Origin of the sequence: Elizabethkingia sp. YR214 (genome assembly GCF_003058195.1) — a bacterium.
Classification (GTDB): Bacteria; Bacteroidota; Bacteroidia; order Flavobacteriales; family Weeksellaceae; genus Elizabethkingia.
This window is the reverse complement of record NZ_QBUH01000013.1, coordinates 1-57,671: the sequence shown is the minus strand read 5'-3', so window position 1 is coordinate 57,671 and position 57,671 is coordinate 1. Positions and strand designations below refer to the sequence as shown.

Sequence of the window (57,671 nt, the reverse complement as noted above, 5' to 3'; positions counted from 1 at the left end):
CCATATACTGCAACTGTAAGTTCTTTTAGTTTTAGCTTTCCAATGCTGGCATCTGAGAAGGTATAAGATACTCTTGCATCTCTAAGCTTAATGAAAGAAGTATCGAATGAATTGGTTTCTACATTGGCGCGGCGGTAATAGTCTCCATAATAATTGGTTAACAGAACTTTTTTAGTGTTCGGAGAGTAGCTGCCGTTAGCATTTTGTATTACGCCTTCGCCAATAACCATACCGTCCGGGTTTTCTCTTCCCCATAAAGTATGTCCTAATTTCCCTTGCTCAGTCATTTTGTGATGAGACTGGGAATATGCCATCCCTTTGTACTGACCATCGAACGAGAAGCTTATACGGAAATTTTTAATTCTAAATTCGTTCTGAAGTCCGGCTCTCCATTCCGGGAATGCATTTCCTACATATTCAATATCCGAAGGTCTGGCAGGTAATCCGGTAGTAGGATCATAAATTACCTGTCCATCCGGAGCACGTTTTAGTTTGTAACCATACATATCACCAAGGGATCCTCCAACGCGAACCTGGTAGAATAGAACATCTCCTACAGAAGCAACTGTATATGGATTTCCTTCAAATTCAGCAGGGAGACTTAGTACCTTGTTCCTGTTAGCAGACCAGTTGGCATTAATGTTCCATGTAAAGTTTGGTTTTTTTATAGGGGTAGCATTAAGCGTAATTTCCAGACCTTTGTTTTCTACACTTCCTGAGTTGATAAAGCGTGATCTGAATCCACTTTCAGTAAGAGCTGGAATTTCAACAATCTGGTTTTTTGTAATATTTTTATAGAATGTGAAATTAATGCCTAATCTGTTTTTGAACATGGAGAAATCCATACCTCCTTCGTAGTTGGTATTTTTCTCAGGAAGAAGATTGGTATTGTTCAGTGTATTGGGTGCTATTACTGATCCTGATATTTCTCCTATACTATAATATTTGTCCAGTCTGTAAGGTTTGGTACCATTTCCAACCCCTGCTACAGACAGTCTTAATTTCCAGAAATCGAAAGTATTTTTTATACCGAATATATCAGAAAGGATAAAGCTGGTACTGGCAGAAGGGTAGAAGAAAGAGTTGTTTCCTTTTCTTAGTGTACTGGTCCAGTCATTTCTGGCAGTAAGATCCAAATAAACATATTTTCCATAGTTCAAGGAGACTAAACCATAAATACTGTTTTCCTGTCTGTCTTTAGGCGAAGGGATAGCGCTGAACAAAGAAAGTCCGTTGGAAAGGGTGTATATATTCGGTTTTCTCAATCCTGTGGCGCGTGTCATTTCATAACGGTATTCATTATACCTGATATTTCCTCCTAATGATGCACTGATGCCTATTTTACTATCTTTCTGATTGTTTTTATAGCTGAAGAGAATATCATTATTGTATTCCTGATTGGTGATATGTTCTTCTCTGTAATAACCTTGTGGATAGTTAGCGCTGCTAAAAGGTCTGCGTTGGGTACGGATATCATTTTGCCATTCAAGTCCGGAACGGAACATGACATCGAAACTACGATTGATCTTATAATTCAAAGTTATATTAGCGTTAAGCTGATTATTATTGGCACTGTTCAGCATTTCATAAGCAATCATGTAGGGATTGTCTATGTAAGAACTGAATGGATGTATCTGATCTATGCCTTCTTTCCCTGGTCTCCATATTGGGCGGTACCACGCCAGATCCACATTAGGATTCTGGAAAATCATAAAATAAGAAATAGACTGATTATTATATCCGGTTGCAGGAAGATTATCACTCATCATTTTAGAGTACATAACCTTAGTTGTAATTTTTAATTTCTCATTGAGCTGGTGGGTTAGTGATGTTGAAAAATTAAAGCGATCAAAGCCGGTATTAGGCATCATCCAGTTATTTTTTACATATCCTAATGAAGTTCTGAAACTGGTTTTGTCATTCGAATTCTCTAACGAAAGTGTATTGGAATAAGTTTCTCCGGCTTGCCAGAAGCCCTTGATATTATTTTTATAGGGTCTCCAAAGCTGTCGTTCAAGACTCTGGCCAATAACATTAGGATCGTATTGAAAATAATATTGATCATTAAATTTAGGACCGAATGCGCTACTGGTACTTCCTGTATTTACGCCATCTTCAGAAGCTCCATATGAATAATAAAATTTTCCGCTTTTATCTTTATTCAAGGTTCCCTGTCCATATTCATACTGATAGTCCGGCCACTTCAGAACCGTGTCGAAACTGGTATCGGATGAAAATGAAACTCTTAATTTTTTACTTCCTGCACCAGATTTGGTCGTAATCATAATAGCCCCGTTTGCTGCTCTGGAGCCATACAATGCAGCAGCCGATGCGCCTTTTAATATAGTAACAGAGGCAATGTCGTCGGGGTTAATGCTGTTGATGCCATTTCCATAATCAATCGGAAGATCTCCACCAGCACCGGCTCCATAAGCAGATGCACCGGTACCTGTTGTATTGTTTCCCATGGGAACTCCGTCGATAACAATAAGAGCGTTATTGCTATCCATGTCAAAAGACTTTTCACCACGTAATGTGATTCTGGCACTTCCTAGGGGGCCTGCACCTGCGGTCTGAATTTTTAGACCGGCTACTTTTCCTTCCAAAGCATTTGCCCAGTTGTTGTTTTGAGTGTCTTCAAATATTTTTGAATCTTTGTTTTCAGCAGCATATCCCAAAGATTTATTCATTCTTTTGATACCTAATGCTGTTACGACAACCTCGTCAATGACTTTGGTTTTTACTGTGTCTTTGGTCTTTTGGGAAAAAGCGGCCTGTGTAATACATCCCGTAAGAACCAGAGCCATAAGGCTTTTGACATTCTTATTCATGGTCTCTATTTTTAGCGGCAAAAGTAAGAGACCTATGTTACGAGATTTTTAAGTTAATTTTAAGTTTTAATAGTTTAAGGTTAATAATAGTTAAAACTATAAAAACTAAATATTTATAATAAAAACATTCTGTTTTAGAAAACAGAATGAATGAAATTAAGTTTATATTAATAAATAACTTTTTTTGAATTATTTATAGTTGTTCCGTATCTAAAAGTTTATTCAGGCTGATAAGTAAGTTCTATAACTCCCGATTTAAACATACGGGTGTCTAATAATTTAAATCCAATCCTGCTTTTCAAATTTTCAAATAATGGCTTCCCATTTCCCAATACAATAGGATGTAAAGATATTTTATAAAGATCAATAAACCCCAGGCTGATAAATGTTTTTATAAGATTGGCTCCTCCGTATAGCCATATATTTTTACCATTCTGCTTCTTGATTTCGTTAACCTTATTAATTATATCGGTGGTAATAAATTTTGCATTTTCATCTGACTTGTCCTGATGAGAGAAGACAAACTTTTGTTTTGAGTGAATTTCGTTCCATATGTTTTTTTCTGAAATATCAGCATCTGATTTAGGTTGATAGGTACCCCAGGCATCATAACTTACTCTGCCATAAAATATAGTGTCAATGCTTTGGAGAAAATCTTCAAAGCCCATGTCATCATCCATAATACACCAGTCAGTTTCTCCATTGGGGCCTTCAATAAAGCCATCCAGACTAACCGCTAAGTTTAAAACTATTTTTTTCATTTGAATTTTTTAAGTTTATTCTTTTATGGGATAGCTAGGTAAACCAAAGCTCGAAAACACTGCCCTGTTGTTGTTTACGGAAATTAATATAACCATTATGGGCTTCCATAATGCTTTTGGTTAGGGTAAGTCCAATACCAGAACCACTGTTTCTTGTGGTGAAGAAGGGCAGAAATATTTTATCCGATATCTGCTCACTGATACCAATACCATTGTCTTCTACCTGAATAACAGTTCTGGTATTCTGCTGGTCGGTGGATATTCTTATTTTTCCGTTATCCAAATCCTCAACGGCATGCAGGGCATTTGTAAGAAGATTGATAAGACTTCGTTCCAGCATTTTTTCATCAGCCATTATCATATAATCTTTGATACTGGTTGTAAGTGTTATGTTCTTATTCTGAAACTCGCTTTCCATTAGTCTCAGTACTTTTTCTATAACAGGTCTAATGGATATTTTCTGAAGTTTGGGCTTAGGAAGCTCTGCAACCTGTCGGTAGTTGTTTATAAAGTTGAGTAGTTGCTCGGACTTGTTATTCACAATCTTGAGACTCTCTTTTATTTCTTCCTGATCGTCTCCGGAAATTTCTTCCTGATCGGTGATGTATTCCATATTCCGTATCAGACTATTGATAGGGGTCAGGGTATTCAGTAATTCATGGGAAATAACTTTCATCAGGTTATTCCACGCCATTTTTTCTTTTCGTTCTATAATCTTCTGAACAGATTCCAGAGAAATAATGCAAAAATCTTCGCGTGGCGTTTCCAGGCGGGTTGTTCGTATAGAGTAGGTCTGAAATCCTGCCTGGTTGATGGAAACCTCCATAAAATCCTGACTTTCTCTGTAGCCAGTATCTTTTATAAGACTGAAAAACTCCGGACTCTTTTCCTCATATAAACTCCATCTGTTGTATTTCGGAACTTTCAGAATTTCAATAAACTTAGGATTAGAGTAGAATACCTCCCAATCATTAGCATTCTCTTTTAGTATCATTATACCTATGTCCAGCTGATTCAAGATGTTTTCGTACAGAACCTTGAACGACAATAAATCGGTATTTTTTTCTTTCTCCTGATAGTAAAGATTAACAGCTTTTTGCTTTAGCGGATCATGTTGTTTTTTATCTGGAAATAAAGAAAAATCTTTATGATGGATTGCCTGCAGAATTTGTTCTGTTTCTTTTCCGGATTGTTGGGCATTGCGGATATTCAAGATAATCATGAAAGCTGAAAGAAAAAGAAAAAGTAGTGCTGTAATCCATTTTTCCGACTCATAACAATCAAAAGCCAATATACCAAAAACAAGTCCTAGCAATAAAATAGCTATCTGAATAATATAAAATTTTGTTTTCATCAGATTCCGAATTTTTCCATTCTGCGATATAATGCTGCACGCGAAAGTCCCAAATCTTCTGCTGCAGAAGATATATTACCCTGATGTTTTTTCAAGGCTTTCTTGATCAGGATTTCTTCCATTTCTTCAATATTCAGTACATCTGGTAATCCTTGTGATGTATTTTCCATAGGTTTGGGTAAGGAAAGCTGTAATATTCCGTGATCGGAAAGGATAACACTTCTTTCCATAGCATGTTCCAGCTCACGGATATTACCCGGCCAGCTGTAGCTGCATAATTCTTTTATGTCTTCTTCGGAAAGAGATAAGGTTTTGTGGTATTTGTACTGGTATTTCGCAAGGAAATATTGTGCAAACAATGGCATGTCTTCCAAACGTTCCCGTAAAGGCGGAATGGTGATCTCCACAGTATTGATTCTGAAATAAAGATCCTTTCTGAACAAAAATTCGCTTACCTTCTGCTGAAGGTTTTCATTGGTTGCAAAAATAAAGCGAACATCCAGTTGCCGCTCTCTGGTTTCTCCGATACGGGATAATTTTTTATTCTGAATAAGGGTAAGCAGTTTAGCCTGGAGATGAAGCGGTAAGTTTCCGATTTCATCCAGAAAAACAGTACCACCTTGGGCATTTTCTATTTTCCCTGCAGTGTCAGCAATTGCATCTGTAAAAGCGCCTTTTTTATAGCCAAAGAGTTCTGCTTCAAAAAGACCTTCGGGCAGACTTCCCAGGTCAATATGTACAAAAGGTTCTTTGCTGCGTGGGGACTTTCTGTGGAGCTGTTCGGCCAGAACATATTTTCCGGTACCATTCTCTCCCAATAACAAAACATTGGCATCGGTAGGTGCAATTTTGTCTATAGTATGAAGAATGTGCTGTACTGCCCCCGAATTACTTTCCAGAATATAATTCTGATCTGTTTGCTGAATGCTTTCCCATTGATGCAGCTTTTTGTTCTTACGCGAAACATCTACCGCAAGATTAACCGAAGCATAGAGTTTCTCATTATTCCAGGGTTTCAGAATGAAGTCCGAAGCACCTAATTTTAATGCTTCTACTGCTAGTTCTACTTCTCCATAAGCCGTCATTAATATAATAGGAATGTCAGGAGATACTTCTTTAACCTCATTCATCCAGTATAATCCATCCTGTCCGTTTTCGAAGCCTTTCCGGAAATTCATATCCAGAAGTATAACATCGAAGACTTCTTCGGTAAGTGCAGGAAGAATTTTCTTTGGATTGTTTAGTGTTTTTACATCGGTAAAAAATTTTTTCAGCCATACTTTTGCAGAGAAAAGAATGTCTTCATCATCGTCAACAATTAATATTTTGGCTGTTTTCTTTCGCATGGGTGTTCAATTTTGTACACTTAGTGTTCGATTTCGGACACTTTTATTTTGACTTAAAATCTTTACTGTTTAATTTTCAGACTTTTACCGACGAATTCTTTTTGTGGCATATTTGTCGTGTATATTATTGAAAATCAAATAGCTGTAATGGATACGAAAATAGAGAAAAAAAGATCTAAACTCAAAATTATTCTTTTAGCACTTGCCGGAGTGGTAATTCTGGGGTTATTTCTGGGGTATTTTTTTCGTCAGAAAAAAACTTTTAATGTAAAAGCAGAAGATTTACAGGTGGATAAAGTGACTAAAGGGAAGTTTGAAGATATGATGATGATTACAGCACAGACACAGTCATTGAACTCTTCTCTGGTGAATGTAATGGAAGGTGGAGCTGTAAAAGAAATCTTTGCAGAGGATGGAAAAATGGTAACAAAAGGAGAACCTTTGGCAAGAGTGTATAATCCGAATACTGAATTCAATTTTATGAGTCAGGAAACAGGAATTATGCAACAGATCAGCCAGATGAGAAATACCCTGTTGGAGCTTAAAAATCAAGAATTTACGCAAGATAAAGAGATACTTCAGGCACAGAACGATTATAATACAGCACAGCAAAACTACAATCTGCAAAAAAGACTATACGATGCTGAAATAGGTAAGAAAACAGATTATGATATGGCACGTCAGAATCTGGCTTACCAACAAAAAAGAAAACAAATAGTAGAACAGAGTATTGTGAATGAAAAACATTCCAGGGCTTCGCAGATTGCTGCAGTTAATAACTCCATTGCACAAATGGAAAAAAGCCTGGATGTACTGAGAAATAATAAGAATAACTTCCTCATTATGTCTCCGGCTACAGGGCGCTTGTCTTCTTTTAGTATTTCATTGGGACAAAGCCTTACTACCGGACAAAGTATTGGAAAGGTAGATTTGATGGGTGGTTACAAGCTGGTTGCTAAAATCGACGAGTACTATATCAATAAACTGCATGCAGGAATTAAAGGAACCTTGGAAAGCAATGGTAAGGAATACAATGTTATTGTATCCAAAGTATTGCCGGAAGTAGTACAGGGACAGTTTTTGGCGGAACTTAATTTTGCGGATAATAACAAACCGGATGATCTGAAAATAGGAATGACCTTTGGAGTGAAGCTTAAACTTTCTGCTGATACGCAAAGTCTTATGATTCCTAAAGGAAACTTCTTTAAAGATACCAACGGAAAGTGGATCTTTGTTGCGGAGAAAGGAAAAGCAGTCCGTAAGAACATCAGTCTGGGAAGAGAAAATCCATTGTATTATGAAGTTTTATCCGGACTAAAAGAAGGAGAGCAAGTAATTGTGTCGGATTACTCCGATTACAAAAAATATGAAATACTAGATATCAAAAACTAACATGAAAACTCAAATAAACAAATATTTTTTAATTGCTGCTTTCGCCGGAACTCAGGTTTTTGGTCAACAGAGAATACAACCTTATGTAGATGAAAGAGTAGAGTTAATGAGTACTTTATTCCGACTTATAGAAGCCAGAGAATATTCTGACCGAAATAATGAATTATATGTTCAGGATATCGAAAAATATTTTGCTCCGGTGAAAAACGATCCGTTTTTGTCAACCCTAAAAAATATAAGAAACGAAAACGGTATAGGCTACGATGCAGTAATGTCTATGGCGGTACATCTGAAAATAAAAGATCAAAAGATTAATCTGGTAAAGGAAAGAAATAATACGGTTGAGAAAAGATGGAAAACGGTAGATCTTCCTGTATTCTTAAAAGGACTAAACAGTTTTTACAAAAACAGTAAGTATCATAACTTCTTCCAATCTCATCAAACCGATTATAAACAGGCTGCTAAAGCATATTCGGATTCCATTTTAACAAAGTTTCAGCAGGACTGGTACGTAAAATTTTATGGTAAAGAGCCCAACGAGGATTACAAAATAGTATTAGGTTATGGAAACGGTGGTGGAAACTATGGACCAAGAGTGTCGCCGGAAAAGGGGAAAGATATAGTATATGCTATTGTTAGTGGGGGTAAATTTAATGGAAGAAAAGTAAATTTTTCCAGTAGTTACGCACCTACTTTAATTCATGAATTTAACCATTCCTTTGTAAATTATATTTTAGAGACTAAAGATTATAAAAATCAATTACAGAATGCAGGTGAGAAAATCCATGAAGCAGTAAAGAAACCAATGGCAGATCAGGCTTACAGTTCATGGGAAACCATCATTAATGAGTCAATTGTAAGAGCGGCTGTCCTGGTTTATATGAAGGAAAATTATTTTTCACAAGTTGAAATTAATAGTGAAATGAAAGAGCAGATTTCCAGAAGTTTTATCTGGACACCAGATTTAGTAAAGCTTTTAGAGGAATATCAGGCTAGCAGAAAACAATATCCTAATCTGGAAGCTTTCTATCCGCGCATAGTTTCTTTTTTTCAGAATATAGGGCAGAATATGGATAAAGTTATGAGCGATTTTGTTGCAAAACAGCCCAAAGTAAAATCATTAGGTCCTGATATTAATGGGAAAAATGATGTAGATATCTCGATAAAAGAACTTGTTGTAGAATTTGATCAACCGCTTTCAGGTAAAGGCTTATCCATACATTGGGGAGAATTAGGACGTGATGCTGTACCCATTAGTGGGAAATCTATATACATCAATAATAATAAAGGATTAAAAATTCCGGTAGATTTAAAACCTAATAAAGAATATGAGTTTATTCTGGTGGGCGGAAATTTTGAATCTGCAGAAGGATATCCATTACAGGATTATACCATAAAATTTAAAACTAAATAAAAAATAATAATATGAAAAAGATTCTTTTACCCTTAGTGATCGCAGGCAGTATCGTAACATCCTGTGTTATTGTAAAAGCAAGTGACGATGGTTATACCGGCAGAAGCTCTTCATATATAGAACAAGCTGTTGAAAGTACCGTATCGGAAACGAAGACTTTTAATGTACAAAACTTCAGTGGAGTAAAAACTTCGATGGCTATAAAAGTAGAAGTTGTAAAATCAGATGTTGAAAAAGCAGTAGCTACAAGTAATTACATGGAATTTTTGCGAGTTGAAAACAGAGGTGGGGTTCTGAATGTGTATTACGAAATTCCAAGAGGGAATAACGGTCTTAGAAATGCCAATACAACAGTTGTTGTCTATGCAAAAAACCTTAATGATCTTAAAGCGAGCAGCGCTGGTAAAATTGTAGTAAAAGATCAGTTCAGTACTTCTACACTCAATGTGGATGTTTCCAGTGCCGGAAAAATACAATATGAAAATATTAAAGCAGATCGTCTGAACCTGAACCTTAGCAGTGCCTCTACTTTTACGGGAAGTGCAAATGCTCAGTCTGTGAATGCAGATATTTCGAGTGCTGCAACAATCAATATCAATGGTAGGGCAAATGAGGTAAGGGTTGATGCTTCAAGTTCCGCAGACTTTAACGGATCGGATCTTAGAAGTGGTAATGTAAAAGCACAGGCTTCATCCGCAGGTAAAATCAAAATAGGAGTAACCGATGAGCTTACAGCTGCTGCATCTTCCGGAGCAAAAATTTATTATAAAAGCCCATCTGGTATCAGACTGAATGTGCGCAAAAGCTCAGGGGGCAAAGTAGAAGCATTATAATCGGTATTAACCACAGATTTTAAATTAGAACTTTAGAACTAATAATTTTAAATATTAATCGTAATTATGATAACAATAGAAAAACTATCCAAAGTATACCGAACAGAAGATGTACAGACTACAGCTCTTAATCAGGTAGACCTTACCATAAAAAAAGGAGAGTTCCTTGCAATTATGGGACCTTCTGGATGTGGAAAATCTACTTTACTAAATATTTTGGGATTGCTGGATTTCTCTACATCAGGATCTTATCAGTTCAATGAACTGGAAACAACACGTTTATCCGAAAGAAAAAAATCAGACGTAAGAAAACAAAATATAGGATTCATTTTCCAGAACTTTAATCTGATTGATGAACTAACGGTTTACGAAAATATTGAATTACCATTGATCTATAATGGAGTTTCTTCTTCTGAAAGAAAAAAGAGAGTAGAAGAGATTATGGAAAAAATAAACATCAGACACCGTGCAAAACACTATCCGCAGCAACTTTCCGGAGGACAACAGCAAAGAGTAGCTGTAGCAAGAGCTCTGGTTACCAGACCCAAACTTATCCTTGCAGATGAGCCAACAGGAAATCTGGATAGTACCAACGGAAATGAGGTGATGAATCTTTTAGCTGAACTTCACCGCGAGGGATCGACTATTGTAATGGTGACTCACTCATCTTACGATGCAAGCTTCTCTTCTCGTATTGTAAATATGAAAGATGGTGAAATATTTAATGAAGAACATGCTGTAAAGAGAACAGACGTTTTTGATAAGGCCAAGCCGGAAGATTATGCCGTAACCGGAGAATAATATTGAGTTAGAAATTAGAAACTAGAATTTAGAAGTCAGAGGTTAGAAAATTCACCATTGACCATTTATCTATTCACCAAATTACCTATCAACTAATAAACCATAAAATCATGCTTCGTAACTGGCTGAAAATAGCTTTTACCAACTATAAAAAGAACTGGCTTTCCACTGTCATTAATCTTTTTGGTTTGGCCATAGGACTTAGCAGTTTTATGCTTATTCTTATGCATTGGGAGGATGAAGAATCTTTTGAAAATTGGAATCCTAAAAAGGAACAGATTTATTTTTTTCAGGGTTATTATAAAAAAGATAATATCTATGGCAATAATACTTCATATCTGGTAGCTAAGCGTGCGAAAGATGTAATTCCTGAAATTGAAGACTATGTACTGATTAATGGTTCGGGATATGCAGGAATAGCAACTTCAGATAATAAATCTGCATACATTGAAGGGGGGATGTCTGTATCACCATCTTTTTTTAAGCTATTTCCCTTTAAGATTTTATCCGGGAACGGGGGAAATGCTTTGCTGGAAACGAATTCTATAGCGATATCGAATACTGTTAGTCAGAAGCTTTTTGGAACGACAAATGCTGTTGGAAAAACTTTGACCTATGAAAATAATCCATTTGTTGTAACGGCAGTTTATGAACTCCCGAAAGATAATACGGAAATCAATCCTGATTTTCTCTTTCTTTCAAAGCAGTATGCCAATTCTGTGAAAGATCCGGGAGACGGATGGGGAAATAATAGCTACGGGTGTTTCCTTTTATTAAAAAATGATTCTTCACCTGAAACTGTACGCCAGAAGGTAGTAAAGGATATCTTTGAGTATCGGGCGAAAGTATCTCATGATAAAGGTATGAGTGCAGAGAATTATCTGGAACTCTACGGACCTAATGATGTAGAATTTACCCGATTGGATAAAATGAAATTACATGCCAAAGCTTCGTGGTTTGGTGGTGGGGATTATAAGCTTATTCTTATTCTTTTCAGCTTATCAGTTTTGTTACTGCTAATGTCTGCCATTAATTTTATTAATCTTAAAACGGCACAGGCATCACAAAGGGCTAAAGAAGTCGGAGTAAGGAAAGCCTTGGGAAGTAGCAAATTACAGTTGATTGGTCAGTTTCTGTTGGAAACCTTTATAATCACCTTTGCTGCTTATTTGCTTTCTTTGGCGCTTACAGAAGCTGTATTACCATTTTTTGGTAAGTTTATAAACAAAGAAATTTATTTCCAAAATGGCTTTTATTTATATTCGGCAATTATTGTTATTGCGATTTCTTTAATATCAGGGATTATTCCGGCTTTATACCTGTCTAACTTTAAAGCCATAGATACACTAAAAGGAAATTTTGCACGCAGTAAAAATGGTATTTGGCTCAGAAATTCAATTTTAGGATTACAGTTGGTTATTTCCTCATTCTTCATTATTGGCAGCTTTATTATCAATGATCAGGTTACCTATATAATGAACAAAGATTTGGGGTTTGATGGTTCTCAGTTATATACGATCAATTTTAATCAGGATTCTAAAAAGCCATGGATGAAATATGAGCTTCTAAAATTCGAACTGAAAAAAATTGAAGGCGTTAAAAGTGTGACTTTTGGTGAAGCAGTGCCCGGCTTTAATGGACGTAATTCTTCCAATGTAGACTGGCATAACGAGTCGATTGAGGCACAGCATTGCTCTTTGGATTTTGGATTTTTAGAAGCCATGAAAGTAAAGTTGCTTGCAGGTAGATTCTTTTCTCCGAAGCTATCATCGGATACTATTAATTCGGCAATCGTTAATGAAGCATTTGTACGGAAATTCGGATGGAAAAATAATGAAGCATTTAACAATCAGGTTTCCCCGGGCTTCGATACTATAAAGTATAATATTGTAGGAATAGTTAAAGACTTTAATGTGTTTAATCCTAGGTCTGAAATTGAGCCTATAATATTTTTTCATTATAAAGATACCGACTGGAAGCGCTATAATCTGAATAGAGTTATTTTAGAATTCGATCCGAATAATATGTTAGCTGCTCAGGAAAGAGTAAAAGCATATTGGGAAAAACATATAGAACCCGGCTACCCGTTTAATGGTGAATTCATTAATAAAAAGTTTGCGAAAACCTTTGTAAAATATCAAAAGCAACAAACACTTTTTACAATACTAAATACATTGGTTTTAATAGTAGCGCTACTGGGGCTTTTTGCTCTGTCGTCTTTAATGATTGAACAAAAACTGAAGGATGTGGCTATTAAAAAAACATTAGGCGCTTCAGGTACTGTACTCATAAAAGATCTGACTAAGAAATTTCTTTGGATAACACTGATAGCAGTTTTAGTTAGTATTCCGATTAGCTACTACTTTATGAACGAATGGCTGAAAGACTTTGCTTATCGTATAGAAATGCCATGGTGGCCATATATTCTGAGCTTGGTAATTCTGTTGTTACTAACATTCCTGGTGGTGAGTATAAAGGCATACCGTGCTACCAAAGTAGAGCTGGTAAAATACCTGAAATACGAATAATGCTAAGTACGAAATTAGAATTTAGAGGTTAGAAATTAGAGGTTAGAATTACAAAATTGACCATTCACTCATTCACCTATTGATTCATTCACTGATTGTTCCATTACCGAATTAAGAAATTATGTTAAAGAACTGGCTGAAAATAGCATTTACACAATACAAAAAGAACTGGCTTTCTACAGTAATCAACCTGTTTGGTTTAACGATTGGGCTTACTGGTTTTATGCTTATTCTGATGCACTGGCAGGATGAGAAATCCTATGAAGCCTGGAACCCTCAGAAAGAAAATGTTTATTTTCTTGAAAACGGAATGGGAAAAAATTTTGGTGTCTGGAGTTCTTCTACCCAGGGACAGATGCGCTATGGGAAAGAAAAAGTAAATGGGATTGAAGATTACCTCTTGATAAATCCTTTTCAAAATGCTGAGCGCGTTAGTTTTGGTTCTAAAATTTCCAATCCTGTAAAGTATACAACATCAGATAATTTTTTCAAGTTCTTTCCTTTTAAAAAAATAGCTGGATCCTATAAAGATATCTTCAAAAATACAAATGTAGCAGCCATCTCCACTGAAATAGCTCAACAACTTTTTGGTAATAATTATCAGGATGCAATTGGCAAAACTATAGTATCTGACCAAAATAAATATGTGGTTTCTGCGGTATATGAACTACCAAAAGAAAATTCAGTTTTTAAGCCAGGGCTACTTGTTAGAGATGGTTTTCTTAACGGAAATGAAGACAACTGGGGCGATTATAATTATGTTGGCTTTTTTATGATAAAGCCTAATGCGGACATTACGAAAGTAAATGAAGATCTTAATAAAATAGTTTGTCAGTACAAAGTTGCCAGAGATATGAAGATCATGAAGAAGACATTACAGGAGTATGAAGCTGCTATTGGTGGTAAAGCCGAACTTTTTATTACCAGACTCGATCAGATGAAGCTGGAGGCTAAAGGCGGAGGTTTTCAAAAAGTAGATAAAAAGAACATCTATACCCTGTTGGGGCTTTCTGTTGTCATTGTATTATTGTCTGCTATTAACTTTATTAATTTAAAAACTGCACAAGCTTCGCAACGGGCTAAAGAAGTAGGTGTACGCCGGGTAATGGGCGGAACAACCTGGCAGTTAACAGGTCAGTTTTTACTGGAAACATTACTCATATGTATGACTGCTTATTTGTTGGCAACGGCTCTTGCTGAAATATTATTACCAGCTTATAATAAGTTTTTGGGTAAAGAAATTACATTATCTAATGCTAATGTTTTTGTTTACTCATTCAGCATGCTTCTTATTACAACAGTAATTTCCGGACTTATTCCGGCTGTTTATCTGGCTAATTTCAAACCTATTAATACGCTTAAAGGTAATTTTTCCCGCAGTAAGCATGGTATCTGGCTGCGAAACGGAATCTTGACATTACAGCTTGTAATTTCATCCTTTTTTATTATTTCAACATTAGTTATTTATACTCAGGTTAATTATATGCTGAATAAAGATCTTGGATTTAATGGTGATCAGGTCATTAATATCGATTTTCAAAAACAAGTTGATAAACCCTATCAAAAATATGAGTTGCTCAGACAGCAGCTTCTTAAAATAAAAGGAGTAGAAGGTGTTACCTATACCAAACAACGTATGGGAATGGGAAGTGCCGGAAATTCTAATGTTAATTCCTTAGATAAAAGTATTTTGGCAAATCATGGCTCGATAGATCTTAACTTTTTCAAGTTCTTCAAAATCAAAATATTAGAAGGTCGGGATTTTGATCCAAAATTATCTTCAGACACATTAACCTCTACAATTGTGAACCAGGCTTTTATCAAAGAGATGGGCTGGACACCAAAAGAAGCTATAGGAAAAGAAGTGCGCCCGGGATTTGATAGTATAAAATATAAAATTGTAGGTGTAGCACAAGATTATAATCAGGAAAGTGTAGCCAGCAAAATAGCTCCTGTTGTTTACTTCAACTATGGACGTAACTGGAATAAAAGTAATATTAATAATATTATGGTAAAGCTTTCTGGTGATAATATGCCGGAAACTATAAGTAACATTCAGGAGTATTGGCAGAAGGAGATAGAACCGGGATATCCGTTTCAGTATCAGTTCCTGAATAAGCAATTTGCTAAAACTTATGATAGTTACAAAAAGCAAAGGTTATTGTTTACAATTCTCAACGCGATGGTACTTATTGTGGCACTATTAGGGCTGTTTGCTTTGTCTTCTTTAATGATTGATCAGAAGCTGAAAGATGTGGCCATTAAAAAAACATTGGGGGCATCAGATAGTGTACTGATAAAAGACCTGACCCAAAAGTTTCTGTGGATTACCACATTGGCCGTACTAATAAGTATCCCAGTGAGTTACTATTTTATGAACGAATGGCTAAAAGACTTTGCCTATCGTATAGAAATGCCATGGTGGCCGTATATTTTGAGCTTAGTCATTCTTGTACTACTGACCTTTCTGGTGGTGAGTATAAAAGCTTATAGAGCAACAAAAGTAGAACTGGTAAAATACCTGAAATACGAATGATGCTAAGTAAGAAGTTAGAGGTTAGAAATTAGAATTACAAAAATTGACCATTCACCTATTGATCCATTGACCAATTCACTGATTGTCCTATTACCGAATTAAGAAATTATGTTAAAGAACTGGCTGAAAATAGCATTTACGAATTATAAAAGAAACTGGATTTCTACCATGATTAATCTTTTAGGGTTAACTATTGGGTTCACTGTTTTCATTTTGATATTTCTAAACTGGCAGGACGAAAAAAGTTATGAAAAATGGGTGCCGGGTAAGGAGAATATCTATTTTGTAGAGAATCATAATGCCATTTTTGGAGATATAGCAGTCTCAAGCTATCCAGCCTTATATGTTTCCAAAGAAAAATTCAGTGAGATTGAGGATTATACTATAGCTGGTATTTGGGGTGGAAAGTATAAAATAATTTACAAAGACAAATCTGCTTATGCCACAGAAGCCAGTGCAATAGACTCTTATTTTGAATTTTTTCCTCATGAAGCAATAGCAGGGAGCTTTAAAAATGCTATTAGTGATGAAAGTAAAATTGCTCTTTCCGAAAAAACTGCAAAGATGCTTTTCGGTGCGGAATATAAGAACTGTATAGGTAAGGTAATAAAAAAAGATAATGATGATAAGTCGTATGTCGTTAGTGTAGTATATAGATACACCGATCAGAATAGCGTATTCAAATCTGATTATATAGTCAGAACAAGAGGACTTAATAACTCAACGAATTGGAGTAATTACAGCTATGTAGGTTTTTTTAAAGTAAAACCGGGAACTGATATCAAAAATCTGGAAAGAAAGCTTACAGATCAGATGTCTGTAGAAGAAAGAAAATCCTCAGAAAAAGATGGAGAAAAGTATGATGAAAAAGATAAAACAATAGTTTCTCTTATTCCTTTAACTTCTATGAAGTTGGATGCTAAGAGCGAAGGAATTGAAAAAGGAGATAAGAAGTCTATTCTGATCTTATTGGGGCTTTCAACTCTTATTCTTACATTATCCGGAATTAATCTGATTAACCTGAAAACAGCTCAGGCTTCTCAACGAGCGAAAGAAATAGGAGTAAGAAAAGCCATAGGAGACTCCAGATTTGGAGTTATTCTTCAGTTTCTGTTTGAGAATGCAATAATCTGTATTGTAGCCTATTTATTATCTTTCGTTGCAATAGAATTTTTACTTCCTTCTTACAACAAGTTTTTAGGAAAAGAAATAAGTATGGATAATACCAATGTTATTTTCTATTCAGCACTTTTATTACTTCTGTTTATATTTTTATCCGGTATTATACCAGCTCTTTATTTATCGAAATTCCAACCTATTAATACATTAAAGGGAAATTTCTCCAGAAGTAAACATGGTGTATGGTTAAGGAACTCTATCCTTACACTGCAGCTGATTATTTCTTCATTCTTTATTGTTTGCTCTTTTATTATTCATAGTCAGGTTCAATATATGTTAAATAAGGATCTGGGATTCAAGGGAGATCAGGTTGTTCAGATAGATTTTAAAAAGACCAATTACAAAGACGATTATAATTATAAAAAATACCTTAGACTTAAGACAGAAATATCCAAAATATCCGGAGTTCAGGATATTACAGGATCTGTTCTTTCATTAGGTAATGGTGTAAGAAATTCGTCATCTGTGAAAAATGTTCTGGACACTACTAAAAATATTAATAATGTAGGTAATGGCGGGGTAGATTATAATTATTTTCAGTTTTATAAAATAAAATTTGCATCCGGAAGAAATATTGATATTCGTAAAACATCAGATACGATTTCCGGAGCTGTAGCCAACGAAACATTTGTAAAAATGATGGGGTGGAACAATCAACAGGCATTAGGAAAAGAAGTATACCCGGGCTGGGATGGCAAGAAAAAATATAAAATTCTAGGTGTTGTTAAAGATTTTTATGTAACGGGTGTAGACAAGCCTATAGATCCAATATTATTTTATAATTACGACAGAACCTATATTAAAAATAGTCTGACAGGTTTGCAAATCAAGCTTGCAGGTAATGATATTAACGGGACTATAAAACGTATTGAAGAATTCTGGAATACAAAAGCAGAACCGGGATATCCATTTGAGTATACATTTATAGACAAATCTTTTGCAAGGACATTTGCTAAATATGAAAAACAAAAACTTCTGTTTTCTGTCCTGAACTCTGTGGTTTTGGTTGTAGCATTATCAGGACTCTTTGCTCTGTCCAGCCTGATGATTGATCAGAAATTAAAAGAGGTGGCTATTAAAAAAACAATGGGAGCATCGGATAGCACATTGATAAGAGATCTTACCAAGAGATACTTATGGCTTGCAGCATTAGCTGTACTAATTAGTATGCCGGTGAGTTATTATTTTATGAACGAATGGCTGAAAGACTTTGCCTACCGTATAGAAATGCCATGGTGGCCATATGCTTTGAGTTTCGTAATTCTACTGTTGTTAACCTTCTTTGTTGTAAGTATTAAAGCATACCGTGCTACCAAAGTAGAACTGGTAAAATACCTGAAATACGAATGATGCTAAGTAAGAAGTTAGAGTTTAGAAATTAGAAGTTAGAATTACGAAAATTAACTATTCACTTATTGACCAATTTACCAAATTGAAAAATTATGTTACGCAACTGGATTAAAATAGCATTCACTAATTACAAAAAGAATTGGCTTACTACACTTATCAACCTTTTGGGATTATCTGTGGGGCTAACCGTATTTCTGTTGGTATTCCTCAATTGGCAGGACGAAAAATCCTATGAAAAATGGGTGCCTGAAGGAGATAATGTATATTATGCAGAAAGAGTTTTTAATCATAAAGATTTTAATGCTGTATGTAGCTATCCGTTTCTGGAAGTATCCACAAAAATGTTCCCGGAAATTCAGAACTTTTCAGTAATCAATTACTGGAAACATGACAAAGTTCGACTTTTGGCTGATGACCGTTCCAGCTATGACAGCCCTGCTGAGGTATCTGAAGATTTCTTTAAAGTTCTTCCTTTTCCTCTCGTAGCGGGTAGTTATAATAATCTTTTTGTGGATGAAAATTCAATAGCATTATCCGAAAACGTTGCAAAACAGCTTTTCGGGGATAGTTATAGAGAAAGCATCGGAAAAACAGTAACAAAAGATGAAAATGGTAAAAAAGTTGTTGTTCAGGCCATTTATAAACTACCTGCAGAAGATGAAAATACTATTTTCAGACCTGGTTATGTAGTTAGAAGTTCTAATATAGATTCTAATAAGAATATCTGGAGTAATAACAGTTTTTTTGGGTTTTTCCGTGTGAAGCCAGGTACAAATATTTCGGAACTGGAGAATAAACTATCAGCAATACAAACGAAACAACAAAATATTGAGCTTAAACAGTCCGGCTGGCCGGAAATGAAAAAACCTATTGAAATACGTCTGGTAAACATAAAAAAAATGAGGCTGGATGCAAAAAGTGGAGGGCTCGAAGGAACAGATAAAAAAACAATTCTTATACTGTTATCCTTATCAGGGCTTATTCTGATACTTTCTGCTATTAATTTTATCAATCTCAATACAGCTCAGGCATCACAAAGAGCAAAAGAAGTAGGTCTGCGAAAATCTTTTGGAAGCTCCAAAGGACAATTGATTATACAGTTTTTGTTGGAAACCTATATCATTTATATCACAGCGTTCTTTATATCAATGATCCTGTTAGAATTTTTACTGCCACTCTATGGTAAATTTCTGAATAAAACGATAAGAATGGGAGATCTTATTATCTACCTGTATACAATACTGATTATTTTCGGATTTGCATTTATTTCAGGAATTGTACCTGCTGTATATCTTTCCGGATTTAGACCAATCCAGACACTTAAAGGGAACTTTTCCAGAAGTAAACATGGTATTTGGTTACGTAATTCTATTTTGACCCTGCAGATTATTATTTCCTCATTTTTTATTATATCCTCGTTCGTTGTCTATAAACAGGTTGACCATATGATGCAAAAAGACTTAGGCTTTCATGGTGAGCAGGTTTACCAGCTTAATTTTAATAAAATATCGTGGGGAAATAATTACAACATGCATAAATACCAGTTGTACAGTGAGAAGATAAAACATTTCCCTGGTGTTATTGATGTTACAGGGTCTTCTCAGACATTCGGAAATGGAATTAACAGTACAACAGGCGCTAAATATAAAAGAGATTCCACAAAGTCTGTAGATGCTGGTGTAGGTGCTATAGATTTGAATTTCATGAAGTTTTATAAAATAAAATTTCTTTCCGGGAGAGATTTTAATCCACAACTAACAACTGACACAGTACGGGGGATTGTGGTAAATGAAGCTTTTGTCAAAAAAATCGGATGGAATAGTGAGGAGGCCATTGGTAAAGAAATGGTGAGTGGTATACATGATAAAACAAAAAGCCTCGTCATAATAGGCGTTGTAAAGGATATGAATTTTGATGATGTACAGTATAAAATTGAACCAATTATGTTTTTTAATTATGACAGGTACTGGACCAGAAATAATTTAATCGGCTTACAAATCAAATTATCTGGTGAAAATATTAATGAAAACCTGGCCAGAATCAGAAAATATTGGGAAACAGAAGTTGAACCAGGATATCCGTTCCGTGGAGAATTTATCAATAAACAATTTGCCAGAACTTTTGAGAAATATGAGAAACAACGCTCTTTATTTTCAATTCTGAATGCAATTGTTTTGCTAGTGGCTCTTTTAGGACTATTTGCACTGTCTAGCTTAATGATAGAACAAAAGCTGAAGGATGTAGCCATTAAGAAAACATTAGGAGCATCAGACGGTATACTGATAAAAGATCTGACCAAAAAATTCCTGTGGATAACACTAATAGCAGTATTAATAAGTATACCCATAAGCTATTATTTTATGAATGAATGGCTGAAAAGTTTTGCTTACCGTATAGAAATGCCATGGTGGCCATATGTTTTAAGCCTGGCAATTCTTTTATTGCTGACAATTCTTGTGGTAAGTATCAAAGCCTACAGAGCAACAAAAGTAGAACTGATAAAGTATTTGAAATACGAATGATGCTAAGTGCCAAGTTAGAATTTAGAATTAAGAAAATTAACTATTCACAAAATTAGAAAAGCGATGTTACGCAACTGGATTAAAATAGCATTTACAAATTATAAAAAAAACTGGCTGACAACCCTTATTAATCTTATAGGGTTATCTGTCGGGCTGACAATATTTTTGTTAGTATTTCTCAACTGGCAGGATGAAAAATCTTATGAGAAATGGGTGCCGAATAGTGAAAATGTATATTTAATAGAATTGCAAAACGGAAAGGATAGCTATGTTTCCCAGGTCAACTATCCGCTTTTATATACTTCTCCTAAGGCATTTCCGGAAATAGAAACATCCACAATAGTCAATATATGGATGGACGTGAAAAATAAACTGACCACAGATGGGCATTCCGTTTATACTACTCCCATTTTTGCAACCGAAAACTTCTTTAAAGTATTACAATTTCCCAAAGTAGCGGGGAGCTATGAAAATATCCTTGTAGATAATACATCTATTGCCCTTTCCGAAGACACCGCCAGGCAGCTTTTTGGGAAGGATTACCTTCATAGTATTGGGAAAACAGTTGTGCTGGATAATGAAGGCAGCAAATATGTTGTACATGCAATTTATAAGAATCCCGAAGAATCGGAAAACACAATATTTCGGGGTGGATTTGTAATCCGTGATTCTTCTGTTAATGATAGTAAGGAGACCTGGACCAACTATAGCTATTATGGTTTCTTTAAAGTAAAACCTAATACAGATGTAGCTAAACTGGAAGAAAAGCTTTCCAAATGGGACGATGATCACGAAAGAATTGAGAATCGAAAAAATGGATGGGCAGATAGCGGAGATCATATCAAAGCTCATTTGACTAATATTAGAAATATGAAGCTCGATGCTAAAGGATGGGGACTAATGAAGGGTGATAAAAAGTCTATTATTATTCTGGTGTCATTATCAGGTCTTATTTTAGTTCTTTCCGGAATTAATTTTATTAACCTTAATACAGCACAGGCTTCACAACGAGCTAAAGAAGTAGGCGTACGGAAGGCTTTGGGAAGTTCTAAAAGAAAATTAATAGTTCAGTTTTTATTTGAAACTCTCATCATTTATGTTACAGCATTTGTGATCTCTATGGTGATACTGGAACTGCTGTTACCAACGTACGGAAAGTATTTGGGAAAAGAGATTAAAATACAGGGATGTGAAGTCTATTTATATGCAACTTTTATTGTGTTTGCTTTTGCAATTATTTCTGGTATTATCCCGGCACTTTATCTTTCCGGATTTAAACCTATTCAAACGCTGAAAGGAAACTTTGCAGGCAGCAGACATGGTATCTGGTTACGAAATCTTATTTTGTCATTACAACTTATCATTTCATCATTTTTTATTATCTCATCATTGATTATTTATAAACAGGTGAACTATATGATGGATAAAGATTTAGGTTTTAACGGAGATCAGGTATTTGAGATCAGCTTTAAAAAGACCAGTTTTAAGAATGGTAATTATAATCAGAGAAAATACGAATTATACAGAGACCGAATAAAGCATTTTCCCGGCGTATTGGATATTACCGGCTCATCACAGAGTATAGGGAATGGTATAAGAAATTTTGCAGGAGCAAAAGATAAAAGAGATTCTACAAAAACGACATCCGCCGGAATCGGAGCTATAGATTTTAATTATTTCAATTTTTACAAACTAAAATTAGTTGCGGGCAGGGATATTAATCCCAAATTGACTACAGATACAGCAAGAGGGCTGGTTGTTAATGAAGCTTTTGTGAAAAGTATGGGCTGGAAACCATCAGAAGCTATTGGTAAAGAAATGTCAAGCGGATTATCTGAAAGAAGTAATAATTTGTTGATTATAGGAGTGGTGAAGGATTTTCATTATGGCGGAGTTAAAAATGAAATTTCTCCGGTTATGTTTTTTAATTATCAAAGGTACTGGACTAAGAACCAAATGAATAATTTGCAGATCAAACTTTCCGGTGACAATATTTCTCAAAATATAGAACGCATCAAAAAATATTGGGAAACAGAAGTAGAGCCCGGCTATCCTTTTGAAGGCAATTTTGTCAATAAAAATTTTGCCAAGACTTTTGACAAATACAAAAAGCAACGCCTATTATTTTCAATTCTTAATTCAGTTGTTTTAGTTGTTGCACTTTTAGGATTATTTGCATTGTCCAGTCTGATTATCGAACAAAAATTAAAAGATGTAGCTATTAAAAAGACATTAGGAGCATCAGACGGAGTACTTATAAAAGATCTGACGAAGAAATTTCTGTGGATTGCAGCAATAGCAGTGTTAATAAGCATACCGATAAGCTATTATTTCATGAACGAATGGCTGAAAGATTTTGCCTACCGCATTGAAATGCTATGGTGGCCCTATATTCTGAGTTTAGTTATCCTTTTGCTGCTAACTTTTCTTGTAGTAAGTATTAAAGCTTACAGAGCAACAAAAGTAGAACTGGTAAAATATCTGAAATATGAATGATACTAAGTATGAAGTTAGAATTTAGAGGTTAGAATTTAGAATTACGAAAATTGACTATTCACAAAATTGGAAAAGCGATGTTACGCAACTGGATTAAAATAGCATTTACAAATTATAAAAAGAACTGGCAGTCTACTATAATCAATCTTTTTGGATTGACTATAGGGTTTACAGGCTTTATGCTTATTTTGATGCACTGGCATGATGAATCTTCTTATGAAACATGGAATCCTGAAAGAAAAAATATTTATTATTTACAAGCTTATAATAAAAACGGAGACTGGTGGAATAATAATATATCACAGCCTATTCCTTATTATGCAGAGAAGTTTATTCCTGAAGTTGAAGATTATGTATTAGTGTCCGGTGACGAGGGCGGAAGAATTGAAGCTCCGGACGGAAAATCAACATTCAGTACAAACGGAATCACGTCTACTGAACACTTTTTCAACTTTTTCCCTTTTAAGTTACACTCCGGAAGTTATAAAAATGCATTAACTGATCTGCATAAAATAGCATTATCTTCAGATTTGAGTACTAAACTCTTCGGAAAACTAAATGCTTTGGGAAAAAAGGTTGCTATCGAAGATTCAATTTATCTTGTAACGACCGTTTACGAGAATCCAAAAACAAATACAGTTGTAAAGCCTGATTATGTAATATTGTCGGAAGACGCCGTAAAAGCAAAAAAAAGATTAGAAGAAGAAAATGATGCGGAATGGGGTAATAATAACTATCAGGCACTGATAAAACTAAAAAAAGGTGCTGATCCTGTACAGGTTGGAAAACAAATTTATCAAAAGGAGATAATAGAGATTCGTTATAACTCCCAAAGTTATGGCGGGCTGACTACAAAGCAGGCTATTGAAACTTATGGACCTAATGGATTTGAGCTAACGCCTTTGGATAAAACTAAGCTGCATGCTAAAGGAAATTTCTTCTATAAAAAGAGTGACTACAAAACAATCCTGATTTTATTCTGGCTTTCAGTTTTAATCATTATCCTTTCCGTATTTAACTTTGTTAATATTACCACGGCACAAGCCACTCAAAGAGCAAAAGAGGTAGGGGTAAGAAAGGCTTTGGGGAGTAACAAAAAACAGCTGATTATTCAGTTTCTGATAGAAACTTTTCTATTATGTGGATTAGCTTATTGCCTGTCTTTGGTATTGGTAGAAATTATTTTGCCATTCTTTAATAAATTTCTTGATAAAGAAATGTCAATGAACGTATGGGATACGTATTTGTATTCCGGGCTTATGATTATTGTAATTTCTTTTGTTTCCGGAATAATACCAGCGGTTTATCTATCCGGTTTTCAACCTATTTATACTCTGAAAAGTAATTTCAGCCGGAGCAGACATGGAGTCTTGTTACGTAACGGAATTCTGGGGTTACAATTTGTTATTTCATCATTTTTTATGATCAGCGGGTTTATTATTTATAAACAAGTAGCCTATATGATGGAAAAAGAACTTGGATTCAACGGAAAGCAGGTTCTGCGAATAAGCATGAATCAGGCTTCTAAAATGCCATGGCTAAAGTATGAAAAACTTAGAGAAGAGTTGAAAAACATACAGGGAGTACTGGATATTTCCTATGGAGAAGCGCTGCCGACAACTTCAGGAACTTCTTCCAGTATAGATTATTATGAAAAAAGTATCCTGGCTCACCATGGTGCTATGGATTACAATTTTCTTTCTTTTTCTGAAGTTCCTATTATAGAGGGGCGTAATATAACACCAAAATATGCATCGGATACGATAAATACATTGGTTGTGAATGAGGCTTTTGCAAGAAGAATGAACTGGACTTCTAAAGAAGCAATTGGCAAAGAAGTCCGTCCCGGATTTGAAGATATAAACAGAACTTATAAAATTGTTGGTGTTGCCAAGGATTATAATGTGTGGGGAGTAGCAAACGAGGTTCCGCCAATCACTTTCTTTCATTATAAAGAATCCGGGTGGAAAAGATATTATATACGCAGTATTCTGGTTAAAATTTCTGAAGATAACATCCCGGAAACACTAAGTCGTCTGAGGGAATATTGGATTAGCAAGGGAGAACCCGGATATCCGTTTAACTATTATTTCGTAGATAAGCAATTTGCTGCAAGCTTTACAAAATATAAAAAGCAAAAAACTTTATTCTCCATATTAAACGGAACAGTACTGATCGTTGCACTTCTTGGATTGTTTGCATTGTCCAGTCTGATCATCGAACAAAAGCTAAAAGATGTAGCTATTAAAAAGACATTAGGGGCATCAGACGGCGTACTCATAAAAGATCTCACGAAAAGATTTATGTGGATAACACTAGTAGCGGTAGTAATAAGCTTACCAATAAGTTATTATTTTATGAACGAATGGCTGAAGGATTTTGCCTATCGTATTGAAATGCCATGGTGGCCTTATGTTCTTAGTTTAGTTATCCTCTTGCTACTAACTTTTCTTGTAGTAAGTATTAAAGCTTACAGAGCAACAAAAGTAGAACTGGTAAAATACCTGAAATACGAATGATACTAAGTATGAAGTTAGAATTTGGAGGTTAGAAATTAGAATTACGAAAATAAGCTTACTCACCAATTGACCAAATTAACTCATATTAAAAATTAACTATTAATTGAAAAGCGATGTTACACAACTGGATTAAAATAGCGTTTAGCAATTATTATAAAAATTGGCTGACAACAATTATTAACTTGTTAGGATTATCTATCGGGTTAACAATTTTTCTGCTGGTATTTCTGAATTGGCAGGATGAAAAATCCTATGAAAAATGGGTGCCGAATAAAGAAAATATTTATTTTGTAGAATTACAGACCAGTAAAAATAATTATGTCTCTAATATCAATTATCCATTATTATATACTGCTCCGAAAATGTTTCCGGAGATAGAGAATTATTCCGTAGTTGCCAATATAGGAGACGAAGATAAAACTAAACTGATAGCTGAGGGACGTTCTGTTTATACTATACCAATTGCTGCAAGTGAAGATTTTTTTAAAGTAATACAGCTTCCTAAAGTAGCAGGTAGTTACAATAATATTTTAGTAGATAGACATTCCACAGCGCTTTCCGAAGAAACAGCCAAGGCTTTATTTGGTAAAGATTACCTGAACAGTATCGGAACAGTTGTAGTGGCAGATAATGATGGAAGTAAATATGTGGTGCAAGCCATTTACAAGAACCCTGCTGATGCGGAAAATACAATATTCAGAAGTGGTTTTATAGTTAGACAATCCAATATTGATAATAACGACAATTGGACAAATTATAGTTTTCATGGATTTTTCAGGGTGAAGCCCAATACAGATATTGCTAAACTCGAAGAAAAATTATCCAAATGGGATGACGATAACGAAAGAGCAGACAGAAGTAAATATGGATGGGCAGATGATAGAGATCCTATTAAAGTTCATTTGACTAATGTTCGTGATATGAAACTTGAAGCCAAGGGCTCGGGGATTATAAAAGGTGATCAGAAATCTATTATAATTCTGATGACATTAGCAGGGCTTATTTTAGTTCTTTCCGGTATCAATTTTATCAATCTCAATACAGCACAGGCCTCACAAAGAGCTAAAGAGGTAGGCGTACGAAAAGCATTAGGAAGTTCTAAAGGAAAATTAGTAATGCAATTTTTATTGGAGGCCTTTATTGTCTATATCATAGCATTTATTATTTCTCTGGTTTTATTGGAGCTATTATTGCCTGTATATGGCAAATTTCTGAAGAAAGAAATCAGGGTTGAAGGGGTTCATGTATATCTGTATACATTATGTATTGTTGTATTTTTTGCATTTTTCTCCGGAATTATTCCGGCATTATATCTTTCTAATTTTAAGCCTATTCAAACACTTAAGGGAAATTTTGCCCGAAGCAGACATGGAATTTGGCTGCGTAATGCGATCTTATCATTGCAGCTGATTATTTCCTCGTTTTTTATTATTTCCTCATTGATTATTTATACGCAGGTAAATTATATGATGGATAAGGATTTAGGTTTCAGTGGAGATCAGGTTTTTCAGATAAATTTTAAAAAAACTAACTTTATAGATGATGATTACAATCAGAGAAAATATGAACGCTACAGAGATAAAATAAAACATTTCCCCGGAGTAATAGATATTACAGGATCATCACATACAATGGGCGGTGGTATTACAAGTTCATCGGGTGCTAAATATAAAAAAGATTCTACAAAATCAACATCTGCAGGAATCGGAGCTATTGACTTTAATTATTTTAAATTTTATAAAATAAAATTTATTGCAGGTCGCGAGATAAATCCTAAGATGGCGACAGATACTGCACGTGGACTAATAGTAAATGAGTCTTTTGTGAAGAAAATGAACTGGAGCCCTGCGGAGGCAATAGGCAAAGAAATCTCCAGCGGAATGGATGATAAAAGTAACAATATGCTTATTATAGGTGTTGTAAAGAATTTTCATTACGGAAGTGTACAATATGATGTTTTTCCGATGATGTTCTTTAACTATCAGAGATATTGGTCCAGAAATCAGATGAACAATTTACAAATCAAACTTTCTGGTGATAATATAGCAGAAAACATAGCCCATATTAAAAAATACTGGGAAACAGAAGTAGAGCCAGGTTATCCTTTTGAAGGTGATTTTGTCAATAAAAACTTTGCCAGAACTTTTGACAAATACAAAAAGCAGCGTTTATTATTTTCCATTCTCAATTCTGTAGTATTAGCTGTAGCTCTTTTAGGATTATTTGCATTATCCAGCCTGATGATTGAACAAAAACTGAAAGATGTGGCCATTAAAAAAACAATGGGCGCTTCAAACGGAATTCTGATAAAAGATCTGACTCAGAAGTTTCTATGGATAACCACAATAGCAGTGCTCATCAGTATACCGATCAGTTATTATTTTATGAATGAATGGCTGAAAGATTTTGTTTACCGTATTGAGATGCCGTGGTGGCCTTATATTATAAGTTTAATACTCCTTTTACTGCTGACTTTCCTTGTGGTAAGTATTAAGGCCTACAGAGCAACAAAAGTAGAACTGATAAAATACCTGAAATATGAATGATACTAAGTCTGAAGCTAAATAGAAGTTAGAAATTAGAAAATTCACTATTCACCCATTGACCTATTGATTATTAATAAACCAACCATCATGTTTAAAAAACTTATTTTTCTTAGTATATCAGCCTTTATGTTTTCTCAGCAGACTGAAGAATGGGATCTGCAAAAAACAGTAGATTATGCTATAAGCAAACATCCTACAGTGCAGCAAAGTATTCTGAAGGTAGACCAGCGAAAACAGGAAATCATCGCATCCAAAGGAATGTTGCTGCCTTCCGTTTCAGCTAATACCAGCCAGAACTATAGCTTTGGTTCGACTATTAATCCGGGAACCAACCAAAGAGAAGCACTGAATGTAGGAACTACACAATTCTCAGCAACAGCTAATTGGGAATTATTCAACTGGAGAAATTTTATGAATATTTCGCTGAGCAAAATGAATAAAGAAAGCTCGGATTACCGCTTGAAAGCTATACAAAATGATATTGCATTGAATGTTATCCAGTTGTTCTTCCAGTATCAGAATGACAAAGCTTGGTTTGGAGTACTGAAAACTCAGCTGGATGGAGTAGAAGAACAAATTAAAAGGACAGAAAAAGAAGTGGAAATAGGGAACAGACCTAAAAGTGATGTATATGATATAAAAGCCAATATGGGAACTTTGCAGGAGCAATGGGTATCCGCCAAAAATCAGAAAGAAATTTCCAAAAATAATCTACTCAATGCATTAGCCATTACTACGGATAATATAGATTTTGTTCAGAACACATCGGATACATCTTCTGTTCTGGCCTTTTCAGACGAAAACTTTGTAAAAGAAATGCTGGAAAAGAATCCTGCATATCTGGCTGCTGCAAAAGAAATTCAGGTTTCTGCAGAGAAAATCAGAGTTGAGAGAAGTGGCTACCTGCCAACGCTTAACGGGCAATACTCGTGGTCCACTTTTTATAATAAAGTATTAGGTGGAAATCAGACTGTTACGCCGTTTTCAGATCAATTTAATCAGAACAAAAATCAGCAGGTATATTTTAATCTAAGCATTCCGGTTTTCAACAAGCTTCAGGTAAAATCTAATGTAGAAATTGCAAAACTTAATAAAATCAATGCCGATCTGGAAAAAGAAAAAACAGTCAGTAATCTGGTTGCTGCACTAAAGTCTATTAAGATTCAGTACCAGAACTCGGAAGAGAAATACAGACTTTTGCAGCAAAATTTTGAAAACCAAAAGCTTTCTTTTGACAAATCGGAAGAAAAATACAAAGAAGGACTAATGGATGCTTATACCTTCTTTGTGGTTCGTAATAACTGGCTTCAGGCTAATTACAACCTGATTAAAAGCCGTTATGATGTAATGTTGCAGGAAGAACTATGGAAAATATATAACAGATAAAAAGTAAAATAATATCAATAAACATCAATTAAAAGCTGTCAAAATAACATATGAAAATAAAATTATTCCTCATCACAGCTTGCACACCTGTATTGCTATTTAGCCAAAAAGTATTCACATCAGATGTTACCAATTTTTGGAATGCTTATGATAAAATCGTTGCAGAAAAAGACTCACTACAAAAAATGAATCTTATCCAAACGTTATACATAGAAAAAGGAACTCCAGGTCTACACAATATCATGAAAGCCAGAAGATATACTGCTGAAGAATATGTTTATACTATTGGAAAATATCCAAAATTCTGGACATCCATAAGACCTCGTACTTTGAAAGCTAAAATTCAGGCTAAAAATGTAGAAAAAAGTATTGCTGCCCTGAAGAAAATTTATCCTGAGGCAAAACCGGCAAATGTATATTTTACAATAGGTCTGCTGAGAACAAATGGTACAACAATGGGCGGAAATGTTTTGATAGGAACTGAGAGTGCACTAGCAGATAAAGATGTAGATATTTCTGAAATGTCTACAAGTCACCCGCAGCTAAAAGCATATTTCGCAGGTAATCCGATTAATTTTTTTGCTTCTTTAACAGCACATGAATATGTACATACACAACAAAAATCGACTATCGGAAACAATTTGTTGAGTCAGGTTGTGATGGAAGGCGTTGCAGAATTTGTGTCAAATTTATCTTTGAATAAAAAATCTTCTGTTGCGGCAATGGCTTATGGATATGCACATGAGGCTGAAATTAAGAATCTTTTTGTAAAAGAAATGTTTACTCCTCTTGTTAATACGGCTTCCAACTGGATATGGAATTCATCCAATAACCGTTTTGGTATTGCAGATTTAGGTTATTTTGTTGGAAATGAGATTGCTAAAAAATACTATGAAAGCGAATCGGATAAAAAAACTGCAATCAAATATATGATTGAATTGGATTACAATAATGAAGCAATTTTACAAAATTTTGTAGATAAATCTGCATATTTCGATAAGCCAGTGGCTCAGTACATCAGTGGATATGAAGCCAACAGGCCCACAGTGATCGGGATTAAAGAATTTGAGAATGGAAGCAAAAATGTAAATCCAAATACCAAAATCATTACTCTGACATTTTCAGAGCCTATGATGTTTTTTACCAATTTCAATTTTGGACCATTAGGAGAAGAAAATGCAATGAAAATAGAGAGACTATTGGGTTATTCTGAAGATAAAAAAACATTAAGAGTACAAATTGTAAACTTAAAACCCAATCAGCGCTATCAAATGCTTATTGATGAAGGATTCCGCTCCATGAATGATCTTCCACTGAAGGCATATCTTATAGATTTTACTACAGGAAAATAATTTTAGAATATTCGCGTTAATACTCTTCGATAGTTCGTCAAGCTCACTACAAACTTTACTCAGAGTAGCATTACTAATCTTAAATGTCTTCATTTTAAAGGTGTCATGCTGAGCCTGTCGATATCTTAATATTCTTTGAAGCTTAGAGAAAATAACAGATTAAATTTTCGAAAAAAGACTTTTCCAATCCCTTCTGATTCACCTTTTTCTAAGAAAATAGCTAAAAACAAACCACGATTTAACAGATTATTTGTGCATTTTGTCATGTCTCACTACATTTGTATTCAGTAAATAGAATTGAAAATTAAGAACTATGATCATACAACCACGTGTTAGAGGGTTTATCTGCCTTACAGCACACCCTGAAGGAGCTTTACAGAATGTTAAAAGTCAGATTGATTATGTGAAATCTAAAGGTGAGATTAAAAACGGTCCTAAAAAAGTATTGGTAATTGGTGCTTCCACAGGTTTCGGTTTATCTTCCAGAATTTCTGCAGCTTTTGGTTCTGGTGCAGCTACTGTAGGTGTTTTCTTCGAAAAAGCACCATCAGAAGGTAAGCTGGCTACAGCCGGATGGTATAACTCTGCAGCTTTCGAGAAAGAAGCCGCAGCAGCAGGATTATATGCTAAAAGTATTAATGGTGATGCTTTCTCCGATGAGATAAAGCAACAGACAATTGAGCTTATTAAAAAAGATTTAGGTCAGGTTGATCTTGTAATATACAGTTTGGCATCTCCAAGACGTACGCATCCTAAAACTGGGGTAGCTTATGCTTCAGTATTAAAGCCAATCGGAGAAGCTTTTACTAACAAAACAGTAGATTTCCATACAGGTGTTGTTTCAGATATCAGCATCCAACCGGTAGATAAAGATGAAGATATTCAGAATACTATCGCTGTAATGGGTGGTGAAGACTGGAAATTCTGGATCGAAGATCTTAAGAACGCTGGTGTTCTGGCTGATGGAGTTAAGACTGTTGCATATTCTTATATTGGCCCTGAGTTAACTTTCCCTATCTACAGAAACGGAACTATCGGGCAGGCTAAAAATGATCTGGAAGGTTCTGTAACAGCAATTAACGATATGCTGAAAGACCTTAACGGTATTTCTTATGTATCTGTTAACAAAGCTTTGGTTACACAATCTAGTTCAGCAATTCCTGTGGTACCGCTTTATATTTCTTTACTTTACAAAGTAATGAAAGAAAAAGGTATTCACGAAGGTACAATAGAACAGATGCAAAGACTTTTTGCAGACAGATTATATACTGATAACGGAGAAGTTTTGTTAGACGATAAAGGCAGAATCCGTATCGACGACTGGGAAATGCGTGAAGACGTACAAAAAGAAGTTGCAGCTCTTTGGGAAACTATTTCTACAGAAAACTTAGGAGAAATTAGTGATATCGAAGGTTATCGTAAAGAATTTTTCCAGTTATTTGGATTTGATGTTCCGGGTATTGATTATGAAAAAGATACTAACGAAGTGGTAAACATCCCAAGTATAGAAGGGTAATACATTAAAATACTATAAAAAGCGGTTCCATTGGGACCGCTTTTTTTGTTGGCTGAAATTTATCATTAAATATTATTTTTATTAATTCTAAATAAAAGTGTAATATTGTAAAATCATATAAATGAACAAAGAGTTCAGTATGAAGATTAAAATTTGACAGGAACAAAATTAAATCTGTATGAAAAAAGCAATATTAATGGCATCCGTAGTGCTTGCCCTGTATTCTTGTAAGAAAGAAACCGATAAGCTTAGCAGTGGAGCAACTGAACAGACCTCGGAAAACCCGAAATCTGAAAATAAGATAGTAAGCTTAAGTGGCGGAATTACTGAGGTCGTAAGTGCACTAGGACATGAAAGTGAAATTGTAGGAGCTGATGTTACCAGTACATATCCTGAAACACTAAAAGCAACCGCTAAAGATTTGGGGCACGTAAGAAGTATGACGATTGAGCCTATCATGGCACTTAATCCAACTTTAATTCTGGCCTCAGATAAAGACTTGAATCCTGAATTATTAAGTAAAATAAAATCTTCAGGTATTAAAGCAGATATTTTTCAGCAGGAATTTTCTGTAGACGGAACCAAAAAATTAATAGAACAGGTTGCCAAAGCTGTAGGTAATACAGATTATCAGAAGCTAAATGATAAGATCGATGCAGATATGAAGCAGGTACAATCTTTAGCAAAAAAGCCTAAGGTATTATTTATCTATGCAAGAGGAAATAACCTGATGGTAGCCGGGAAAAATACTCCAATGGAAAAGCTTATCACATTGGCTGGTGGTGAAAATGCGATTAATGAATTTGACGATTTTAAACCCCTTACTCCTGAAGCTGTTGTAAAAGCCAATCCGGATATTTTATTCTTATTCAAAAGCGGATTAGCAGGAGCAGGAGGAAATGAAGCCGTATTAAAAATGCCGGGAGTTGCACAAACCAATGCCGGGAAGGACAAGAAGATTATTTCTATGGACGGCGGTTTAGCATCGAGCTTTGGCCCAAGACTAGGGGAAGCAGTAGTAGAACTAAACAAACTGCTAATTGAAAACACAAAATAAATTATATTTTTATCTTATTTCGGGTGGGCTTTTACTCGTTGCACTTGTAGTAATTGCCCTCTATGTTGGGGTATATGATTTTGGAGGACATTCTCCGTTTGCAGTATTATATAAAGTAATCACACAGGACAAAAGCCTTTCACTCAGTGATAAATATATTATTTGGGATGTAAGATTTTCCCGGATAATAATGGCAATATTAATAGGAAGTATGTTGGCAGTATCGGGAACAGCATTACAGGGACTATTCAAAAATCCCCTGGCAACAGGAGATCTGATAGGACTTACATCCGGAGCTACGCTTATGGCAGCAATAGCTATAATCCTGGGCAGTAGCTTCAGGGCTTACCTGCCGGAAGCAGTACAATTCTCACTGGTTGGTTTATCGGCATTTGTCGGTGCTTTATTTTCTATGCTTTTGGTATACAAAATATCTACAAGCGGCGGGAAAACCAATATTGTGATGATGCTTCTTACAGGTGTGGCTATTACAGCAATAGGTTTCTCTATTACCGGTTTCCTTATTTATATATCGAAGGATGACCAGCTTAGAGACCTTACTTTCTGGAATTTGGGAAGTCTGGCAGCAGCTACCTGGACCAAGAATCTTGTTTTGTTAGCTGTTTTGCTTATTTCTTATTTTATATTAATGCCAAAAGGAAAAGCACTGAATGCGATGATGTTAGGAGAAAAAGATGCACAACATTTAGGAATAAATGTAGAGAAATTAAAAAAACAGATTGTAGTAATTACAGCACTTATGGTTGGTACCTGTGTTGCTTTCTCCGGAGCTATCGGATTTGTAGGACTAATTGTTCCTTACATACTCAGATTACTTTTTAGATCCAATTACTATTTTATATTGCCTTTGTCGGCAATATTCGGAGCTGTCCTGTTATTGGTAGCGGATACTTTCAGCAGAAGTATAGTAGCACCTTCGGAACTGCCAATTGGAATATTAACCGCATTAATGGGTGGCCCCATTTTTATTGCAATTTTAATGAAACATAAAAAGTCTTTATAATGATAAAAGCACATCGTATAAATTACCTGCACAAGAAATTTCATATTCTGGACGGCGTAGATGTGTCTGTAGAGTATGGAGAGTTTTTAGCAATTGTGGGACCTAATGGAGCAGGGAAGTCGAGCTTATTGAGTGTTTTGGCAAACGAGATTAAGCAAGATAAAAAACAACAGATTTTATTTAAAAATAAGCAGATTACAGACTGGGGAATACACGAATTATCGAAGCACAAAGCCAAATTTTCACAACATAACAGCACGGACATTCCTCTGAAGGTAAAAGATGTCGTGATGATGGGGCGCTATCCATATTTTGATGGACAACCTAGAAAAGAAGACTGGGACGCTATGAGTAAGATGCTGTTGGAAACCGATATTGTTCATCTTAAAGACAGAGATTATAACACTTTATCCGGAGGTGAAAAACAAAGAGTACACCTTTCACGGGTAATGGCTCAGCTTGAAAATGATGTTGTCCATAAACTTCTGTTTCTGGATGAGCCGCTGAATAATCTGGATATAAAATACCAGTACCGCGCATTGGAGAGTATGAAGAATTTCACGCGAAAGACCAATTCGGTAATAGTAGTCTTACATGATCTGAATCTGGCAGCACAGTTTGCTGATAAAATTCTATTGATGAAAAACGGTAGAGTGGCTGCATATGGAAATCCCGATGAGGTATTTACAAAGGAAAGAATAAGCGATACTTATAACTTCCCGTGTACGATATGTAAAAATCCGGTAAACGAAACACCAATGATAATTTTTGGATAACTATGAATACAGAAGATCTGAAATTACTGGCAAAAAATCTGGCCAATCCGGAGGGCGATAAAGGAATAGAAATCGCTGAGATGATGGATACAACCAATATTTCCATGACAATGGAAAGTATTGCAGCTCTAGAGCTTGACGATTCCGACAGAATATTGGAGGTAGGACATGGCAATGCCGGACATTTGGAACAATTACTAAAATTGGCAGATGATCTTAATTATACGGGATTGGATATTTCCGAAACAATGAGAGATCAGGCACTGCGAAAAAATATAAAATTTGAAAATCAGTCACAATTCTTTGTTTACGACGGACAGAACATACCCTTTGTTGAGCAAAGTTTTGATAAAATTTTCACAGTAAATACCTTGTACTTTTGGAAAGAACCGGAAGCTTTCTTAGACGAGATTTACAGAGTACTGAGAAACAACGGAACTTTTGTTCTCACCTTTGGACAAAAAGATTTTATGGAAGGGCTTGCCTTTACACAATATGGCTTCCAGCTGTATAATAATGAAGATGCAGAAGTACTAATCCGTAAAAGTAGATTTGTACAAATTAAACTAACGCAAAAAGAAGAATGGATACCTGGTAAAACCGGGGAAGGTCCTGTTAAAAGAAACTATACAATATTAACCTTAAAAAAATAATATAATGAATACAATAGCCGGAGATTTAAAAGAAAAGTGGACTAATCTGAAAGCAGAGACTCCACATCTTAGAATCAGAAATGCAGCAGAACAATTAGGGGTTAGCGAAGCCGATTTACTGGTAACCGGTATAGGTGAAGGTGTTACGGTCTTGAATCCTGATTTCTCAGGAATTTTAACCGATACTGAACAGCTTGGAAAAGTAATGGCTTTAACCAGAAACAACGAATGTGTACATGAAAGAAAAGGAACTTATCTGAATGGTGATTTCAGTAGTCCACATGCACAATTATTTGTTGGAGAGGATATTGATCTTAGAATATTCCTGAATTCGTGGAAGCATGCTTTTGCGGTTGTAGAAGGAGATAAGAAGAGTTTACAGTTCTTTGGAAAAGACGGACTGGCACTTCACAAAATATATTTAACGAAAGACAGTAATGCAGATGCTTTCGATACCATTACAGATAAATACAAAGCTGATATTCAGACTCAGGAATTTGTATTTGAGGCATTAGCACCGAAGGCTGCCGAGAAACCAGATGCTGAGATTGATGTAGAAGCTTTTCGTAAAGAGTGGTCGGAGCTGAAAGATACTCATGACTTCTTTGCTATGACAAGAAAGTATGGTGTAACAAGAACACAGGCATTACGTCTGGCTTCGGATGAATTTGTGAAAAAAGTTGATCCTGCTAAAGTTGTAGCTTTACTTGAGACCGCATCTGAAAGAAAACTTCCGATAATGGTTTTTGTAGGAAATCGTGGAATTATCCAAATCCATACTGGAGAAGTAAACAAAGTATTGTGGTACAATAGCTGGATCAATGTAATGGATCCTGATTTCAATCTTCACTTGGATACAGAAAAAATTGCTGAAGCATGGATAGTGAAAAAGCCTACAGAAGATGGGCTGGTTCATGCTGTTGAGGTCTTCAATAAAGACGGAGAGTTCATTGTACAGTTTTTCGGAAAGAGAAAACCAGGAATTCCGGAATTACAGGAATGGAAAGACCTTGTTGCGGAACTGGAAAAATAAAATAACTAAGCTAAATTTAAATGTTGAGGCCGTTACGAATCATTGCATTTCAAAACGGCCTTTTTTATTGTAAATTGGTATTTCAATTATACTTTTATTTAAAGATGAGAAAACTACTTTTTGCCTTTGCTATAGTATGTATTAGTGGAATAAAAGCGCAACAGTTTGACGCTTATAAATTCTATAATAAGAAAGGAAAGGTTGTAAAACCCGAGAAAATTGTCAGACAACTTTCCGGTTATGATGTGGTTTTATTCGGTGAACTGCATAATAATTCTATTGTTCACTGGTTACAACTGAAGTTTACAGAAGGCCTGTATGAACAGAAAAATAAACAATTGGTTCTGGGAGCAGAGATGTTCGAAAGAGACAATCAGCAGCAACTGGACCATTACCTGGCAGGAAAGCTGGATTCTAAAAATATGAAGGATTCTGTCCGTTTATGGAATAATTATACCACAGATTACAAACCTCTTCTGGATTTCGCAAAAACTAAAAACTTAAGATTTGTAGCGGGAAATGTTCCGAGAAAATATGCATCCCAGGTAGCCAAACAAGGTCTGGAATCATTGAATACACTAAATGCTCAGGAAAAAAAATATATTGCAGATTTACCAATCAAAGTAACATTGGATACCCCGGGGTATAAGGAAATGAAGACGATGATGGGAGATCATGCAGATGATCTGAAAGTAATGAATTTTATTTCTGCTCAGGCTTTGAAAGATGCTACAATGGCAGAATCTATTTTCAAAAGTTTAGAACCGGGAAAGACATTCATTCATTACAATGGAAACTACCACAGCAAGGAGTATGGCGGTATTTACTGGTATTTGAAACAAAAAAATTCCAATCTTAAAATTGCCGTTATTTCTGTTTTTGAATCAGAGAATCCAAAATTATCTGTTCCTGAAAAAGATTATATACCAACAGATTTTAACCTTATTGTTCCTGCAGATATGACTAAGACCTATTAGAGCTGATCGCTTTTATAGTCAACTGAATAAGTAATCTAAAAACTCACAGAATCTTCAAGACCTGTGAGTTTTTTATAACCTGCTACTGAATAAGCTGAGCATCTACGCTTTTAATTGGGGCTAAGATAGCTTGAATATCATCCGCTATAATGGAGTTGATTAGAGACTCGTAATTCTCCAAATCCTCAATAGTAAGCTGATCCAAATAATTCTGAATTACTTCTTTCTCTTTCAAATAAGGATCCGTTATTTTTTCAGCCATGGAAATAAGTAAAGCTTTTTTACTATTTTCAAGTTTTCCGGAATCCAGGGGATTGTTTTTTAATTCTTCCACAATATTTAAAAACAGATTTTTCAGGAACGGAATATCCTCCTTTTCGCTCCGGAATTTTATAATAAAAGAAACCGAAGGAGTAGGATAGGTTTTGTACTCAGAACTCACAGATGGTGAGTAAACTTTTCCATACTTGTTTCTTGCAGTTTCAAAAAAACAGGACTGCAATAATTCCTTTGCAACTTGTATAGCAAATATATTTTTTGCAGAGGGAACAATGGACGACTTGGTCATCAGTGCAACGTCTTTTCTTGTCTGATTTTCAGGTGTAAAATCTTCATTCAAAACAGCAGGAGAGCTATTTGATTGCCATTGCAGTGGCTGATGAATGGGTTTATAGGCTCCGAAATATTTAATAACTAAATCCTTTGCCTGATGTATATTGAAGTTTCCGGAAATCAAAACAGCACGGTTGTTGGTATTCCGGAAGATCTGATCATAAAATAAAAATAGCTTTTTAATATCGAGTTTTTTCAGTTCCTGTTTTGTGAGCTTTTTATTTTCAGTTTTTCTGTAGTTGCCCAGAAACAATTCTTCTGCCTGCTGAAATCTGGCGTATTCATTTTCCGAAACCTGTTCTTCCGTGTCGTCTTCCAGTAGTTTTAGTTTAATATCTTCTTTAAAATCCCCGACAGGCAATATATAATTGTATACTAAATGATACAATAATTTGAATGCCAATTCTATGTTATCATCCGGAGCAGCTATCCTGATCTCATTAGCATAACTGCCAATATAGGAAGAATATGAGATGTTATTCTGAGATAAGATATTAGAAAGAATATTGTATTTATAGGGTTTAATCCCAATCTGATTTGAATAGTAATTCAGGTCCTTATACAATGGATATTCGTAATCCGAAAGCTGCGAAAAACCGCCTCTTCCGTAGTATATAATCGTGTTTTTGTCTGCTTTGCTATCTGGTGCCAGTATCACATCAATTCCGTTGGAAAGTTTTATTAGAGAGACATTCAGCTGATTTAATTGTTTTTCACTGATGACTTCGGCAAAAAGTTTTTTAGGAGATTCAATTTTATAATGGATTAGAGGAGCTTCTTTTACAATCTCTTTTTTTGCAGCTTCCTGGTGTTGTATTGTCAATCCGGACTTTATTCCTGCCTGGAAGCTATTGTTGAGTTCCTGTTCTGTGATTTCAGATTGACCTATAGTTGTCTGGATCAGATTGAAATGCGGCCCTTCAGGTAGCAAAAAAGGATATGATCTTATTTCTCCTTCTTTTAGTTCATCCATAATTTTTTGCACTAGAAATCTGCTTTCGGAAGGAAAGATATACTTATGCCTGCCGATTATATCTTCATAATAAGCAGCAATATCTTTAGTACTGGCTGGTAATGGAGAAAAAGTATCTTTAATTACTTTTTGCTTTATGGTATCGAACAACTCCTGCTGAATTTCTGTTTTTTTTACTTGCTCAGAAAGGACCCCAAGTTGTTCATAGGTTTTTAGTAAATCTGCTTTATCCTTACTCCTGATTTCAAAGCCTGAATGGAAAATGTTTCCCATATACCAGTCATCAAAGAATGTTACATTTTGTAGCCCTGCATCTTTAATACCTTGACGGATCAATTCGCTGTAGAGTTTTTGTATCAGCGTAGTTTTTAAATCTTCAGGTTTTCGTTGTACAGCAATTATCCGTTCGGCGTTAATGTTTTTTTGCTTTCCCTGTTGCAGAGAAAAAATGCTTTGTGTAGGGATCAATGAAGCGTAATCTATCTGAGAATAAGGAGTAGTCTCACTACCTGCAGAGTCTTTACCCTGAAATAATGTTGTTATCTTTTTCTCTGTTGCAGATGTATCTATATCACCTATAATTACAATATGAGCATTGGCTGTTGTATACCATTTTCTAAAATAGCTTTCCAATGACGCTTTGTTTATCTTTCGGATATCAGCTTCTGTGCCTCCCGGAAGTTTGTTTCTGAAAATGCTGTTTCCTATTTTTTCATGGTAAAAAGGACCTTCATTTCCTCTGTCCCGAAGTTCCTGAATAATTACATTTTTTTCTTTTTCAATATCGTCATTGCTGACATTGCTGAATAAATCTGCGAAAATATTTTTTCTGAAAATTTCCAGACACATTCCAATGTTTTCGGATGTATTGGGTACTGAAATTTTATAAATTGTAGATTCATAATGGGTGGAGGCGTTAAAGTCTCTTTCCAGTTTTACACCCAATTTATCCAGACTTCCAAATAAGGTCTTCTTAAAAACCAGATGCTCCAAAAAATGAGCAACACCTGCCTGATCAGGATTTTCCATAAGGCTTCCGGCATCTATAATAAGCCTGATCTCTGTTCGGGAATCGCCTTTTACAGGATGAATAATATAATGAAGACCATCTTCCCGAATCTTTCGGTCTGTAATCCCCAAATTGTCTGGAAATGTTATCTGAGCTTCTGTTGTAATAAAGCTAAGAAGTCCCATTGCTAATAAACCATACCTCATTGTGCTACATTTTTTTCTTTATAAACAACACTGGCCAGCATATAGTCATCTGAATTATCAAAGTCCATTGGAAAGGAAAAATGCAGTGTATTATCCTTTCTGTTAATTGTTGCTTTTGCAGGTCTCCAGTTACCATTACCCCAGTCATCATGAGATATAGTCGATATATTCATATATCTATAAGGATTAATTGTACCATCACCAAATTCCAAACTGATATCCTGAAGGCTAAAGTCTTGTTTAATTTTTTTATAAAGTGAATTCCAAATAGAAAAATTATAGTCAAAATTTACAACTATAAGACCTTCTTCTTTTGATTGAAATTCATTGGATCTTTCTGAAACAAAATCAATTTCATCGGAATTAAAATTTAGTGCTATGTTGTCCAGAGTGACAATAAAGTCATGTCTTTCCATATTTTCCATCATAGAATAATAAGAAATTCCATTTTCCTTGATGTCTTTTAGCATTTTGAAGTTTGGTGCACCAAGCGGGTCTAGAAAGAAAGTATTCTCAATGGTCATTTTTCGATATAATTTCAACAACAGCGTTTGTATCCCCATTGCATTTCTTTGCATTTTTAACAGAGGTTTGTCCTCAGTAGCATTGTCGCTGAGGGTAATAATGGTTTTGCCTGTAATTTTTTCCTTGAAGCCTTCTGTAAAAGGTTCAATTCTACCTCCGGCAGGAAATGTTACATTGCCCTCTACTTCTGTAACACCAATAAAAGGATAAAGATTAAGACCTTTTTTTCGATAAATCTCAAGAAGCTCTTTTTGTCGCTTGGTGAGTACAGGAATATCGGCTCCTTTTTTAAACTCGAAAGAAATATTCTCTACACTTACCTGGCTGTCGGATGTTGTTCCTGCTAACTGAATTGTCTTACTTTCGTCAAGAGGCAGCAGATTACTTGGTTTTATCTGTACTGTGGCAGTTTTTTGTCCTGCAGGTAATACTACCTTGGGATGATCCAGTTTCATGGTATTATCAGCATTCTGAAGATTGAGTTCAATAATCAGATCCTTTTTCAAAGTTTTTACCAACATGATCTTTACCACGATATAATCATTGGACTGGTCTTCAATCTGGGTTTTATTCAGTGAAAAACTTATTTTGTTTTCACCTCTGTATGTGCTTCTTTCGTCATCCGGCATACAGGAACTCATTCCTGTTATTAGTATAAAGAACAGAATGAGTCTGGTAGAAAAATTAAATCTATAATAGTGTTTCATTGTCATATCAGTTATTCCCAACCTTTGTTCTGGGAGACTTTATTATTTTTTGTTTCATTAAACGGAATAGGAAATGTCCATCGGTAGTCGGATTTAGATATTACGGAGTATTGTTTTTCATCATCCGTTTTATATCTTTTGATGTCTGTTTGCCATCTTTTCAGGTCAAAGAAATTTTCTGGCTCTCCCAGAAACTCTTTCTGTTTTTCATATCTGAATCTTTCAAAAAGCTGCTTATTGGATAGAGAAGCATCGACAGTACCTGCATTTCTGCTTTTAAGAAAATCATTGAGCAGCTTAGCCGCCTGCGGAAGCTGATTGTTTTTTAAATAAGCCTCTATTAGCAAAAAGTAAACTTCAGTAAATCTGGACTGTACTATATTTTTGTTTTTATTGTCGCGGATATCAGCCCTGTACTTTCCTATAAAAACACCAGGAATATCAGGTATAGTAATAGCCGAAACTTTGCCTCGTACATCAGCTTCCGCAAAAGTAAATTTGGAATGTAATCTTATAAAATCTCCTTTTTCATAGTTGTAGTTTAGGTTTTTATAAGGCTGTTCATTATAACTGAAATTCATCAAAACCTCGGGAGATGAAGAAGGAGAGTTCCAAATCTGCTGATAAGAGGCTTGATTGAAATCTATGAGCGATTTTCCGCTTTGTGTAATAAGTTCATTGGCCAGAGTAATGACATTCTGATAAGATCCTTCCAGTAATGCTGTTTTGGCTTTCAGTAGTTTTACGGCGTAATAACCGAAGTACTCCTTCTTGTTAGTACTGCCTTCATCTTTTGGGAGCAGAGACAATGCTGTATCGCATAATTTATTGATTTCAACCAATGTTTCTTTATAACCAGAGCGTTCTTTATCCTCATAAATTGTTTTGTCTTTCAGAACAATTCCCGGTATGGCAGAACCTGCGTAACGGTCAGAGAATAATAATAACAGCTCATAGTATATTGCAGCCTTCAATCCTAATGCTCTTCCTTTTACTTTTTTAGCCTCATCGGAGTTCCTATCAGAAATATTATGATCCAGAGCTTCCAAAGCGGTATTGATTTCGAACAAAGATTTATAATATTGCTGCCAGAGATTTTCCGCATTATTTTTAATAACCAGTCTGTCCCAGTAGTATATCTTTTCCACAGGTTCATATTTACTTTGGGAGATATACCAGGTAGGAACAAAATCCTCGGTGTAAATGCTGAGAAAAGTTTTATCTTTCGGAAATTCGGAATAGGCTGTGTTCAGAACTTCTTTGGCCCTGCTGACAGTATTTATAACATTTTCTCCCGATACAAAATCCTCGGAGGTATTATCGAGGCTACAGGCATTTAGTAAGACCAATAATGATGCTATGCAGGTAATTTTTTTCATATTGAATTAAAAAGAGACGTTTAGGCTAAGGGTAAAAACAGGTTGCTTGATGTCATTGATTGTGTTCCTGTTTTTCACGAAGTAATAAGTGTAGATATTTTCAGCCTGCAGACTAAGACTAAGTGAGCGTATTGTTTTAGAAAGCTCCTGTATTGCATTGGTATCTACAGTATATGTAAGCTGAATATTGTTGAGAGAAATAAAATCGGATCTGTATACGCTGTCTGTTGTTGCGAAAAGCTTCTCCATTTCAGCAGCTTCTGTAGGCCTGTTGGCAGAAGGATAAATCTTTCCTTCATCGCCTTCGTTAAACCACATTTGTTCCAGCTGACCTTTAAAAGCATTATAACGAATATCACTTCTGTCACGAATAAATGAAGTTGAGTATTGTTTTACGCCCTTCAGTGCATAATACAGATCAAAAGCCAAAGACAGGTTTTTGTAAGTAATAACATTGGAAAACATTCCATTGTAGGGAGGTGTGCTATAGCCCAGGCTCATGAAATCTGCACGGGTAAGACTGCTTTTATCTCTGTATGTTAGTTCTCTTCCATCATTGGCTTTATATCTGTAGGTTCCGTCCAGAGGATGTATTCCCAATGACTGTAATCCGTAGATAATTCCTAAAGGCTGTCCTACTTCATAAGAGGGGATAAGGGCTTCTCCATTCTGATAAATTTTCTCTGCTCCGTAAAGCTGTTTTACTTTATTAAAGTTGGCAGAAAAAGTGAGGGCACTGTTCCACTGAAAATTGGGACCTCTTATAATATCTCCGGAAAACATTATTTCAATTCCTTTGTTCTCCAATACACCAATGTTTTTCTTATAGCTGGTAAAGCCGTTGCTGGGTGCTATTTCTACATCCAAAAGAGCTTGTTTGTTCAGGATTTTGTAGAAATTGGTAGTTAATGTAAACCGCTTAAAAATACCAATATCCAGCCCTGCATTGTATGAATGTGACTGCTGTGGATTCAGATTTCTGTTAGGAAGCTGCTGTGAGGGTAATAATCTTCCGGAACCGTAAAAAAGGTTGTTGTACCTGTAAGTCGGAACAATATCTCCGATTGTAATACCCGCCATACTGGCGGTAATTCCCATTGAAGCTCTTAGTTTTAGATCGGAGATGAATTTTGAGTTTTTCAGAAATTCATATTCCTTAAACTGCCATCCAAATCCTGCAGACCAGGCAGTATTCCATCTTTTATCAGACGGAAGGAGAGAAGAACCATCCCTTTTGTAGCTGGCATACAAATCGTAAATGTTGCGGAAAGAATAGCCCAAAGCTGCACCAAAACCTAGCTGTATGTCTTTTGTATTGCCTCCGAAAACTGTTGTTTTTCGGTTACCTTCCAATGCCTGATTGATGACAGGGACAGATGCCATACCCGATGGTATTCCATAGCCGTTGATGCCAACAACCTTTCTTCTGTTGAGTAAATAATCGATATTGGCACCTAATGTAATATCATGATCGCCCAGTTTCTTGGTATATGTAGCTCTGATGTTAGAGGAATAGATAAACTCAGTGGCTTTTTCTTCGGTGAGACTTCCTCTCGCATCTTCACTATACTGTCGTTCGGAAACAGCTTCTGGTGGAATTATAGTTTTGTTCTCACTCGTTACATAATCTGCTCCGGTAACACCTGATATGCTAAGATCATTCAACAATTTCCAATTAAAAATAAGAGAACTGCTTACTCTGTTAGATACTTCTCTGCGCGTATACTGATTTATAAGATCACTGAATGCATAATCCGGATACGAAGTCAGGTTTATTTTTTTTCTATTCTTTTCAGATAATCGAGTCTCATAAGGGTTTAAAGCATAGGCCAGAGCAGAAGGATCTTCTTTGGTTCCGTTCTGGGTATTGGTTCTTGAAATTCCGGCAGAGGTATTCAGAGATAAACTGAATTTAGGTGTAACTACATAATCTATATTTGCTCTTGCTGTGATATTATTAATGTCGTTGCCGGGTAATTTTCCACCACGGTTACCATAGTTTAAGGAGTAATAATAAGCATTCTTGTCTGTGCCTCCTCTTACACTTAGATTATAAGAACTAAACTGATTGGGTCTGATTAGTTCCTTGAACCAGTCGGTATTGATCATTTTTAAAGAGTCCAGATTTTTTTTACCATTTAAGATCAAAGCTTCCAGATTTGGGGCATTATTATAGTTTTCTCTTATATATTCTTCAGAGTTCATATATCCCGGTGTTGATGTTACTTTCAAGCGCCTTTCCAATTCCAGTTTCTCCGCAGAATTCATCATTTCCACACCTCTGGGACCTCTGGTTGTAATTCCCTGTTTTATATTGAGGCTGATAATGGGCTTGCCTTTATATCCTTTTTTAGAAGTAATTTCTATAACACCATTGGCTGCTTTTATACCATATAGTGCTGATGCGGCAGCATCCTTTAAAACTTTGATGGTTGAGAAATCCATTGGATTGAGGGTTAGGAATGTTTCGGAAGAAATAATCATCCCATCCAACACAAATAATGGCTCATTAGCCCTTGCCTGGCCGGAGAATGATTGTGTTCCGCGGATCTCAATTTTGGGTCTGCTTCCCAATATACCATTGTATTCAATGTAAAGGCCGGGGACAGCCCCCTGTAGCATCCGCATAAGATCCATTTCCGAACGTCCTTCAAATTTTTTCATATCGATAGTGGTAATAGAGCCCGCTATTTTTCGGATATCGATGTCGTTGATATTTTTACTTTTTACCAATGTGACTTCCTGTATGTCTTTTGCCTCGCCTGATTTTCTATTAGGCTTTACAATAGTGTCCTTATATTGGCGAGGAATAGATAAAGCACGCACAGAATAAATATTTTGTAAACTGGCATTAAACAAGTGTTTTTTTAGTTTATTTTGCGCTTCCGAGATTCTTTCATCGGTTATTTTGTTAGAGGACTGTATTGTTTTCAGATCATCATAACGTGCATATACAATAGAAAAAGAGAAAAGGAAGAGTATAGGTGTATACTTTCGTATCATTTTATTTTTATTTATTCTAATTAAGAATTATACAAATTTAAAAATAATAAATGATCATAAAATATGACAGTTCTCATACCAGTCGGGGATTACCGTTATATTTCAGAGAATAAAAACGATATGCTACTGTTTGATCTTCATATAGAATAAGCTAGGAATGGGAATGAAAACAATATTAAGCCTGCGGCATTGAATGAATAAGTTGATATCCATGAACCTATGCGAGTATGGAAGAAAATTTAAAGAATTTCAATCTAATCTGAATGGTGTATAAATAAAAATCCCCTGATAATCGAAATTACAGAGGGCCTTTAAAATATATGTTTTTTACTTTTTAGAGAAGAGGAATATTTATAGTCTTGCATCTATGATATCTCTGTCCAGCTTTGCTTTTATATCGGATACAACCGATGTTTCTTTTTTTAAGCTATTTAAATTTAACATTAGAAATGTAACGGGTTCAGTTGCTTTGGAATGATGCAACGCTTATTGTAGTTAGCATAATATTATCACTATTATAATTTTTGTCTTTAATTATGGAGAGCTATATTTTCTGATTTTTCAAAAAAAATAAAGTAAAAATTTGAAAAGAAATAGAATCTTAATCCTCTGATAATCTTTAAAATAATACCTATATGTCCAATTGTTATTGGTATGTGAAATATTTTTAATATTCCGAAAATATTGATAACCAAGCTAAAATGGCACAAAGTTTTCATTAGAGCAGTAATAAAAAACGAAAAATAACGTTATCATAATGTATGGGTTCTGATCGTACTTTGGTCTCCTATATGATAATACTGATCAATTAATACATGATATAAAACTATTCTCTTCTGTTTTGTTAAAAGTTTAAACCTTATGATTCTGTTTCAGAATAGGGCTTTTCCAACAAAATAAGAGTGCGCAGGTTCTTTTTTGGAAACCTTGCTTCCAATTTCAAAAGTTGAAATAATAAATTATTGGATACTGATATTCCGGCTAATCAAAAGAATAGGAATACCAGTAAGGAATTTTTTTATAGAATGTATGAAAGAAACACAAACACTACATGTTAAGAAGAATGTTGTACCAAAATCAGCATTAATTCGCCAGAAAGAAGATTTTGTACCCATCAAAAAGGGGAGGTTCGGAACTATAGAATATGGTATCCTTGCAGTGACGTTTATATTGTTGTTCAGCTCAATATATGCTGTATATCTATTACAACCAGAGTTTGAACATCTGCACTGGCAACAAATGAACAGCTCCTTTGGTATGGTAATCATTGGAATAGGGCTATTCCTTTTGAGTGTTGCAGTATGCTTCCTTGTCTATTTACTTGTTTTATACATTCGTTATAAACCTATTGCTTCTGTATCGGACGATCAATTGCCTACGTGTACTATTATTGTTCCGGCATATAATGAAGGGAAACTGGTATACGAAACACTTCATAGTTTGGCAATTAGCGACTATCCGGAGGAAAAAGTACAGATTATAGCTATAGATGATGGCAGTAAAGACGATACCTGGGCATGGATTAAGAAGGCTAAGGAAGAATTGGGTGACAGAGTAATGGCCTATCAGCAGCCCCGAAATATGGGTAAAAGACATGCTTTACACCGTGGATTCCAGTTAGGTACGGGGGAGATATTTATTACCGTAGATAGTGATTCTATTGTGAAAAAAGATACACTCCGTAATATGACAAGCCCGTTTGTGGTAAATGAAAAATGTGGTGGAGTAGCAGGTAATGTACGTGTACTGAACAATGAGAAAGAATTGATTCCGAGAATGCTTAATGTAAACTTTGTATTCAGCTTTGAATTTGTGCGTTCTGCACAGAGTATGTTGGGATCCGTAATGTGTACTCCGGGAGCTTTGGCAGCATACCGCAGAGAACAGGTAATGAATTGTTTGGATGAATGGGTGAACCAGACATTTATGGGACGTCCGTCTGATATAGGTGAGGACAGAGCCATGACAAATATGATCCTGAAGCAAGGTTATCATATCTTATTTCAGAGAAATGCTTATGTATATACTAACATCCCTAAACGATATAAAAACCTGTATAAGATGTTTATTCGTTGGGAACGTAGTAATGTGCGTGAAAATATAATGATGAGCAAGTTTGCTTTTGGTGATTTCCGTGAAGGACCAAAAGTAGGAACCAGAGTATTATTGTGCATGCAGTGGCTAAAACTTGTAATGTCTTATCCATTAATGTTACTGATGTTATGGTTTATTATCAATCATACGATGTTATTTATTAGTTCAACATTATTGGGAATACTCATTTTCTCAAGTGTTCAGGCTTTCTTCTTTGCGAAGAGAAATAAAAATACACCCGAGGCCTTCTGGGCATATACCTATAGTATTTTCTATGCCTTTACGCTTTTCTGGATCACACCATACGCTATTGCCACAGCAAGTAAAAGTGGCTGGCTGACTCGTGAATTGGCAGTGAAAGAATCATAATCAAAGAAACATTTTAAAATATAACTCCTCTGCAGTCTAGACTATAGAGGAGTTTTTGTTCGTATTAAAAATTGATTTTTTGTTTACAGAATAAAACTATGTGTAATCAACTATTTGTTTTTATTATTTAATGAAAGGTAATTTTTTTCGCAAGATTAAGATGGTCAATTTTATAGGATTCTACACTTTTATTAAAGTATTGTGAGACCGCCAAAATAAGTGATTAAGTAAATGTATATAATTGTAAAATAACTGAATATAAATTAATTATAATTAATTTATATTCAGTGTAAATAGCATGGTTAATTGTTTTAAAATCATTTTGTTTCAAAATAATTTTTACTTTAGCAATGGGTCACAAATTATTTTTTTAATGAAAAGCTATTTTCATATATTATTTTTCTTATTAATTGGAGCTTTTTCTTATGCTCAAAGTATTTCCGGGAAAATTTTAGGAAAAGATAGTGTTGTCATTTCTTATGCTGAAATAATAGCTACTAAAGGTAATTTAAAGAGGACTGTTATTTCTGATGAAAATGGTTTTTTTAGATTAAAAATACCTGAAAAAGGGTATTATTTATTAGAAGTTTTAGAAAATGGTAGCAGTGTTTTTGTTAGTAACCTTAATATTAGCGGAGACATTATAAGAAACATTCGTATTACTGAAAATAATGAAAAAACAATTCGAGAAGTTATTATAGGCAAAAAGATTGTGCAACAAATAGGAGACAAAACCTATTTTAATGTTGAGAATAGTGTTTTGTCTAAAGGAAATAATGGGCTGGAAATATTACAAAAGAGCCCAAAATTAAGCATAAACTCGGAAGGAATTGTATTACTGAAAAATAAAAGTGTAACAATACTTATTAATGGCCAAAAAATAAACTTAAGCGGAAATGATCTCAATAATTATCTTTCTGGACTAAGTTCAGAAGATATTAAAAGAATTGAAATTCAAGATATAGGTTCCGCTGATCAAGATGCGTCTGGTACAGGAGGAGTTATAAATATTGTTTTAAAGAATAATCCTAAAGGTTTTCGTTCAATTAACAAAATGTCTTATGCTTTTCGAAAGGAAAATGCGATTCAGTATAACAGTGGGTTAAATTTGAATTATGGAAATGAGAAATGGAACTTATATTCAGATGTTTCTTATACTGAAAATCAAAATTATGGTAGGTCAACAGGAATATTCAATTATAATAATGGTCAAAAAAATATCAATAATGGAGATTCGAAATTTTCTAATAATAATTTAGGACTTCGTTTAGGTAGTATTTTTTATCCTAATGATAATAATACATTTGGTATTGAAGCTTATTATAATAAAAATAATAGAATATTTGAGGGTAATCATAATCTTGATATTTATAATGGTAATGATCAAACAATAAGTAGTAAAAATATTTCCTCCTCTAGGACGCCTTCTAATTTGTGGTATATCACAACCAACTATGTATTGAAATTAGATAATTTAGGGAGTAATTTGAAATTTATTGGAGATATTGGACGAAATAATACTGAGCCTTTTAATGATGTTTATTCTAAATATTTATTAAATTCTTCGTTGAATAGTCATTATCTCTATAATACTAATTCTGTTTCAAATTACTATACTGGACAATTAGATTGGACTCAAAAAATTAAAAAAAATTGGGAGTTGAATGCCGGAGGAAAATTTGGTAGCGTAAAAAGAGATAATTTACTCAAGGTTGATTATTTTAATAATGATCAATGGAATGAAGATTTAAATCAAAAACAAGATTTCAATAACCGTGAAAATATTCTGGCTGGTTATATTTCTATAAGCAAAATCTTCGGTAGACACTTTATAAAAACAGGTATTCGTATAGAAAATACTAATATAAAAGGTTATAATAATCTTAATAACGAAGAATTAAAACAAAACTATACTAAGCTTTTTCCAAGTCTCTATTATAAGTATGATTTAAAAAATGAAAAAAGCCTTTCTTTTAGTTATAAAAGAAGTATTACTAGACCTTCATTTAGAGATTTAAATCCCTTTGTTATTAAACAGAATGATTTTCTCTATGAAATTGGAAATCCAAATTTACAACCCTTGTATGTGGATCAATTAGAACTTGGATATAATATAAAAAAGCATTCCTTTTCGGTATATGGTAATAAAACAATTAATACAATCCAAGGTGTATATTTTACAAATAAAGATTTAATTAATTTTTTTCAACCACAAAATTTTGGAAAATATTATGAAATAGGTATAGACCATTCTTATAATGGGAATATAACAAAATGGCTTACTACTAATATTTCTAGTGGGATTTATTATAATTCATTTCATGCTAATGATGGTATTAATAATAAAGGAGCTTCATTTTATAATAATACATACCTCCAAATGAAACTTTCTAAAACATTTTTGTTTGAGCTTGCTAGTAATTATTCCCATCAATATCAATACAGGAATGTTACCGGAGCAAATAGATATAGAATGGACATATCTATAAGAAAAACTTTGATGGCTGGAAATTTATTAGTCATTTTTAAAGTAGTGGATTTATTTAATACCGAAAGAGATAAAAATATTTCCCATTACAAAGATTTTGATTTTGATTTTTATCAAAAGTGGCAAACAAGAGGTTTTCTTATATCTGTTCAATATACATTAGATAATAAGAATAAAATTAAAGCTGGTTCAGTAAAATCAGATAATGATAGTAGAGGGAGATTATAAAAAATCAGAATTATTTTTTCATTTAAGATACTAAATAGGTGCACATATTAAGTTCTAAATGTTTAAATATAGCTTTTATTAAAGCAAATGTTAATTTTTTAATTTTCTAAATCAAATTACAATGGAAACAAAAAATCAAAAATTCCAAGAGTTAGTAAAAAAAATGGAAACTCTAAAGGAAGCAGAAAAAGGACAATTAAAAGGAGGTTTCTCAAAAAGTTTTTCTTTTGGACCAACTTCTAGCAGTATTGTTGGTAATAATTGCAACTGTACTAACACAGGGGGAGCTAATTGTAGCCCTACTGAGGTAAGTTAAAATTATTATATTAATTATGGATGGCTTGTTTGATCTTTAACAAGACAGGCCATCCTTTTCATTTAACCTAAATCTTTAATTTATGAAAACTAGTGTTTACAACAATTTTATTGTTTACAATAATCAAAATGTATGCTATAATTTATTAAATGACAAGTTTGTTGTTTTGGAAAATGATTTAAAAGAATTATTATTAGCAGCAAACAGAGAAAATAATATTGATGAATTACAAGAAATACACCCAGATTTTTATGAGTTTTTAGCTGAGGAAGGATATATTGTTGATGATGAAAAGAATGAATTTCAGGAAGTAGTCTCTATTAGTAGAGAAGTAGATGATAATGAAAATCAATATCTTTTATTTATTAATCCTACAATGAATTGTAATTTTAAGTGTTGGTACTGCTATGAAACACATATAAAGGATTCTAAAATGGATAATGTGAACATAGAGAAAACTATTCAATTTATTGAGAACATTATATCTCAGAATAATAAAATAGAAGATTTTGCAATTTCATGGTTTGGAGGTGAGCCTTTATTATATTTTGATAAAGTTGTTGTTCCAATTTTAGAAGGAGCAAAAAAGATTACAGAGTTATCGGGTATTAATCTAATAACGGGATTTACAACTAATGGTTTGCTATTTGATCAAAAGAAGATTGATTTTCTAAAAAAATATACTTTACAAGAAATACAAATAACACTTGATGGTTATAAAGATAATCATGATAAAATAAGATATATTTCAGAAACTAAAGGATCCTTTGATAAAATAATTAAGAATATTATTTTATTAGCAGAGAATCAAATTAATGTAGTTGTAAGAGTTAATTGTACAGAACAAAATATTAATGATATTGATAAAATTATGTCTCTTTTTCAAAAAGAGCCACAAAATATCAAGAAATATTTGAAATTTACATTTCATAAAGTATGGCAATTAGAAAGCTCTTTAGAGTATGATGTAAGACATTATATAGATAAGTACAAAAATTCTGATTTCTATGTAGATGGAGCTGTTTTTGATTCGGTAAGAGGATCTTGTTATGCTGATAAATACAATCAAGCTTTTATAAATTATAATGGAGATGTATTTAAATGTTCTGCGAGAGATTTTGAATCAAAATCAAAGTTAGGACAGTTAGAGCAAAATGGAACAATAACATGGAATGAGAAGAAATTTATCAGACAAAATGCGAAATTTCAAAATAAGCCATGTCAAACATGTTCTATATTGCCTGTTTGTGGTGGAGGTTGTAGCCAGGTTGCATATGAAAATTTAGGTAAAGATTATTGTGTTAATGATTTTGATGAGGATAAGAAGAAAGAAATTGTTAAAAGAGTTTTTGAACAAAAAATAATTTTTAATGTTTAATTTCTATCCCCAACATGATCAAATGGATTGTGGACCGGCATGTCTTGCTATGGTTGCTTCGCACTATGGGAAGGATTTCGGGTTACAGTATTTGCGTGATAAAAGTTTTATTACCCGTGAGGGGGTGTCATTGTTGGGGATAAGTGCGGCAGCAGAAAAAATAGGCTTTAGAACTATTGCTGCTAAATTACAAACGGAAGATTTTGATAAAGAACTTCTCCCGTGTATACTTCATTGGAATCAAAATCATTTTGTTGTTCTTTATAAAATTTCCAGGAATTTTTTTACAGGTGAATTAATTTTCAAAATTGCAGACCCGGGACATGGTTTTATTTCTTTATCTGAAGAAAGGTTTACAAGATCATGGATTTCAAATGAAGATAAAGGAGTTGCACTTTTTCTGGAGCCAACGGGAATGTTTTATGAGCAAAAACCACCTAAAGAGCAAAAATTATCTGCAAAATATTTATTAGAATATCTAAAACCTTATAAAAAGCAAATGTTGAAGTTGTTCCTCCTTTTATTATTGGGAACAATTACTACTTTAATTTTTCCTATACTAACTCAAAAGCTTATTGATGATGGAGTTACTCAAAAGAATATTTCTATTATCATTTATATTTTACTAGCACAATTGGCATTCTTTTTTGGTAATATTATATTCGGAATCTTCCGAAATTGGATTATGTTGGTGGTTGGGACTAAAATTAATATCCAAATTATTTCAGATTTTTTGAAAAAACTCTTGAGATTGCCGATAAAATTTTTTGATACAAAACTAATGGGTGATTTTAATCAACGCATTCAAGATCATGAACGTATTGAAAATTTTCTTACTTCACAGAGTCTTCTTACATTATTTTCTGTGATTACATTTTCTGTTTTTTTTGGAGTATTATGGTATTATGATTTTCGCATATTGTTAACATATATTTCTTTAACGATTGTTTCAATTATATGGTCTTTGTTTTGGATGAAGAAAAGAAAAATACTAGATTATTTTCGTTTTCAGCAGCGCAGTGAAAATCAGGAATCTATTTATGAAATGATCAATGGTGTTTCGGAAATGAAACTTAATCAATTTGAAGATTTTAAACGACGAGAGTGGGAATTAATACAACAAAAATTATTTAAAATTAATATTCGCATATTAAAATTGGACCAAATCCAGCTTTCTGGTTTTGAGTTTATTAATCAGTTTAAAAATATTATTGTCACTTTTCTTGCAGCTTCTTTTGTGGTAAAGGGGCATATGACATTAGGAGCTCTACTAAGCGTTTCTTATATTATTGGACAGATGAATTCTCCGGTAAATCAGCTTATTAATTTCTTTCGTTCATTACAGGATGCTAGGCTTAGTTTAACTCGTCTTAATGAAGTGCAAAATCATTCAGAAGAAGAACAAGAACAGCATGTTTTATTATTAAGTCCAAAATACACAGAACAAAATGGTATTGAAAAAGGTATTTACTTTAAGAATGTATCTTTTCAATATGAAGGCCCACAATCTCCATTTGTCCTAAAAAATATAAATCTTTCTATTCCAGAAGGTAAAATTACAGCTATTGTTGGGGCTAGTGGAAGTGGTAAAACCACTCTCATGAAAATGCTGTTAAAATTTTATGAACCTGTTGAAGGAGACATCTATTTTAATCATCTTAATATAAAAGATATTTCTCCAAAAGATTTGCGTAAGAATTGTGGTGTAGTTATGCAGGACGGGTTTATATTTTCAGATACGATAGAAAGAAATATTGCTACTGGTGACGAAGATATTGATTATGAAAAACTTAATAAATCTTTACAAACTGCTAATATCAAAAGTTTTATAGAAGAATTACCTTTAGGGCTGAATACTAAAATAGGCGCTTCTGGTAATGGTATTTCTGGTGGGCAAAAACAACGTATTTTGATTTCCAGAGCTGTTTATAAAAATCCTCATTTTATATTATTTGATGAAGCAACATCTGCATTGGATGCTGAAAATGAGAAAATAATTCACGAAAATCTTCAGTCTTTTTTTAAAGGAAAAACGGTTATTATTGTTGCACACAGACTTTCTACTGTGAAAAATGCGGATCAGATAATCGTTCTTAGAAATGGTGAAATTGTTGAGCAAGGTAGCCATAGCCAATTAGTTGATAATAAATCTGATTATTTTAATTTGGTGAAAAATCAGTTAGAGTTAGGTTCGTAATTTGTATTTTTTTGAAATTTTATAGTGGCTATATTTTGTATCTCTTAATATTGATGTGATATTTATACAGTAAATAAACACCATATTTTCTCTTATAAAATACTCCTATTACCTGTTGTATTGTAAATAAATCATCATTTTGAGTAAAATTCTGAAAGAATTTTGTATAGAGAAGTTATGTTATATATTTGTTTTAAAATGACTAATAACCATCAGAAAACAAATATTTAATCATGAAGAATACTGTACGTTGTGCCTTAATCTTTCTTTTTACTGTCTCATTCTCCAATGCCAAAGCTCAGAAGCAGCCTAACATTATTGTTGTACTGACAGATGATATGGGGTATGCAGATATCGGGGCATACGGAAATCCTGTTATTAAAACACCCTTTTTGGATCAGATGTCAAGAAATGGATTAATGGCAACTAATTATGTTGTCAGCAGTCCTACTTGTACGCCTTCCAGAGCTTCTTTGCTTACAGGGCGTTACGCATCCCGTTACGATTTGCCATGGCCTATAGCGCCGGGATCTAAACAGGGACTACCGGATGAAGAAGTAACAATTGCTGAAATGCTAAAATCGAATGGTTATAACACTGGAATGGTTGGTAAATGGCATCTTGGAGATCAGAAAGATGAAAATAAACCTAATGGGCAGGGATTCGATTTTTACTATGGAATATTATACAGTCATGATTATAAGGCTCCTTACGTAAATACAGACATTCCGATTAGAATGTTCAGAAATACAAAGGCAGAAATAGAAAAGCCTGCGGATTCATTACTAACCCGTTTGTATACAAAAGAATCAATTAATTATATCCGACAGCAGAAAAAAGATAAACCATTCTTCCTATATCTGGCACATAATATGCCGCATTTGCCAGTGTACTATGCTGCACAGTCTTCTACCTCAAAGAATAAACAAGGTGGAGCGCTTGGGGCTGTAATTACAGAAATGGATGAGGGATTAGCAGCTATATGGAAAGTATTGGAAGAAAAAGGAATGGCTGACAATACTATTTTTGTTTTCTCAAGTGATAACGGACCATGGACAAATTTCCCCGAAAGAATGGAAGGGGACGGTGTCACTATAGCTTCCCATGTCGGAAGTGCCGGAATTTTCAGAGGTTCTAAAGCCTGGTCGTATGAAGGTGGAGCCCGTGTTCCGTTTATTGCATATTGGAAAAATAAAATTAAGTCTGGGACAGTTTTAACGAGTGCAATAAGCAATCTGGATTTACTACCGACAATTGCCAAGTGGACAAACAGTTCTTTGCCAAAGAATAGAGAACTGGATGGGCAGGATATTAGTCAGCTTTTGGAAAATAAAGTAAAAGAATCTGAATATAACCATCGCCCAATCTTTATTGTAAACGGCAGTACAAAACCGGAAGCTGTAAAATATGGTAACTGGAAATACAGAGAAGTCCCGGACCTTAAACATCCCCGAACAGGAGAGGTAGTACCAGCTACTATAGAGCTATTTAATCTGGATGAAGATCCTAAAGAAAGTGTAAACCTGGTGGCTAAACTTCCTGAAAAAGCAAAAGAGATGAAGCAACTATTCGATAGCTTCAATGCTGGAGGAAAGTAAAAGTTATCAATACAAACCTTACACTAATCCTATTTTAAGGATTATTTATCAAACCTAATAAGCTTTCCGGTAGCCTTGTTAAAAGTGAGCGTTGTATTGGGGCCACCATAAAACAGGGTTAGTGTAATGCTACTTTCAGTTTATTTCTCTAAAATCAGATTTTTAGAATTTCGGATACTTACGTCAAGGTTTTGTAAGTATCCCTAAAAACCAGACAGTTTAAAAATAGAAAATTTATTAATTTTAAACTGTAAAAAGATGAAAAAGACAAGATTCACAGAAACGCAAATTGTTTCTGCATTAAAACGGCAGTGTAAGTACCCCATATTTCAGACAGCTATTAATTGAGTATTTTTCTTTTCAGCAGCTAACATTTTATACTTATACTCAATAGGCGTAAGATTGCC

The 57,671-nt window shown here is 34.4% G+C and carries 34 protein-coding genes (1 of these 34 running past the window's edge); 26 read left to right on the top strand and 8 right to left on the bottom strand.

Translation table 11 applies throughout. The features are described from left to right. The 4 genes from C8J95_RS18070 to C8J95_RS18055 all read right to left on the bottom strand — a co-directional run. Positions 1 to 2,831 carry the 5' portion of a SusC/RagA family TonB-linked outer membrane protein gene (locus C8J95_RS18070; protein ID WP_107810095.1) on the bottom strand. 145 nt of this gene lie to the left of the window's left edge, so the window shows 2,831 of its 2,976 coding nt (coding positions 1-2,831); the start codon lies at positions 2,829 to 2,831; its stop codon lies off the left edge, out of view. Positions 2,832 to 3,049: 218 nt separating this feature from the next. Then, a complete protein-coding gene (locus C8J95_RS18065; RefSeq protein WP_107810094.1) occupies positions 3,050 to 3,592 on the bottom strand; it encodes a dihydrofolate reductase family protein in 543 nt (180 codons plus the stop codon). A 34-nt stretch (positions 3,593 to 3,626) separates the two neighbouring features. After that, complete coding sequence (locus C8J95_RS18060; RefSeq protein WP_107810093.1) at positions 3,627 to 4,946, bottom strand: PAS domain-containing sensor histidine kinase; 1,320 nt, start codon at positions 4,944 to 4,946, stop codon at positions 3,627 to 3,629. After that, on the bottom strand, positions 4,946 to 6,292 hold the full coding sequence (locus tag C8J95_RS18055; protein ID WP_107810092.1) for a sigma-54 dependent transcriptional regulator: 1,347 nt from the start codon (positions 6,290 to 6,292) through the stop codon (positions 4,946 to 4,948). The genes C8J95_RS18060 and C8J95_RS18055 overlap by 1 nt, the downstream gene beginning before the upstream one ends. Positions 6,293 to 6,439: 147 nt before the next feature. Between C8J95_RS18055 and C8J95_RS18050 the strand changes: the two genes are divergently transcribed. The 20 genes from C8J95_RS18050 (at position 6,440) to C8J95_RS17955 (ending at position 38,182) form a co-directional block, all read left to right on the top strand. Further along, positions 6,440 to 7,684, top strand: a complete 1,245-nt coding sequence (locus C8J95_RS18050) for an efflux RND transporter periplasmic adaptor subunit (RefSeq protein ID WP_107810091.1) — start codon at positions 6,440 to 6,442, stop codon at positions 7,682 to 7,684. A gap of 1 nt (position 7,685) precedes the next feature. Continuing rightward, entirely contained in the window at positions 7,686 to 9,098 is a 1,413-nt protein-coding gene (locus C8J95_RS18045; protein WP_107810090.1) for a DUF4932 domain-containing protein, read from the top strand. 11 nt (positions 9,099 to 9,109) lie between these two features. After that, on the top strand, positions 9,110 to 9,931 hold the full coding sequence (locus C8J95_RS18040; protein WP_107810089.1) for a head GIN domain-containing protein: 822 nt from the start codon (positions 9,110 to 9,112) through the stop codon (positions 9,929 to 9,931). Positions 9,932 to 9,997: 66 nt separating this feature from the next. Continuing rightward, a complete protein-coding gene (locus C8J95_RS18035; RefSeq protein ID WP_107810088.1) occupies positions 9,998 to 10,732 on the top strand; it encodes an ABC transporter ATP-binding protein in 735 nt (244 codons plus the stop codon). Between the two features lie 110 nt (positions 10,733 to 10,842). After that, the gene (locus C8J95_RS18030) at positions 10,843 to 13,260 is read left to right on the top strand and encodes an ABC transporter permease (protein WP_107810087.1); all 2,418 of its coding nucleotides are present in this window, start codon (positions 10,843 to 10,845) and stop codon (positions 13,258 to 13,260) included. A 121-nt stretch (positions 13,261 to 13,381) separates the two neighbouring features. Further along, complete coding sequence (locus tag C8J95_RS18025) at positions 13,382 to 15,796, top strand: ABC transporter permease (RefSeq protein ID WP_107810086.1); 2,415 nt, start codon at positions 13,382 to 13,384, stop codon at positions 15,794 to 15,796. 108 nt (positions 15,797 to 15,904) lie between these two features. After that, entirely contained in the window at positions 15,905 to 18,325 is a 2,421-nt protein-coding gene (locus C8J95_RS18020) for an ABC transporter permease (protein ID WP_107810085.1), read from the top strand. A 92-nt stretch (positions 18,326 to 18,417) separates the two neighbouring features. Further along, complete coding sequence (locus C8J95_RS18015) at positions 18,418 to 20,847, top strand: ABC transporter permease (protein ID WP_107810084.1); 2,430 nt, start codon at positions 18,418 to 18,420, stop codon at positions 20,845 to 20,847. Positions 20,848 to 20,910: 63 nt separating this feature from the next. Beyond that, a complete protein-coding gene (locus C8J95_RS18010) occupies positions 20,911 to 23,343 on the top strand; it encodes an ABC transporter permease (RefSeq protein ID WP_107810083.1) in 2,433 nt (810 codons plus the stop codon). 77 nt (positions 23,344 to 23,420) lie between these two features. Continuing rightward, positions 23,421 to 25,862 carry an ABC transporter permease gene (locus C8J95_RS18005; protein ID WP_107810082.1) on the top strand — a complete coding sequence of 814 codons (2,442 nt, stop codon included), beginning with the start codon at positions 23,421 to 23,423 and terminating at the stop codon, positions 25,860 to 25,862. A 113-nt stretch (positions 25,863 to 25,975) separates the two neighbouring features. Continuing rightward, the gene (locus tag C8J95_RS18000) at positions 25,976 to 28,408 is read left to right on the top strand and encodes an ABC transporter permease (protein WP_107810081.1); all 2,433 of its coding nucleotides are present in this window, start codon (positions 25,976 to 25,978) and stop codon (positions 28,406 to 28,408) included. 87 nt (positions 28,409 to 28,495) lie between these two features. Then, positions 28,496 to 29,794 carry a TolC family protein gene (locus C8J95_RS17995; protein ID WP_107810080.1) on the top strand — a complete coding sequence of 433 codons (1,299 nt, stop codon included), beginning with the start codon at positions 28,496 to 28,498 and terminating at the stop codon, positions 29,792 to 29,794. Positions 29,795 to 29,844: 50 nt separating this feature from the next. Next, positions 29,845 to 31,146, top strand: a complete 1,302-nt coding sequence (locus tag C8J95_RS17990; RefSeq protein WP_107810079.1) for an Ig-like domain-containing protein — start codon at positions 29,845 to 29,847, stop codon at positions 31,144 to 31,146. A 313-nt stretch (positions 31,147 to 31,459) separates the two neighbouring features. Continuing rightward, on the top strand, positions 31,460 to 32,662 hold the full coding sequence (gene fabV, locus C8J95_RS17985) for an enoyl-ACP reductase FabV (protein ID WP_107810078.1): 1,203 nt from the start codon (positions 31,460 to 31,462) through the stop codon (positions 32,660 to 32,662). 178 nt (positions 32,663 to 32,840) lie between these two features. Beyond that, positions 32,841 to 33,719 carry a hemin ABC transporter substrate-binding protein gene (locus C8J95_RS17980; RefSeq protein WP_107810077.1) on the top strand — a complete coding sequence of 293 codons (879 nt, stop codon included), beginning with the start codon at positions 32,841 to 32,843 and terminating at the stop codon, positions 33,717 to 33,719. Then, positions 33,703 to 34,743: an iron ABC transporter permease gene (locus C8J95_RS17975; RefSeq protein ID WP_059324636.1), complete on the top strand. Its 1,041-nt coding sequence runs from the start codon at positions 33,703 to 33,705 to the stop codon at positions 34,741 to 34,743. The genes C8J95_RS17980 and C8J95_RS17975 overlap by 17 nt, the downstream gene beginning before the upstream one ends. After that, positions 34,743 to 35,519, top strand: a complete 777-nt coding sequence (locus tag C8J95_RS17970; protein WP_107810076.1) for a heme ABC transporter ATP-binding protein — start codon at positions 34,743 to 34,745, stop codon at positions 35,517 to 35,519. Before C8J95_RS17975 ends, C8J95_RS17970 begins: the two co-directional genes overlap by 1 nt. A 2-nt stretch (positions 35,520 to 35,521) precedes the next feature. Further along, a complete protein-coding gene (locus tag C8J95_RS17965) occupies positions 35,522 to 36,172 on the top strand; it encodes a class I SAM-dependent methyltransferase (protein WP_107810075.1) in 651 nt (216 codons plus the stop codon). A gap of 4 nt (positions 36,173 to 36,176) precedes the next feature. Next, positions 36,177 to 37,205: a hemin-degrading factor gene (locus C8J95_RS17960; protein ID WP_107810074.1), complete on the top strand. Its 1,029-nt coding sequence runs from the start codon at positions 36,177 to 36,179 to the stop codon at positions 37,203 to 37,205. A gap of 104 nt (positions 37,206 to 37,309) precedes the next feature. Further along, positions 37,310 to 38,182 carry a ChaN family lipoprotein gene (locus C8J95_RS17955; protein ID WP_107810073.1) on the top strand — a complete coding sequence of 291 codons (873 nt, stop codon included), beginning with the start codon at positions 37,310 to 37,312 and terminating at the stop codon, positions 38,180 to 38,182. Positions 38,183 to 38,264: 82 nt separating this feature from the next. Here the strand turns inward: C8J95_RS17955 and C8J95_RS17950 are convergent, their stop codons facing one another. From C8J95_RS17950 to C8J95_RS17935, 4 genes are read right to left on the bottom strand one after another with little or no spacing between them, the layout of a single operon-like run. Beyond that, the gene (locus C8J95_RS17950) at positions 38,265 to 40,982 is read right to left on the bottom strand and encodes an insulinase family protein (protein ID WP_107810072.1); all 2,718 of its coding nucleotides are present in this window, start codon (positions 40,980 to 40,982) and stop codon (positions 38,265 to 38,267) included. Continuing rightward, complete coding sequence (locus C8J95_RS17945; RefSeq protein WP_158267975.1) at positions 40,979 to 42,214, bottom strand: DUF4929 family protein; 1,236 nt, start codon at positions 42,212 to 42,214, stop codon at positions 40,979 to 40,981. The genes C8J95_RS17950 and C8J95_RS17945 overlap by 4 nt, the downstream gene beginning before the upstream one ends. A gap of 11 nt (positions 42,215 to 42,225) precedes the next feature. After that, entirely contained in the window at positions 42,226 to 43,593 is a 1,368-nt protein-coding gene (locus C8J95_RS17940; protein ID WP_107810070.1) for a RagB/SusD family nutrient uptake outer membrane protein, read from the bottom strand. 6 nt (positions 43,594 to 43,599) lie between these two features. Continuing rightward, a complete protein-coding gene (locus C8J95_RS17935; protein ID WP_107810069.1) occupies positions 43,600 to 46,596 on the bottom strand; it encodes a SusC/RagA family TonB-linked outer membrane protein in 2,997 nt (998 codons plus the stop codon). A 1,029-nt stretch (positions 46,597 to 47,625) separates the two neighbouring features. Here C8J95_RS17935 and C8J95_RS17930 point away from each other — a divergent pair. From C8J95_RS17930 to C8J95_RS17905, 6 genes are all read left to right on the top strand, one after another. Beyond that, complete coding sequence (locus C8J95_RS17930) at positions 47,626 to 49,059, top strand: glycosyltransferase family 2 protein (RefSeq protein WP_185124633.1); 1,434 nt, start codon at positions 47,626 to 47,628, stop codon at positions 49,057 to 49,059. Positions 49,060 to 49,432: 373 nt separating this feature from the next. Continuing rightward, complete coding sequence (locus C8J95_RS17925) at positions 49,433 to 51,775, top strand: TonB-dependent receptor domain-containing protein (RefSeq protein ID WP_158267974.1); 2,343 nt, start codon at positions 49,433 to 49,435, stop codon at positions 51,773 to 51,775. Between the two features lie 121 nt (positions 51,776 to 51,896). After that, positions 51,897 to 52,091 carry a hypothetical protein gene (locus tag C8J95_RS17920; protein WP_107810067.1) on the top strand — a complete coding sequence of 65 codons (195 nt, stop codon included), beginning with the start codon at positions 51,897 to 51,899 and terminating at the stop codon, positions 52,089 to 52,091. Between the two features lie 82 nt (positions 52,092 to 52,173). Continuing rightward, the gene (locus C8J95_RS17915; RefSeq protein WP_107810066.1) at positions 52,174 to 53,469 is read left to right on the top strand and encodes a radical SAM/SPASM domain-containing protein; all 1,296 of its coding nucleotides are present in this window, start codon (positions 52,174 to 52,176) and stop codon (positions 53,467 to 53,469) included. Beyond that, positions 53,462 to 55,666, top strand: a complete 2,205-nt coding sequence (locus C8J95_RS17910) for a peptidase domain-containing ABC transporter (RefSeq protein ID WP_107810065.1) — start codon at positions 53,462 to 53,464, stop codon at positions 55,664 to 55,666. The genes C8J95_RS17915 and C8J95_RS17910 overlap by 8 nt, the downstream gene beginning before the upstream one ends. A 233-nt stretch (positions 55,667 to 55,899) precedes the next feature. Then, the gene (locus tag C8J95_RS17905; RefSeq protein WP_107810064.1) at positions 55,900 to 57,264 is read left to right on the top strand and encodes a sulfatase-like hydrolase/transferase; all 1,365 of its coding nucleotides are present in this window, start codon (positions 55,900 to 55,902) and stop codon (positions 57,262 to 57,264) included. Positions 57,265 to 57,671: the final 407 nt, after the last annotated feature.

What these genes read in the sequence shown, in the direction of transcription:
- C8J95_RS18060 (WP_107810093.1), bottom strand. Translation starts at nt 4,946, where the DNA reads ATGAAAACAAAATTTTATATTATTCAGATAGCTATTTTATTGCTAGGA.
- C8J95_RS18025 (WP_107810086.1), top strand. Translation starts at nt 13,382, where the DNA reads ATGTTAAAGAACTGGCTGAAAATAGCATTTACACAATACAAAAAGAAC.
- C8J95_RS18005 (WP_107810082.1), top strand. Translation starts at nt 23,421, where the DNA reads ATGTTACGCAACTGGATTAAAATAGCATTTACAAATTATAAAAAGAAC.
- C8J95_RS18000 (WP_107810081.1), top strand. Translation starts at nt 25,976, where the DNA reads ATGTTACACAACTGGATTAAAATAGCGTTTAGCAATTATTATAAAAAT.
- C8J95_RS17970 (WP_107810076.1), top strand. Translation starts at nt 34,743, where the DNA reads ATGATAAAAGCACATCGTATAAATTACCTGCACAAGAAATTTCATATT.
- C8J95_RS18045 (WP_107810090.1), top strand. Translation starts at nt 7,686, where the DNA reads ATGAAAACTCAAATAAACAAATATTTTTTAATTGCTGCTTTCGCCGGA.
- C8J95_RS17930 (WP_185124633.1), top strand. Translation starts at nt 47,626, where the DNA reads ATGAAAGAAACACAAACACTACATGTTAAGAAGAATGTTGTACCAAAA.
- C8J95_RS17925 (WP_158267974.1), top strand. Translation starts at nt 49,433, where the DNA reads ATGAAAAGCTATTTTCATATATTATTTTTCTTATTAATTGGAGCTTTT.
- C8J95_RS17995 (WP_107810080.1), top strand. Translation starts at nt 28,496, where the DNA reads ATGTTTAAAAAACTTATTTTTCTTAGTATATCAGCCTTTATGTTTTCT.
- C8J95_RS18020 (WP_107810085.1), top strand. Translation starts at nt 15,905, where the DNA reads ATGTTAAAGAACTGGCTGAAAATAGCATTTACGAATTATAAAAGAAAC.
- C8J95_RS17955 (WP_107810073.1), top strand. Translation starts at nt 37,310, where the DNA reads ATGAGAAAACTACTTTTTGCCTTTGCTATAGTATGTATTAGTGGAATA.
- C8J95_RS17905 (WP_107810064.1), top strand. Translation starts at nt 55,900, where the DNA reads ATGAAGAATACTGTACGTTGTGCCTTAATCTTTCTTTTTACTGTCTCA.
- C8J95_RS17940 (WP_107810070.1), bottom strand. Translation starts at nt 43,593, where the DNA reads ATGAAAAAAATTACCTGCATAGCATCATTATTGGTCTTACTAAATGCC.
- C8J95_RS17945 (WP_158267975.1), bottom strand. Translation starts at nt 42,214, where the DNA reads ATGAAACACTATTATAGATTTAATTTTTCTACCAGACTCATTCTGTTC.
- C8J95_RS18035 (WP_107810088.1), top strand. Translation starts at nt 9,998, where the DNA reads ATGATAACAATAGAAAAACTATCCAAAGTATACCGAACAGAAGATGTA.
- C8J95_RS17950 (WP_107810072.1), bottom strand. Translation starts at nt 40,982, where the DNA reads ATGAGGTATGGTTTATTAGCAATGGGACTTCTTAGCTTTATTACAACA.
- fabV (WP_107810078.1), top strand. Translation starts at nt 31,460, where the DNA reads ATGATCATACAACCACGTGTTAGAGGGTTTATCTGCCTTACAGCACAC.
- C8J95_RS18030 (WP_107810087.1), top strand. Translation starts at nt 10,843, where the DNA reads ATGCTTCGTAACTGGCTGAAAATAGCTTTTACCAACTATAAAAAGAAC.
- C8J95_RS18010 (WP_107810083.1), top strand. Translation starts at nt 20,911, where the DNA reads ATGTTACGCAACTGGATTAAAATAGCATTTACAAATTATAAAAAAAAC.
- C8J95_RS17915 (WP_107810066.1), top strand. Translation starts at nt 52,174, where the DNA reads ATGAAAACTAGTGTTTACAACAATTTTATTGTTTACAATAATCAAAAT.
- C8J95_RS17990 (WP_107810079.1), top strand. Translation starts at nt 29,845, where the DNA reads ATGAAAATAAAATTATTCCTCATCACAGCTTGCACACCTGTATTGCTA.
- C8J95_RS18065 (WP_107810094.1), bottom strand. Translation starts at nt 3,592, where the DNA reads ATGAAAAAAATAGTTTTAAACTTAGCGGTTAGTCTGGATGGCTTTATT.
- C8J95_RS18055 (WP_107810092.1), bottom strand. Translation starts at nt 6,292, where the DNA reads ATGCGAAAGAAAACAGCCAAAATATTAATTGTTGACGATGATGAAGAC.
- C8J95_RS17980 (WP_107810077.1), top strand. Translation starts at nt 32,841, where the DNA reads ATGAAAAAAGCAATATTAATGGCATCCGTAGTGCTTGCCCTGTATTCT.
- C8J95_RS18015 (WP_107810084.1), top strand. Translation starts at nt 18,418, where the DNA reads ATGTTACGCAACTGGATTAAAATAGCATTCACTAATTACAAAAAGAAT.
- C8J95_RS18050 (WP_107810091.1), top strand. Translation starts at nt 6,440, where the DNA reads ATGGATACGAAAATAGAGAAAAAAAGATCTAAACTCAAAATTATTCTT.
- C8J95_RS18040 (WP_107810089.1), top strand. Translation starts at nt 9,110, where the DNA reads ATGAAAAAGATTCTTTTACCCTTAGTGATCGCAGGCAGTATCGTAACA.
- C8J95_RS17965 (WP_107810075.1), top strand. Translation starts at nt 35,522, where the DNA reads ATGAATACAGAAGATCTGAAATTACTGGCAAAAAATCTGGCCAATCCG.
- C8J95_RS17920 (WP_107810067.1), top strand. Translation starts at nt 51,897, where the DNA reads ATGGAAACAAAAAATCAAAAATTCCAAGAGTTAGTAAAAAAAATGGAA.
- C8J95_RS17910 (WP_107810065.1), top strand. Translation starts at nt 53,462, where the DNA reads ATGTTTAATTTCTATCCCCAACATGATCAAATGGATTGTGGACCGGCA.
- C8J95_RS17960 (WP_107810074.1), top strand. Translation starts at nt 36,177, where the DNA reads ATGAATACAATAGCCGGAGATTTAAAAGAAAAGTGGACTAATCTGAAA.
- C8J95_RS17935 (WP_107810069.1), bottom strand. Translation starts at nt 46,596, where the DNA reads ATGATACGAAAGTATACACCTATACTCTTCCTTTTCTCTTTTTCTATT.